This window comes from Patulibacter ginsengiterrae (genome assembly GCF_056269115.1).
Genome location: NZ_JBWDOG010000006.1, coordinates 1 through 55,749 on the forward strand (window position 1 = coordinate 1; position 55,749 = coordinate 55,749).

53 protein-coding genes (1 of these 53 only partly in view) are annotated in these 55,749 nt (G+C 73.8%); 23 read left to right on the top strand and 30 right to left on the bottom strand.

The window, feature by feature from the left end:
• Nucleotides 1–180 precede the first annotated feature (180 nt).
• Entirely contained in the window at nucleotides 181–1,179 is a 999-nt protein-coding gene (locus tag ACVUH9_RS10375) for an aminoglycoside phosphotransferase family protein (protein ID WP_475756572.1), read from the top strand.
• 15 nt (nucleotides 1,180–1,194) lie between these two features.
• Here ACVUH9_RS10375 and ACVUH9_RS10380 read toward each other — a convergent pair whose 3' ends face one another.
• Nucleotides 1,195–1,611, bottom strand: coding sequence for a 23S rRNA (pseudouridine(1915)-N(3))-methyltransferase RlmH (locus ACVUH9_RS10380; RefSeq protein ID WP_475756574.1), 417 nt, complete (start codon nucleotides 1,609–1,611; stop codon nucleotides 1,195–1,197).
• A 251-nt stretch (nucleotides 1,612–1,862) separates the two neighbouring features.
• Here ACVUH9_RS10380 and ACVUH9_RS10385 point away from each other — a divergent pair, with 251 nt between their 5' ends.
• From ACVUH9_RS10385 to ACVUH9_RS10395, 3 genes are read left to right on the top strand one after another with little or no spacing between them, the layout of a single operon-like run.
• Nucleotides 1,863–2,594 carry a metallophosphoesterase family protein gene (locus ACVUH9_RS10385; protein WP_475756576.1) on the top strand — a complete coding sequence of 244 codons (732 nt, stop codon included), beginning with the start codon at nucleotides 1,863–1,865 and terminating at the stop codon, nucleotides 2,592–2,594.
• Nucleotides 2,595–2,616: 22 nt separating this feature from the next.
• Nucleotides 2,617–3,273 (top strand): hypothetical protein, encoded by a 657-nt coding sequence (locus tag ACVUH9_RS10390; protein WP_475756578.1) that lies wholly within the window; start codon nucleotides 2,617–2,619, stop codon nucleotides 3,271–3,273.
• Nucleotides 3,270–4,562, top strand: coding sequence for a protein kinase domain-containing protein (locus tag ACVUH9_RS10395; protein ID WP_475756580.1), 1,293 nt, complete (start codon nucleotides 3,270–3,272; stop codon nucleotides 4,560–4,562). The genes ACVUH9_RS10390 and ACVUH9_RS10395 overlap by 4 nt, the downstream gene beginning before the upstream one ends.
• A 141-nt stretch (nucleotides 4,563–4,703) precedes the next feature.
• Here ACVUH9_RS10395 and tgt read toward each other — a convergent pair whose 3' ends face one another.
• The gene (tgt, locus tag ACVUH9_RS10400; protein ID WP_475756582.1) at nucleotides 4,704–5,996 is read right to left on the bottom strand and encodes a tRNA guanosine(34) transglycosylase Tgt; all 1,293 of its coding nucleotides are present in this window, start codon (nucleotides 5,994–5,996) and stop codon (nucleotides 4,704–4,706) included.
• A 137-nt stretch (nucleotides 5,997–6,133) separates the two neighbouring features.
• Here tgt and ACVUH9_RS10405 point away from each other — a divergent pair, with 137 nt between their 5' ends.
• Genes ACVUH9_RS10405 through ACVUH9_RS10415 form a run of 3 tightly spaced genes read left to right on the top strand, consistent with a single transcriptional unit; the run spans nucleotide 6,134 to nucleotide 8,972 of the window.
• A complete protein-coding gene (locus ACVUH9_RS10405) occupies nucleotides 6,134–6,934 on the top strand; it encodes a hypothetical protein (RefSeq protein WP_475756583.1) in 801 nt (266 codons plus the stop codon).
• Nucleotides 6,931–8,100 (top strand): GNAT family N-acetyltransferase, encoded by a 1,170-nt coding sequence (locus ACVUH9_RS10410; RefSeq protein ID WP_475756585.1) that lies wholly within the window; start codon nucleotides 6,931–6,933, stop codon nucleotides 8,098–8,100. Before ACVUH9_RS10405 ends, ACVUH9_RS10410 begins: the two co-directional genes overlap by 4 nt.
• Nucleotides 8,097–8,972, top strand: a complete 876-nt coding sequence (locus ACVUH9_RS10415; RefSeq protein WP_475756587.1) for a hypothetical protein — start codon at nucleotides 8,097–8,099, stop codon at nucleotides 8,970–8,972. The genes ACVUH9_RS10410 and ACVUH9_RS10415 overlap by 4 nt, the downstream gene beginning before the upstream one ends.
• A gap of 143 nt (nucleotides 8,973–9,115) precedes the next feature.
• Here ACVUH9_RS10415 and ACVUH9_RS10420 read toward each other — a convergent pair whose 3' ends face one another.
• The 5 genes from ACVUH9_RS10420 to ACVUH9_RS10440 are packed head-to-tail and all read right to left on the bottom strand — an operon-like array spanning nucleotide 9,116 to nucleotide 12,446.
• Entirely contained in the window at nucleotides 9,116–9,544 is a 429-nt protein-coding gene (locus ACVUH9_RS10420; RefSeq protein WP_475756588.1) for a response regulator, read from the bottom strand.
• A 2-nt stretch (nucleotides 9,545–9,546) separates the two neighbouring features.
• Nucleotides 9,547–10,230, bottom strand: coding sequence for an ATP-binding protein (locus ACVUH9_RS10425; RefSeq protein WP_475756590.1), 684 nt, complete (start codon nucleotides 10,228–10,230; stop codon nucleotides 9,547–9,549).
• Nucleotides 10,230–10,883, bottom strand: coding sequence for a response regulator (locus ACVUH9_RS10430; protein ID WP_475756592.1), 654 nt, complete (start codon nucleotides 10,881–10,883; stop codon nucleotides 10,230–10,232). The genes ACVUH9_RS10425 and ACVUH9_RS10430 overlap by 1 nt, the downstream gene beginning before the upstream one ends.
• A gap of 58 nt (nucleotides 10,884–10,941) precedes the next feature.
• Nucleotides 10,942–12,021, bottom strand: a complete 1,080-nt coding sequence (locus tag ACVUH9_RS10435; RefSeq protein WP_475756594.1) for an NAD-dependent epimerase/dehydratase family protein — start codon at nucleotides 12,019–12,021, stop codon at nucleotides 10,942–10,944.
• The gene (locus tag ACVUH9_RS10440; protein ID WP_475756596.1) at nucleotides 12,018–12,446 is read right to left on the bottom strand and encodes a hypothetical protein; all 429 of its coding nucleotides are present in this window, start codon (nucleotides 12,444–12,446) and stop codon (nucleotides 12,018–12,020) included. Before ACVUH9_RS10440 ends, ACVUH9_RS10435 begins: the two co-directional genes overlap by 4 nt.
• Before the next feature lie 196 nt (nucleotides 12,447–12,642).
• On the opposite strand from ACVUH9_RS10440, the gene ACVUH9_RS10445 reads away from it, so the two are divergent.
• From ACVUH9_RS10445 to ACVUH9_RS10500, 12 genes are all read left to right on the top strand, one after another.
• Nucleotides 12,643–14,817 (top strand): diguanylate cyclase domain-containing protein, encoded by a 2,175-nt coding sequence (locus tag ACVUH9_RS10445; RefSeq protein WP_475756598.1) that lies wholly within the window; start codon nucleotides 12,643–12,645, stop codon nucleotides 14,815–14,817.
• Nucleotides 14,818–14,825: 8 nt separating this feature from the next.
• Nucleotides 14,826–15,443 carry a sugar transferase gene (locus tag ACVUH9_RS10450; RefSeq protein ID WP_475756600.1) on the top strand — a complete coding sequence of 206 codons (618 nt, stop codon included), beginning with the start codon at nucleotides 14,826–14,828 and terminating at the stop codon, nucleotides 15,441–15,443.
• 1 nt (nucleotide 15,444) lies between these two features.
• Nucleotides 15,445–16,134: a hypothetical protein gene (locus ACVUH9_RS10455; protein WP_475756602.1), complete on the top strand. Its 690-nt coding sequence runs from the start codon at nucleotides 15,445–15,447 to the stop codon at nucleotides 16,132–16,134.
• Nucleotides 16,134–17,528 (top strand): O-antigen ligase family protein, encoded by a 1,395-nt coding sequence (locus ACVUH9_RS10460; protein WP_475756604.1) that lies wholly within the window; start codon nucleotides 16,134–16,136, stop codon nucleotides 17,526–17,528. Before ACVUH9_RS10455 ends, ACVUH9_RS10460 begins: the two co-directional genes overlap by 1 nt.
• Complete coding sequence (locus ACVUH9_RS10465) at nucleotides 17,525–18,622, top strand: glycosyltransferase (RefSeq protein WP_475756606.1); 1,098 nt, start codon at nucleotides 17,525–17,527, stop codon at nucleotides 18,620–18,622. The genes ACVUH9_RS10460 and ACVUH9_RS10465 overlap by 4 nt, the downstream gene beginning before the upstream one ends.
• Nucleotides 18,622–20,517 carry an asparagine synthase (glutamine-hydrolyzing) gene (gene asnB, locus ACVUH9_RS10470; RefSeq protein ID WP_475756958.1) on the top strand — a complete coding sequence of 632 codons (1,896 nt, stop codon included), beginning with the start codon at nucleotides 18,622–18,624 and terminating at the stop codon, nucleotides 20,515–20,517. The genes ACVUH9_RS10465 and asnB overlap by 1 nt, the downstream gene beginning before the upstream one ends.
• On the top strand, nucleotides 20,514–22,067 hold the full coding sequence (locus tag ACVUH9_RS10475; protein WP_475756607.1) for an oligosaccharide flippase family protein: 1,554 nt from the start codon (nucleotides 20,514–20,516) through the stop codon (nucleotides 22,065–22,067). Before asnB ends, ACVUH9_RS10475 begins: the two co-directional genes overlap by 4 nt.
• A gap of 107 nt (nucleotides 22,068–22,174) precedes the next feature.
• Nucleotides 22,175–23,167: a methyltransferase domain-containing protein gene (locus ACVUH9_RS10480; RefSeq protein WP_475756609.1), complete on the top strand. Its 993-nt coding sequence runs from the start codon at nucleotides 22,175–22,177 to the stop codon at nucleotides 23,165–23,167.
• Nucleotides 23,164–24,243, top strand: a complete 1,080-nt coding sequence (locus tag ACVUH9_RS10485) for a GNAT family N-acetyltransferase (RefSeq protein ID WP_475756611.1) — start codon at nucleotides 23,164–23,166, stop codon at nucleotides 24,241–24,243. Before ACVUH9_RS10480 ends, ACVUH9_RS10485 begins: the two co-directional genes overlap by 4 nt.
• Entirely contained in the window at nucleotides 24,243–25,190 is a 948-nt protein-coding gene (locus ACVUH9_RS10490) for a polysaccharide deacetylase family protein (protein WP_475756613.1), read from the top strand. Before ACVUH9_RS10485 ends, ACVUH9_RS10490 begins: the two co-directional genes overlap by 1 nt.
• Nucleotides 25,187–26,308 (top strand): glycosyltransferase, encoded by a 1,122-nt coding sequence (locus ACVUH9_RS10495; RefSeq protein ID WP_475756615.1) that lies wholly within the window; start codon nucleotides 25,187–25,189, stop codon nucleotides 26,306–26,308. The genes ACVUH9_RS10490 and ACVUH9_RS10495 overlap by 4 nt, the downstream gene beginning before the upstream one ends.
• Nucleotides 26,298–28,457, top strand: a complete 2,160-nt coding sequence (locus ACVUH9_RS10500) for an O-antigen ligase family protein (protein WP_475756617.1) — start codon at nucleotides 26,298–26,300, stop codon at nucleotides 28,455–28,457. The genes ACVUH9_RS10495 and ACVUH9_RS10500 overlap by 11 nt, the downstream gene beginning before the upstream one ends.
• Nucleotides 28,458–28,604: 147 nt before the next feature.
• On the opposite strand, the gene ACVUH9_RS10505 is transcribed toward ACVUH9_RS10500, so the two are convergent.
• From ACVUH9_RS10505 to ACVUH9_RS10515, 3 genes are read right to left on the bottom strand one after another with little or no spacing between them, the layout of a single operon-like run.
• Entirely contained in the window at nucleotides 28,605–29,864 is a 1,260-nt protein-coding gene (locus ACVUH9_RS10505) for a glycosyltransferase family 4 protein (protein WP_475756619.1), read from the bottom strand.
• Nucleotides 29,861–30,607 (bottom strand): polysaccharide deacetylase family protein, encoded by a 747-nt coding sequence (locus ACVUH9_RS10510; protein WP_475756621.1) that lies wholly within the window; start codon nucleotides 30,605–30,607, stop codon nucleotides 29,861–29,863. The genes ACVUH9_RS10505 and ACVUH9_RS10510 overlap by 4 nt, the downstream gene beginning before the upstream one ends.
• 1 nt (nucleotide 30,608) lies before the next feature.
• On the bottom strand, nucleotides 30,609–31,796 hold the full coding sequence (locus ACVUH9_RS10515; protein ID WP_475756623.1) for a glycosyltransferase family 4 protein: 1,188 nt from the start codon (nucleotides 31,794–31,796) through the stop codon (nucleotides 30,609–30,611).
• Nucleotides 31,797–31,959: 163 nt separating this feature from the next.
• On the opposite strand from ACVUH9_RS10515, the gene ACVUH9_RS10520 reads away from it, so the two are divergent.
• Entirely contained in the window at nucleotides 31,960–32,685 is a 726-nt protein-coding gene (locus ACVUH9_RS10520; RefSeq protein WP_475756625.1) for a hypothetical protein, read from the top strand.
• A gap of 3 nt (nucleotides 32,686–32,688) precedes the next feature.
• On the opposite strand, the gene ACVUH9_RS10525 is transcribed toward ACVUH9_RS10520, so the two are convergent.
• Nucleotides 32,689–33,171: a MarR family winged helix-turn-helix transcriptional regulator gene (locus tag ACVUH9_RS10525; RefSeq protein WP_475756627.1), complete on the bottom strand. Its 483-nt coding sequence runs from the start codon at nucleotides 33,169–33,171 to the stop codon at nucleotides 32,689–32,691.
• A 291-nt stretch (nucleotides 33,172–33,462) separates the two neighbouring features.
• On the opposite strand from ACVUH9_RS10525, the gene wrbA reads away from it, so the two are divergent.
• A complete protein-coding gene (gene wrbA, locus ACVUH9_RS10530) occupies nucleotides 33,463–34,077 on the top strand; it encodes an NAD(P)H:quinone oxidoreductase (protein WP_475756628.1) in 615 nt (204 codons plus the stop codon).
• Nucleotides 34,078–34,333: 256 nt separating this feature from the next.
• On the opposite strand, the gene gpmI is transcribed toward wrbA, so the two are convergent.
• The 17 genes from gpmI to ACVUH9_RS10615 form a co-directional block, all read right to left on the bottom strand.
• Complete coding sequence (gene gpmI / locus ACVUH9_RS10535; RefSeq protein ID WP_475756630.1) at nucleotides 34,334–36,055, bottom strand: 2,3-bisphosphoglycerate-independent phosphoglycerate mutase; 1,722 nt, start codon at nucleotides 36,053–36,055, stop codon at nucleotides 34,334–34,336.
• Nucleotides 36,052–36,810 carry a triose-phosphate isomerase gene (gene tpiA / locus ACVUH9_RS10540; protein WP_475756631.1) on the bottom strand — a complete coding sequence of 253 codons (759 nt, stop codon included), beginning with the start codon at nucleotides 36,808–36,810 and terminating at the stop codon, nucleotides 36,052–36,054. The genes gpmI and tpiA overlap by 4 nt, the downstream gene beginning before the upstream one ends.
• Nucleotides 36,811–36,920: 110 nt before the next feature.
• Nucleotides 36,921–38,150 carry a phosphoglycerate kinase gene (locus ACVUH9_RS10545; RefSeq protein ID WP_475756633.1) on the bottom strand — a complete coding sequence of 410 codons (1,230 nt, stop codon included), beginning with the start codon at nucleotides 38,148–38,150 and terminating at the stop codon, nucleotides 36,921–36,923.
• Nucleotides 38,151–38,347: 197 nt separating this feature from the next.
• A complete protein-coding gene (gene gap, locus ACVUH9_RS10550; protein WP_475756635.1) occupies nucleotides 38,348–39,346 on the bottom strand; it encodes a type I glyceraldehyde-3-phosphate dehydrogenase in 999 nt (332 codons plus the stop codon).
• Between the two features lie 227 nt (nucleotides 39,347–39,573).
• Entirely contained in the window at nucleotides 39,574–41,514 is a 1,941-nt protein-coding gene (gene uvrC, locus ACVUH9_RS10555; RefSeq protein WP_475756637.1) for an excinuclease ABC subunit UvrC, read from the bottom strand.
• A 164-nt stretch (nucleotides 41,515–41,678) separates the two neighbouring features.
• The gene (locus ACVUH9_RS10560) at nucleotides 41,679–42,044 is read right to left on the bottom strand and encodes a type II toxin-antitoxin system VapC family toxin (RefSeq protein ID WP_475756639.1); all 366 of its coding nucleotides are present in this window, start codon (nucleotides 42,042–42,044) and stop codon (nucleotides 41,679–41,681) included.
• Entirely contained in the window at nucleotides 42,044–42,361 is a 318-nt protein-coding gene (locus tag ACVUH9_RS10565; RefSeq protein WP_475756641.1) for an AbrB/MazE/SpoVT family DNA-binding domain-containing protein, read from the bottom strand. Before ACVUH9_RS10565 ends, ACVUH9_RS10560 begins: the two co-directional genes overlap by 1 nt.
• On the bottom strand, nucleotides 42,333–44,201 hold the full coding sequence (locus ACVUH9_RS10570) for a lytic transglycosylase domain-containing protein (protein ID WP_475756643.1): 1,869 nt from the start codon (nucleotides 44,199–44,201) through the stop codon (nucleotides 42,333–42,335). The genes ACVUH9_RS10565 and ACVUH9_RS10570 overlap by 29 nt, the downstream gene beginning before the upstream one ends.
• A complete protein-coding gene (locus tag ACVUH9_RS10575) occupies nucleotides 44,198–44,542 on the bottom strand; it encodes an Rv3654c family TadE-like protein (protein ID WP_475756645.1) in 345 nt (114 codons plus the stop codon). Before ACVUH9_RS10575 ends, ACVUH9_RS10570 begins: the two co-directional genes overlap by 4 nt.
• Complete coding sequence (locus ACVUH9_RS10580; RefSeq protein ID WP_475756647.1) at nucleotides 44,539–44,871, bottom strand: TadE/TadG family type IV pilus assembly protein; 333 nt, start codon at nucleotides 44,869–44,871, stop codon at nucleotides 44,539–44,541. Before ACVUH9_RS10580 ends, ACVUH9_RS10575 begins: the two co-directional genes overlap by 4 nt.
• Nucleotides 44,872–44,970: 99 nt before the next feature.
• Nucleotides 44,971–45,327, bottom strand: a complete 357-nt coding sequence (locus tag ACVUH9_RS10585; RefSeq protein WP_475756649.1) for a hypothetical protein — start codon at nucleotides 45,325–45,327, stop codon at nucleotides 44,971–44,973.
• Nucleotides 45,328–45,386: 59 nt separating this feature from the next.
• Nucleotides 45,387–46,316 carry a response regulator transcription factor gene (locus ACVUH9_RS10590; protein WP_475756651.1) on the bottom strand — a complete coding sequence of 310 codons (930 nt, stop codon included), beginning with the start codon at nucleotides 46,314–46,316 and terminating at the stop codon, nucleotides 45,387–45,389.
• Nucleotides 46,317–46,796: 480 nt separating this feature from the next.
• Nucleotides 46,797–47,798 carry a phosphate signaling complex protein PhoU gene (gene phoU / locus ACVUH9_RS10595; protein ID WP_475756653.1) on the bottom strand — a complete coding sequence of 334 codons (1,002 nt, stop codon included), beginning with the start codon at nucleotides 47,796–47,798 and terminating at the stop codon, nucleotides 46,797–46,799.
• A 43-nt stretch (nucleotides 47,799–47,841) separates the two neighbouring features.
• Nucleotides 47,842–48,768, bottom strand: coding sequence for a phosphate ABC transporter ATP-binding protein PstB (pstB, locus tag ACVUH9_RS10600; RefSeq protein WP_475756654.1), 927 nt, complete (start codon nucleotides 48,766–48,768; stop codon nucleotides 47,842–47,844).
• Nucleotides 48,765–50,768: a phosphate ABC transporter permease subunit PstC gene (pstC, locus tag ACVUH9_RS10605; protein WP_475756656.1), complete on the bottom strand. Its 2,004-nt coding sequence runs from the start codon at nucleotides 50,766–50,768 to the stop codon at nucleotides 48,765–48,767. The genes pstB and pstC overlap by 4 nt, the downstream gene beginning before the upstream one ends.
• 121 nt (nucleotides 50,769–50,889) lie before the next feature.
• On the bottom strand, nucleotides 50,890–52,008 hold the full coding sequence (gene pstS / locus ACVUH9_RS10610) for a phosphate ABC transporter substrate-binding protein PstS (RefSeq protein WP_475756658.1): 1,119 nt from the start codon (nucleotides 52,006–52,008) through the stop codon (nucleotides 50,890–50,892).
• Nucleotides 52,009–52,155: 147 nt separating this feature from the next.
• On the bottom strand, nucleotides 52,156–52,512 hold the full coding sequence (locus ACVUH9_RS10615) for a winged helix-turn-helix domain-containing protein (RefSeq protein WP_475756660.1): 357 nt from the start codon (nucleotides 52,510–52,512) through the stop codon (nucleotides 52,156–52,158).
• Between the two features lie 127 nt (nucleotides 52,513–52,639).
• On the opposite strand from ACVUH9_RS10615, the gene ACVUH9_RS10620 reads away from it, so the two are divergent.
• On the top strand, nucleotides 52,640–53,269 hold the full coding sequence (locus ACVUH9_RS10620; RefSeq protein ID WP_475756662.1) for a DUF47 domain-containing protein: 630 nt from the start codon (nucleotides 52,640–52,642) through the stop codon (nucleotides 53,267–53,269).
• Between the two features lie 224 nt (nucleotides 53,270–53,493).
• Here ACVUH9_RS10620 and ACVUH9_RS10625 read toward each other — a convergent pair whose 3' ends face one another.
• Nucleotides 53,494–53,979 carry a hypothetical protein gene (locus ACVUH9_RS10625; RefSeq protein WP_475756663.1) on the bottom strand — a complete coding sequence of 162 codons (486 nt, stop codon included), beginning with the start codon at nucleotides 53,977–53,979 and terminating at the stop codon, nucleotides 53,494–53,496.
• 335 nt (nucleotides 53,980–54,314) lie between these two features.
• Between ACVUH9_RS10625 and ACVUH9_RS10630 the strand changes: the two genes are divergently transcribed.
• Complete coding sequence (locus ACVUH9_RS10630) at nucleotides 54,315–54,596, top strand: hypothetical protein (protein ID WP_475756665.1); 282 nt, start codon at nucleotides 54,315–54,317, stop codon at nucleotides 54,594–54,596.
• A gap of 73 nt (nucleotides 54,597–54,669) precedes the next feature.
• Here ACVUH9_RS10630 and ACVUH9_RS10635 read toward each other — a convergent pair whose 3' ends face one another.
• Nucleotides 54,670–55,749: the 3' portion of a hypothetical protein gene (locus tag ACVUH9_RS10635; protein ID WP_475756667.1), read on the bottom strand. The gene runs 246 nt beyond the window's last position; only the last 1,080 of its 1,326 coding nucleotides appear in the window; its start codon lies off the right edge, out of view; its stop codon occupies nucleotides 54,670–54,672.

Here is a 55,749-nt window from a genome sequence, read left to right on the forward strand (position 1 = left end):
ACAGTCGCCAACCACGCCACACGCCGTCGACCACTCTTCGGACGACCCGAACAGTCGCCAACCACGCCACACGCCGTCGACCACTCTTCGGACGACCCGAACAGTCGCCAACCACGCCACACGCCGTCGACCACTCTTCGGGCGACCCGAACGATCGGCAACCGCGCGAAGATCCCGGCCATGGTGCTGCCCGGCCGCCCGACCGACGATCTCCCCCGCGGCGTCCCCGGTGAACGGCGCGACGACGTCCGCGAGGGCGTGCCCGGAGGCCTTCCGGACGCGTTCGTCGCCACGATCGTCGGCGTCCACGGCGAGCTCGGGCGCGCCTGGATCGACGGGTTGGCCGCGACGGTCGACCGCTGGCGGCGGCGGTGGTCGCTGGGGCCGCTGACGCCGTTCTCGCTCTCCTACAGCTGGGTCGCGGCAGCGACCCGGCAGGACGGCAGCGACTGCGTCCTGAAGCTGGTCCCGCCGGGGACCGGGATCCTCGACGACGAGGCCCGCTGGCTGGCCGCCGTCGGCGGTCACGGCGCCGAGCGGCTGCTGGAGGACGAGGCGGCCGACGGCGCCCTGCTGCTGGAGCGGATCGTGCCCGGGGAGACGGCCGCGACGCTGGTCCCGCGGTCCGACGACGAGGCGACCTCGGCGATCGCGGAGGTGCTGCGGCAGATCCAGCGTCCGGCACCGGACGGGGTGGGACTGCCAACGCTGGCCGAGCGGATGGCGGACCTCGGCGCCCACCGTCGCCGGCACGAGGACGCCGGGACCGACCCGCTGCCGGCCGGGCTCGTGGCCACGGCCGAGCGGGTCGCCGACGAGCTGCTGCGGTCCGCCGGCCCCGACGTGCTCCTGCACGCGGACCTGCACCACGACAACGTCCTCCGCGACCGCGACCGTGGCTGGCTGGCGATCGACCCGCACGGCCTTCGTGGGGACCCGGTCTACGAGGCCGCGACGATGCTCTACAACCCGCTGGAGCTCGGACCGCAGACCGTCGAGCTGCTCGACCGGCGAACCGCGCGGCTGGCCCGGGAGCTGGGCTTCGACGAGCAGCGGATCCGCGCGTGGGGCTTCGTCCAGAGCGTGCTCTCGGTCGTCTGGGACCTCGAGGACGGGGGCCCGATCGGCGTCGCCGAGGCCGCCCCGCTCGCCGTCGCGCAGCGGCTGAGGCCACGCTGACCGCTGGATCAGGGATCAGTGGTGGTAGGGCTCGCCGCGGAGGATCCGGTGGGCGCGATAGAGCTGCTCGAGCACGATCACGCGGGCCAGCTGGTGGGGCAGCGTGATCGGCCCGAACGAGAGGCGCTCGTCGGCCCGCGGGAGCTCGAGCCCGTCTGCGCCCCCGATCACGAAGCAGAGGTCGCGAGCGCTCGCCCGCCGCTGCTCGAGCCAGGTCGCCTGGGCGACGCTGTCGCGGGTCTGCCCGTCGATCGCCAGCAGCACGCAGTGCGCCCGCTCCGGCACGCGGCGGGTGACCTGCTCGGTGCCTGCGTCGTCCCGCAGCTCGATCGTCTCCAGCTTGACGTACGGCCGCAACAGCTTCTCGTAGTGGGCGAGGTCGTCGAGGTACGGCGCGCGCGCCTTCCCGACCACGATCAGGGTGACCTTCACCGGTCCGCCCTCCCGCGTCCCCGCACCCCGGGCCGGGGACCGTGCTGACCCGACCGTGCAGGGTGTACGGCATGCATGGGCGCCGGATCTGCGCCCGTCAAGTACGATTCCGTCTCGATTCGCGTGGGCGGGGTCCTCCCGTCCAGGCGCAGCGTCGTCGCCGTCCCCCGGTCCTGCCCGACCGTTCCCCCTCGAGCGAGGGAGGACGACGGCCTCCGGATCCGTACCACCATCGGCGCCATCGCTCGAGTATGCACGTCGCGGTCATCTCCGACATCCACGGCAATCGCCACGCGCTCGACGCGGTCCTCGCCGACGTCGAGGACCGCGGCTGCGACGAGATCTGGTGCCTCGGCGACGTCGTCGGCTACGGCGCCGACCCGAACGGCTGCTGCGCCACCATCCGCCGCTTCGCCCCCGTCTGCCTCTCCGGCAACCACGACCTGGTCGCGATCGGCGCGCTCTCCGCCGACGCCTTCAGCGCCGATGCGGCGACCGCCGCCGCCTGGACCGCCGGCGAGCTGACCGCCGAGAACCGCGCCTGGCTGACGACCTTGCGCCCCGAGGGCCGAGCCCAGTCCTGCCTGCTCGCCCACGGCAGCCCGTTGCACCCGGTCTGGGAGTACGTGCTGACCGCGGAGCAGGCCGAGCGCTCGCTCGACGCCTTCGACGAGCAGGTCGCGCTGATCGGCCACAGCCACATTCCCCTCTCCTTCTCCCGCGACGGCAACCAGCCGGTCGCCCGCGTCCGCCGTAGCGACGGCGACGAGATCCGGATCGGTGCCCGCCGCTGGCTGCTCAACCCCGGCAGCGTCGGCCAGCCGCGCGACGAGGACGAGCGTGCGTCGTGGCTGGAGCTCGATCCGTTCGACGGCCTGGCGACCTGGCACCGGGTCCGCTACGACGTCGACGGGGCCGCTCAGGCGATCCTCGATGCTGGGCTTCCCGTGTCACTGGCCGAGCGACTCCACCGCGGCCGGTAGCCTTTTGCGGATCCTGTCCCCCATGCGCGCCCCCCGCCCCGCCGTTCTCGTGCTGCTCTGCGCGACCGTTGCCCTTGCCGGATGCGGCAACACGTCGAAGCTGCTCGACGGCACGTCGGCCCAGGAGCTCCAGGCGAGCCTGTCCAACGTCCAGCAGGCGGCGGCCGAAGGCCGCTGCGAGGAGGCGACCGCCGCCGCCAACGAGGGGCTCCAGCGGATCGAGGCGCTCCCGTCGTCGGTCGACCCCGCGCTCAAGCGCCGGCTGCGCAAGGGCTTCCAGGAGATGAAGGCGACGATCCCCGAGGACTGCTCGGAGACCGCGACGACGACCCAGACGACGCCGGAGACCCCGACGACCACGGAGACGACGCCGGAGACCCCGACGACGACCGAGACGACGCCGGAGACCCCGACGACGACCGAGACGACGCCGGAGACCCCGACCGAGACCACCCCCAGCACCACCGAGCCGGAGACCCCCTCCGACGGCAGTGGCAGCGGAGGGACCGGCGACGGCAGCGGGACCTCGGGCGGCACCCCGCCGGCCGGCGTCGACGGACCGGCCGGGACGCCCCGCAGCGCCCTCAAGGAGCTTCGGGAGAGCGGTCGCCAGACCGCGGACGAGATCCGGCGCGCGTTGAAGGAAGCGCGCAAAGCCGCAAAGGACGCGCTGCGATGAGTGCCGATCTGCTCTCCGGCCGCTACGAGCTCGGCGACCGCCTCGGCTCCGGCGGGATGTCGACCGTCCGCCTGGCCTTCGACACGCGGCTCGAGCGGCACGTCGCCGTCAAGCTGCTCGCCGAGCACCTCGCCGACGACCGCCAGTTCGTCTCGCGCTTCCGTCGCGAGGCGCTGTCGGCCGCGCGGCTGGTCCACAACAACATCGTCCAGGTCTTCGACTTCGGCTTCGACGAGGAGTCCGGGCGCTACTTCATCGTGATGGAGGCCGTTCGCGGCCAGTCCGGCGCCGAGCTGCTGCAGGAGCGCGGCTACCTGTCGGTGCCGGAGACGATCTCGATCGTCGGGCAGGCCGCACGCGGGCTCGACTACGCGCACCGCAACGGCGTGATCCACCGCGACGTGAAGCCGGGCAACATCCTGTTGGCCGAGGACGGCACGGTCAAGATCGCCGACTTCGGGATCGCCAAGGCGATGGCCGAGGAGTCGTCGATCACCCAGATCGGCTCGGTCGTCGGCACCGCCAGCTACCTCGCCCCCGAGCAGGCCACCGGCGGCGACGTCGGCCCCGCCTCGGACATCTACGCGCTCGGCGTCGTGACCTACCAGATGCTGGCGGCGCGTCTGCCCTACGAGGCCGACTCGCTGGCCGCGCTGGCGATCAAGCAGCAGCGCGAGGCTCCGCCGCTGCTCGACCAGCTCAACGCCGAGGTCCCGCCGGAGATCAGCCTCGTCGTCGACCGCGCGCTCAGCCTCGATCCGGGGATGCGCTACTCGAGCGCCGAGGCGTACGCCGGCGCGCTCGACGATGGCGTCGCCGGAATCGGTCCGACCACCGACGACCCGACCCGGATCGTCGATCCGGCAACCGGCGCGACCGCGATCGTCCCCCGCGACCAGATCGACGACATCGCCCGCGACTTCACGCCGCACGAGGACGAGAGCGGCGACCGCACGCTGATGCAGCCCGCCGTCGGGCGGCGCGCCCCCGCGACCGCCGACGCCGCGGCCGTCCCCCGCCGGACCGTCCGCGAGCCCCGGCGGACCCCGCCCGTGGCGCCCGCCGGCAACTGGGTCCAGGACGCCCCGCCGGAGAAGCGCCACCGCGGCTGCCTCGGACGCTTCGTCCGCTCGCTGGTGATCCTGCTGGTGCTGGCCGCGATCGTCGGCGGCGCGATCTACTACGTCGGGGCCCGGGAGGTGGCGCCGCGTCTGCGCGACGTCGGCGGCAACTCGCTCCGGGACATCGGCAACAAGGTCGAGAACCTGATCCAGGACAACACCAAGTAGGCAGCGGCCCGCCGGCTCCGGGCCGGGCTCCGGGCCGGGTCCGCCCGGAGCTGAGGTGGCCGCTCCGGCGGCCGAGCCGATCGGCGGCGGACCGCGGGTCCACCGCAGACGCGGACCGCGGCCCGCCCGCGGTCCCCGGCCCTACGGCAGGATGCCGCCGCGGATCGCCGCCGCCTCGTCGGGCAGCCGGCCGTCGATGATCGCCTGCCGCAGGCGCGCCATCACGCGGGCGACGAAGGCCAGGTTGTGCTGGGTCAGGAGCCGCATCCCCAGCAGCTCCTTGCTGTGGACCAGGTAGCGCAGGTATCCGCGGGTGAACCCGTGCGCGCAGGCCGGGCACGGGCAGCCCTCGCAGAGCGGCTCCTGGCTCTCCTTCCACTTCGCCTGCGAGAGGTCGACCCGCCAGCGCTTCGCGGGATCCGGCACCAGCGCCATCCCGTGGCGGCCGAGCCGGGTCGGCATCGCGCAGTCGAAGGTGTCGATCCCCTGCTCGACCCCGCGGACGAGGTCGTCGATCTCGCCGATCCCGAGCAGGTGCCGCGGCTTCAGCTCGGCCGCACCACCAAGGCGGGCCGTCGTCCAGCCGACGACCTCGTTCATCTGCTCCTTGTCCTCCCCCAGCGAGCCGCCGATCGCGATCGCGTCGACCCGTGACGCGGCGATGTGGTCGGCCGCCTCGGTGCGGAGGTCGTGGTAGACGCCGCCCTGGACGATCCCGTAGACCAGCTGCCAGTTCGGGGCGTGCTGCTCGTGCCAGGTCAGGCAGCGCTCGAGCCAGCGGTGGGTCCGCTCGGTCGAGCGGGCCGTGTACTCGCGGTCGACGTTGAACGGCGTGCACTCGTCGAAGACCACGGCGAGGTCGGTGCCGAGCGCGGCCTGGACCTCCATCGAGCGCTCCGGCGAGAGGAACTGCTTGGAGCCGTCGAGGTAGGAGCGGAAGCGGACGCCCTCCTCCTCGATCGCGTCGATCCGGCCGTGCGAGCGGAGGCCGCCCCCCGTACCGTCGTTGCCCTTGTGGTTGGTGCGGCCCTTGATCTCGTCCGCGACCGTCCCGTGGCCCATCGAGAAGACCTGGAAGCCGCCCGAGTCGGTGATGATCGGCCCGTCCCAGCGCATGTAGCGGTGGAGTCCCCCGTGGCGCTTGATGTGCTCGTGGCCCGGGGTCAGCATCAGGTGGAAGGTGTTGCCCAGGACGATGTCGTAGCCGAGCTCGGCGACCTCGCTCGGCAGCATCCCCTTGACGGTGGCCTTGGTCGCCAGCGGCACGAAGCCCGGCGTCCGGATCGGGCCGTGGGCCGTCTCGATCACCCCGGCCCTCGCCCGCAGGCCGTCCTCCTCGGCACGGGCCTCGATCCGGAAGATCTCGCGCGGGCGCTCGGCCGCGGGACGCGGCAGGGCGTCGAGCGCGGGCGACGGAGAAAGCGTCTCGTCCATGTCCCGTCATCGTAGGCGGAGCGACCGTCGTCGCGCCGCTCGCGCAGCGTGGAGCAGGTCGGCGATCGCCCACGTGCCCCACTCGGGGCAAGGATCTCCCTCGTGCTGGAAGCGGGCGACGGCGAACATCGACGCCGATGATCGGGGATTCCATGCGAACCGCGGTGCTGTGGGCGATCGCTGCCCTGACGCCCGTGCTCCCGGGGTTCACCTCCGCCCACGCGGAGCGCCGCGACCTCGCCGACTTCTCGCAGGTGTCGACCTCCGACGGAGCCCTGCGGAGCAGCGCGGCCCTGCACTACGACGGCCGCCGGGCCTACCAGGCCCGCTACTGCGGCGGGACCGCCAACGGCTACTCGCGCGGCGTGATGCACGTCCGTTGGCCGGCCGAGGCGACCGTCAACTACGCCGTCGCGCTGTTCCTGCCCCCGGACCTCGACCAGCGCCAGGAGGGCGAGATCGACCTGATGCGCTGGGACAACTACCCCCAGTACCGTCACCAGGGCGACTTCGGCGGGATCGTGCTCTGGAACAGCGACCGTCAGGCCCGGCTGGAGCGGGGCCACTACGTCGGCGCCCCGGCCGAGCAGCTCGGTCCGGCGTTCTCGCTGCCCCGCGGCCGCTGGTTCTGGCTCGAGGTCCACCAGCGCCTGTCCGGCGGCAGCTTCGCCAGCAGCCAGGTCTACGTCGACGGTCAGCAGGTGGTCTCGACGACCGCCCCGAATGCCTACGACCGCCCGGTCTCGCGCGTGCGGTTCGGGATCGTGGCGATCGAGCAGGGCAAGCAGCAGCTCCCGTTCGACCTCTGGCTCGACCGCGCGACGATCTCGAGCACGCCGATCGGCCTCCCCACCGCCAGCCAGCGCGCGGCCCCGGAGCGGTCCGCGCGCCGTACCCGCGACCCCCAGCGGGTCCCCTCCAACTGCACGAGCCGATGACCCACACCGCGACCGACCAGCCCCGCACCCGCCGTCGCCGCGCCCGCACCCGGCCACGGCCCGCCGACCCCACCACCTTCGCCAGCCGCGTGGTGACCACCACCGCGGAGCTGGAACGGCTGACCGCCAGCTGGGCCGCGGACCCGCCGGCCGGCCTCGGCCCGCTCACCCGCCCGGCCTGGTTCGCCGCCGCCGCACGCGAGTTCGCTCCCCGCGACGGTCTCCGGATCGTCGTCGTCGAGGACCGCGACACGGTCGCCGCCGTCGCTCCCCTGGTCGTCGGCCGCGGGGGAGCACTCGAGCTGCTCGGAGCCGCGCAGCTGCCCGAGCCCGGGGACTTCGTCGCGCGCGACCGGGCCGCCCGCGCCGCCCTCGCGACGGCGGTCGTCGGCCTCCGGCGACCGCTCTACCTGAGCCGGATCCCGCGCTCCTCGGCGACCCCCGACGCGCTCCGACGGGGGCTCGGCCGGCGCGGCCTGCTGACCACGCGACCGGCCGATCCCTGGCCGACCCTGACCCTCGATGAGGGCTGGACCGCCCCCGAGGGGCGCCTCTCGTCGCGCCGCGCCGGCGACCTGCGGCGGGCCCGTCGCCGGGCCGAGCAGCACGGCGCGATCAGCGTCGACCACCACCAGCCGACCCCGGACCGCCTCGACGGCCTGCTCGCCGAGGCGCTCGACGTCGAGGCCGGCGGCTGGAAGGGCAGCTCGCGGACCGCGCTCCGGCACGACCCGCCGCTCGCCCGCTTCTTCCTCGACTGGGCCCGCGGGGCCGCCGCCGACCGCAGCCTCCGGATCGCGTTCCTGAGGATCGACGGGATCGCCGCGGCGATGCAGATCGCGGCCGAGGCCGACGACCGCCGCTGGATCCTGAAGATCGGCCACACCGACGCGTTCACCCGCTGCTCGCCTGGGCTGCTGCTGTTGCTCGAGACGGTCCGCGACGCCGCCGGACGTGGTCTCCACGCCGTCGAGCTGCTCGGGACCGTCGAGCCGTGGACGCAGGCCTGGACGACGAACGCGTCGGAGACGGTCTGCGTCCGCACGTACCCGACGACGGCACGGGGGGCCGGGCGGCTGACCGTCGACGCCGTTCGCGCGGTCGACAACCGCCGGCGACGGCGAGCGAGGGCTCGAGCCGAGGAGACCGCCGGGGAACCGTCGTGAGCACGCCGCTGACCGCCCGCGTCGGTCGCTCTGCCCGCCGGGCCGCGACCACCCGGGCCGCGCGCGCCTACGTCGCCGGCCCGACCCTCGACGATGCGCTCGCCGTCGTCGCCCGCGCCGCCGAGCGCGGCGTCGCCGCGACCGTCGGCTGCTGGACGCAGGGCGAGACGCCGCCCGACGTGGTCGCCGACCGTCACCGGGCGATGGTCGCCGCCGTCGCCCGCCACGCACCGACGGCGACGGTCGCGATCAAGGCCCGCGCGCTCGCGGGGCGGAGCGACCTGATCGACGGGGTGACCGCCGCGGCTGCGGCCTCCGGGACCGCGGTCTGCTTCGACGCCCACGAGCTCCTCGACGCCCCGATGACGCTCTCCGGCGCCTACCGCGCCGATCCGGAGCAGGCGGTCGCCGTCGCGCTCCCGAGCTGCTGGCCACGGAGCGCGGAGGACGCCGAGCGAGCGCTCGCGACCGGCCTCGGCGTCCGCCTGATCAAGGGCCAGTGGGCCGATCCCGGGGCGCCGGACCTCGATCCCGCCGCCGCCATGCTGCGGCTGGCCGAGCAGCTGCAGGGCTCGTCCCAGACGGTCGGCGTCGCCTCGCACGACGGTCCGCTGGTCCAACGCGTGCTGCTCCAGCTGCTGCGCACCGACACCCCCTGCGAGCTGGAGCTGCTGCTCGGCCTCCCGTTGCGGGAGCCGGCCCGGATCGCGGCCGCGCTGGGCGTCGGCATCCGGCTGTACGTCCCGTACGGGACCGCCGACACGCCGTACCCCGCGGCCGATGCCCGCCACGACCGCACGATCGCCCGGCGGCTGCTCGCCGACGTGGTCCGTGGCCGTCCGCGGGATCCGCGTACGCTGACCGCCCGCTGACGCCACCAGGGCACCACGGCCTGGGCCGACCCGCCTGTGGCCCGCACACGCTGACCGCCCGCGCCCGCCGCCCCAACCCCGGGAACCCCAAACCCGGGCAGCAGCCCGTGATCCGGCGAGCTCCGATCGGTGCCCGCGCGCCCTCAGGCGGCAGCGGCGGCGGCCCGTCGGCGGGCCCGCCCGAGCTCGCGCACGACCCGCACCACCTCGGCCGGCGGCGTCCCCTTCTCGATCTCGAACGAGAGGTTGCGGCGGTGGACGCCGAGCGTCGTCCCCGACGACCCGGAGTAGAGGACCAGCGCCGTCTCGGGCGCGCGCTGCTGGAGCCCGACGATCAGCTCCCGTGGGGCCGGCCCGGGCATTCCCAGATCGAGCACGACGACCTCGGCCGAGACCGCCGCCGCCATCCGTAGCGCCTCGGCGCCGTCGGCAGCTTCGGCGACCAGGGCGGTGCCGGGATCGGCCTCGAACCGCATCCGCAGCAGGTCGCGCAGCTCCGCGGAGTCCTCGCAGATCAGGACGCGAACCGGGGCGGCGTCGAGCAGGGGCAATGTACGAACGAAACGGCTCATTCTCAACTCGCCATCGGAAGGTCGATTGTCGTCACGGTGTGCCCGTTGCTGAGCGACTCCGTCGACGCGGTTCCGCCGTGCGCATGCGCGACGCGGCGGGTGATCGTGGAAGCGGTACCGGCACCGACGAGCGGTCCGTGCCCGCGGGCGAAGCTCGCGCCGATGTCGGCGGAAGGGCGGGCGTCGTCGATCACCAGCAGCGCTGTCCGCTCGGCGTCGACCGCCTCGGTCCGGACCACGACGACCACCTGTTGCTGGTCGACGCCGCGGGCGGCCGCGGCGGCCCGAAGCAGCTGCCGCAGGACGCAGGTCAGCTGGTCCGCGTCGCCACTCACGTGGGCGAGCCTCCCGGCCCGAACATCGAGCCGGTGGGCGTCCTCCGCGAGGTCGTCGAGCGCCCGCTCGAGCGCTCGCTCGAGCGAGACCGGGCGGTGGATCGCTGGACGACCGGCGATCCGGGTCAGATCGAGGAAGTCCTGGGCGACCCGGCGCACGCGGTCGGCGCCGCCCTCGATCGCCCGCAGCGCGACGCTCGGCGAGGTTCCGCCGAGGTCCCGGAGCACCGCGACGTAGCCGTCGATGATCGTGACCGCCTCGCCCAGCTGGTGGCTGGAGGCGTCGGCGATCACGTCGACGTCGCCCGGCAGATCGGGGAGCGCGCTGGGCGAGGTTCCGGCGGTCGACATCAGCTGGCGTCGGCGACGATCATCTCCATGCGGATGCTCTGGGCCATCGCGATCGCCTCCGTCCGCGAACTGACCCCCAGCTTCCGCAGCAGGTTCTTGATGTGCGAGCGGACGGTCTCCGTCGACAGCACCAGCGCATCGGCCACGTCCTCGGTCGAATTGCCGAGGCAGAGGAGGTCGAGCACCTCCCATTCGCGGTCCGTCAGCGGACTCACGACTGGACGCATGCCCGATGTGTCCTCGCGTACCCGGCGGAGGTGCTCGACGAGTCGCATGGTCAATCGGGGCGAGACGACCGCCTCGTCGGTCACCGCGCTCGTCAGCGCGGCGGGCAGGCGATCGATCTCGATCCCCTTGCTGAGGAAGCCGGCGGCCCCGGCACGCAGGGCCAGCAGCCCGAGGTCGTCGTCGTCGTAGGCCGTGAGCACGATCACCTTGGTCAGCGGCGCGGCGGCAACCACCTGTCTGGTGGCTGCCACACCGTCGATCCCGGGCATCACCACGTCCATTAGCAGGATGTCCGGTTGGTAGTGGGCCGTCAGTTCGATCGCCTCGCGGCCGTTCGCCGCCTCCGCAACGACCACGATCCCCGCGGCCTGCAGCCCGTCCCGAACGACCCTCCGAGCCATCGGATCGTCGTCAGCGATGATCACTCGTAGGAGCATGAATCGTGCGCTCTCGTCGCGGTCGTGCTCCCGAGAATGTCGGACCTCAAGCACGACCTGGTGCCCTTGTTGTACCACCGCTGCGTACGCCGATACGCTGGTTGACTGGACGGACGTTGGACCCTCTGGAAACGACCTGGAGGCGATCCTCGGGCTGGGCGACGTGCTGGATGACCCACTCCAGCTGGAGCGCCAGACCACGCTCGATCGTCATCTGCGGGGCGAGCCCGAGCTCGCGCTGAGCGCGGGTCGTGTCCGCCGTCGTGCAGCGTACGTCACCGCGGGCCGCAGGTCGACGCTCGACGGCGAGATCGGTCGACAGCAGCTGGCCGAGGATCCCGATCACCCCACTCAACGCGATCGGCGAGCCGCCCCCGACGTTGTAGACCGAGCCCGGCGTCCCGCGCTCGGCGGCGGCGATCGTGGCCGCGACCGCGTCGTCGACGTAGGTGAAGTCGCGGACCTGCTGGCCGTCGCCGTTGACCGTCAGCGGCCGTCCGGCGAGCGCGCGCTCCATGAACCGCGAGAAGGCCATGTCGGGCCGCTGGCGCGGTCCGTACACGGTGAAGTACCGCAACCCGATCGCCGGGATCCCGGCCAACCGGAAGTAGGTCGCGGCCAGGTCCTCGGTCGCGCACTTCGTCATCCCGTACGGCGAGCGCGGCTCGCGCGGTGCCGTCTCGTCGGTCGGGAAGCTGATCGCATCGCCGTAGATCGATGACGACGAGGCGTAGACGAACGTCCGCGGCGGGGCCACGCTGACGGCCTCCAGCAGCCGCTGCGTCGCGACCACGTTGCAGCTGACGTAGGTGGAGAACGAGGCGCCGAACGAGTCCCGGACGCCCGGCTGGCCCGCCAGGTGGAAGACCGCTCCGACGCCCCGCACCAGCTCCTCGAGCGGATCCGTGGCCAGGTCGAGCGCCTGGAAGCTGAACCGCGGGTGCGGCAGCAGCGGCTCGAGGTGGATGGCCTTGCGGAGCGGCGAGTAGTAGTCGGTCAGGGCGTCGACCCCGCGGACCTCCCAGCCGTCCTCCAGCAGCCGCTCGCAGAGGTGCGAGCCGATGAAGCCGGCGCAGCCGGTCACGAGCGCGAGCCGTCCGGCTCGTCCAGAATCAGAAAGGATCACGATGATGCTCCGTGGTCGCGGGCGGTCCGTCGCAACAGCAATCCGGCCCCGAGCAGCAGCCCACCGGCGACGGTCAGGACGCCGAGGTCGATACCCGTGAACGGCAGCTGTCCGGCCGGCGTCGGCGTCTCGGGCACGTCGGCCACCGGGGTGGCCGCGGCCACCGGCGTTTGGCTCGGCGTCGACGCCACGATCGGCGGGACCTTGCGGTCTATCGCCGGCGGGCTCGCCGGCGGATTCGCCGGCGGATTCGCCGGCGGATTCGCCGGCGGATTCGCCGGCGGATTCGCGGACGGGGGTGTTGGCGGGGCGCTGACCCCGGCGACCGGCTCGTAGCCGACCGCAGAAGCGGCTCCCGGAAGCGCCAGGCCGACGCCGAGCAGCGGAAGCACGGCGATGGTGACGAGAGTGGTGTGACGGGTCATGACGGTTCTCCTCGGACCAGGCAACAGTCGAGGACCGGGAGCGAACGCGAAAGGGACATGCGCACCGTCGTCCGGGGTCCATCCTCCACACCGCCGGGCACGGATCACGTCACGGCGGGCAAGAATCCACCCCACGGCCGGTCCGCGCACGCAGTGAGGTGGTCGACCTAGGCGGCAGTGACCGCCGGAGCCCGACATGACCTACGCAGCCTCTCCGGAGCCACGGCCCAACGACGACGCGACGGGCAACGGTCGCGGGGGCGCGCCCGAGGATGAGGTCGTGGCGCTCAGCCGCCGGCTCGCCGAGCTCCAGGACCAGGTCGCCGACATCGGCCACGAGCTGAAGACGCCGGCCACGATCGCGCTCGGGCTCGCCGAGCGGATGGCCAGCGAGGGCACGTTGCTCCCCGCCGAGCGCCGCGACGCCGAGCGGATCCTGACCAACGTCCGGCTCGTCCAGATCCACCTCCACTCGCTGCTGGTCGCGAGCGGGATCGACGGGCCCCGCCACGCCGGACGTCCGCCGGCGACCGACGTCGCCCAGACCGTCCGGCGGACCGCCCGCGACCTGCAGCCGCTCGCCCGCGAGCACGGGCTGCACCTGCGGGTCGAGGCCCCGGTCGCGGTCGAGGCCCAGATCGACCCGGTCCACGTGGTCGTGATGCTGTCCAACCTGCTGATCAACGCGATCCGCAGCACCCCGCTCGGGGGCGTCATCCGCTGCACGCTCGGCGTCGGCGACCGGCTCCGGATCGAGGTCGCCGACAGCGGGCCCGGGATCCTCGACGAGCGATCGTCGCCCCGCGTCGCCCCGCCGCCGAACGATCCGGACGCCGAGGAGCTGCTCGGCGGGCTCGGGCTCGGGCTCGGCCGCGGACTCGAGATCGTCCGGCGGCTGGCCGCGATCTACGACGGGAACCTCGTGATCGGGCGCGCGCCGGAGGGCGGTGCGCTGGTCACCGTCCGGCTCCAGCACACCTCGCCCCAAGCCAGCGACGACAGCGGATTCCACGTCGGGACCGTGACCGCGCCGACCGGGCTCGTCCGGATCACCAGCGCGGTCGAGACGACCACCGTGCTCAATGAGGTGCCGCTCGTGCTGCTGGTCTGCGACGACCCGGCCGTCGGCGACCGGCACCTCCGTACGCTCCACGACGACGGCCCGCGCGACATCACTGTGGCCGGGCCCGAGGCGGGAGCCGACACCGCCGGTGCACCGGTCCCCGACATCGTCGTCGTCGACCTGCGCCAGGCCGATCCGCTCCTCGTCGTCCAGACGCTCCGCGCCGAGGCCGGCAACGACGACCTGCCGATCGTGGTGCTCGTCCCGGCCCATAGCGGCGAGCTCCGGACCGCCCTCCTCCAACAGGGCGCCGACGACGTCGCGACCGCCACCATGACCGCCCAGGAGCTGCGGGCGCGCGTCGACGTGCAGTTGGCGCGACGGCGCCGGACTGCAGAGCAACGGCGGGCGTCCGGGCGATTCCGCCACGCGTTCTTCGAGGCCCCGATCGGGACCGGCATCGCGACGCTCGACGGAGCCTGGCGCGAGGTCAACCCCGCCCTCTGCGCCCTCACCGACACCCCGGCCGCCGAGCTCCGCCGGCTCCGCGTCGACAGCTTCGACCACCCCGCCGACCGGCAGCTCGAGGCCGCCGAGCTGCACAAGCTGCTGGAAGGCCAGACGCGCGGCTTCCAGATCGAGAAGCGCTGGCGCGTGGGCGCCCGCAGAACGCTCTGGGTACGGCTGTCGTACTCCGCCGAACGCGACGACCTCGGGCTCGCGCGCGGACTGATCGTCCAGGTCGAGGACGTGACCAGCGCCCACCGGCGGCAGACCCAGCTCAAGCGCCAGGCCAACCACGATCAGCTGACCGACCTGCTCAACCGACGGGGCCTGCTCCACGAGCTGCGGCGGCGCAGCAACCGCGGATCGCCGACGACCCTGTTGGTGCTCGAGATCGGCGACCTCCCCACGATCAACGCCAAGTACGGTCACCACATAGGCGACCAGGTGCTTCAAGTCGCCGGCCGGACGCTCCGCCAGACGCTCGGGCGCTCGATCCAGATCGCCCGGATCGCGGGGGCCGAGTTCGCCGCGATCGTCCCCCACGCCGACGCCGAGCAGCTGACCGTCGCCCAGCGCGCGATCGCGACCGCCCTGCACGACACCCAGCTGTCGGACGAGCCGACGTCGCTCGAGCTGACCACGTCGTTCGGGGCGACGACGCTGATCCCCGGCGAGGCCCTTCCGACGACGATCGCCCGCGCAAACGCCGCGCTCAACCGCGATCGGCGGACCATGGGGCAGGAATCTTCCCCAGGTAGCCGCCGTCGACTCCCCCGCGACGGCGGTCATCGCCACGGATGATCCTGGCCGTGTCCACCACGGCCCTCACCTACTCCGCTCCCAAGCGCGCGATCGACATCGCCGTCGCGCTCGCCGGACTGCTCGTGGCCGCGCCGCTGCTGGCCGTCCTGGCCCTGCTCGTCAAGCTCCAGGACCCGTCCTGCCCGGTCCTCTTCCGCCAGATGCGCTGCGGTGGCGACGGCCGGGAGTTCCAGATGCTGAAGCTGCGCACGATGGTCGCCGACGCCGAGGCCCGGAAGGAGGAGGTCCGGCGCCTCAGCGTCGTGGCCTGGCCGGACTTCCGCGTCCACGACGACCCGCGGGTGACCCCGATCGGTCGCGTCCTCCGCCGGACCAGCCTCGACGAGCTGCCCCAGCTCTGGAACGTGCTCCGCGGCGACATGACCCTCGTCGGCCCCCGTCCGACCAGCTTCTCCGCCGACACCTACCGGCTGTGGCAGACCGAGCGGCTCGGCCACCGGCCCGGGCTGACCGGCCCGTGGCAGGTCTGGGGCCGCTCGTCGATGGACTTCGCCGAGCGCTGCCGGCTGGAGATCAGCTTCTTCCGGCGACGCTCGCTGCCCGCCGAGCTGTGGATCCTGCTGGCGACCGCCCCCGTCCTGCTCCGCCGAACCGGGACGGCCTGACATGCGCGTCGACCGGATCCTCGCCGCGCTGCTGGCGATCGCCGTCCTCGTCCTCGGCCTCAGCTACGTCGCGACCCGCTCGCTGAGCTACCAGAGCCACAGCCAGGTGGTGCTCGTGCCCGTGACGACGGCCAAGGAGACCCCGAGCGCCTTCGAGTCGTTCTCGACCGCGGGGACGCTCGGCACGCTGGTCGAGCTGCTCTCCTCCCCGGACCTCGCGGCCAAGGTCCAGGCGCCCGGGGTCACGTTCGCCGCCCGTGCCGTGCCCGACTCGCGCGTGGTCGGCATCACCGCGACCGGGGCCCGCGACGCCGTCCAGCCCGCGCTCAGCGAGCTGCTCGCCAACGCCAAGCCGGCCCAGCGGCTGCTCGCCGACAGCTGGACGATCAACACCCTCGTGCGCCCGACCGTGGCGACCCCCGGCGGGCCGGCGACCCCGATGCTGATCCTGGTCGTGCTCGCCCTCGCGCTGCTGGCCGGGACCGCGGTCCTGCTCGGCGCTCGGCGGCTGGTCCCGGACCTCGCCGCCCGGCAGATGCACGTGCCGCAACGCCGCCATCGGCGACGGCCGCGAGTCGGCGCGAGCAAGCCCGTGAACAAACCCGTGAGCAAGCCCGTGAGCAAGCCCGTGAAGAAGCCGGTGAACAAGCCCGTGAGCGCGCCCGTGCCCAAGTCCCCCGCCTCCCGGTGATGGTGACCCTCGACCGTCCGACGCCGGACGTCCGTCGGGCGTCGGACACCCCGATCCTGATCGGGCTCGTCACCGTCACCGGCGCCGCCGCCCTGGGCACGCTCCAGATCACCGCCGCACGCCCGGCCGCGGCGCCACTCGTCGTCGCCGGCTGCGCGGTCGCGATCTTCCTGATCCGCTGGCCACGCTGGATCCTGCCGGCCTTCGCCGCCCTGACCTGGACCGCGATCGACGCGACCCTGCTCGGCGGGCTGCCGTCACCGATCCAGTACGGCGGGATCGCGCTCGCCGCCGCCGGCGCGGTCCGTGCCGCGCGGGTGCCGTCGATCGCCGCCGAGCCGCTGCGGGTCGTCGGCCTGCTCGGCGCCGCCGTCGTCCTCAGCTGGCTCGCAGCCGGCGACCCGGCCGGCCTCACCATCGCCGACCCGATCCGCGACCTGCTGTTCCTCCTGATCGGTGCCTGGTGCGTCCGCGGGCGGGTCGACGTCGACCGCGCCCTGACCGCGCTCAGCGCCGTCGCGGTGGTGCTCGGGGGCGGTGCGGTCTGGTCGATCCTGGTCGGTCCGTCGGCGCTCTTCCCGGTCGTCAGCGAAGGCGTCGGCCACATGCGGGCCGCCGGACCGTTCGGCGAGCCCAACTTCTTCGCGCTCTCGCTGGCGACGCTGGTCGCGCCCGCGCTCGTGCTGCTCGGACGCGGTGGCGGACGGACGCTGCTCGGCTCCGTGAGCCTGCTGGCGATCGTCGGCGGGATCCTCGCGACCGGATCGCGCGGGGCGCTGCTCGCCGCCGGCTTCGCCGTGATCGCGATCGCGATCACGGGCGATCGCCGCAGCCGCGCGCTCGCGGTCCTGTCCGTGGTCGCCGTGCTCGCCTTGACCCCGCTCTTCGGCGGCCAGCTCGGCGGTGCCGAGGGCCGGACCGTCGCCGGCCGCGCGAGCGAGAACATGATCGCGGTGACGATGGCCAGCGAGCACCCGCTGCTCGGGGTCGGCCCCGGCGGCTACCCGGCCCGCTACCGCGACTACGCCCGCCGGATCGGCAACGACCCCCGCAGCAGCCGCGCGCCGCACAGCCTGCCGCTCCAGATCGCCGCCGAGGAGGGGCTCGTCGGGCTGCTCTGCTGGATCGGCGCCGGCCTGATCGTCGCCGGCGCGCTCTGGCGCGCCCGCCGCTACCCCGAGACCCGGACCGTCGCGATCGCGCTCGGCACCTACCTCGTCGGCAGCCTCTTCCTCCACGGCAGCCAGCTCCGGCTGCTGTACCTGCTGGCCGGCCTCGGCCTGGCGCTCGGGTGGACCGCGACCCACGCGCCCGACGAGCCCGACGACGGCAAGCCCGACGCCCGACCGCGACCGCGACCGCGACCGCGGCCGCGGGCAGGGGTGCCGTCATGAGCCCCCGGACCGCCGGAGCCCAGGCCGTCTACGCCGCCAGCGCGGCCGGGATCGCCTGGACCGTCGCCGGCTACCCGCTCTCGCTCGCCGTCCGCCGGCCGCGCCCGTGGACGACCGGTCCCGAGCTGCCCGCGGTGACGGTGGTCGTCCCCGCCTACCGCGAGCACGACAGCCTGCCGGGCAAGCTCGCCGCGCTGGGCGCGCTCGACTACCCGCCGGAGCAGCTCCAGCTGGTCGTCGCGATCGACGGCGACCCCGAGCTCGCCGCGCTCGCGCGGACCGCCGCCCCGCAGGCGACGGTCGTGCTGCTGCCGGAGCGCTGCGGCAAGCCGACCGCGATCAACCACGCGCTCGCCCACGCGACCGGCGAGCTGGTGCTGCTGACCGACGCCCACACCCCGCTGCAGCCGGACGCGCTGCGCCAGGCCGTCCGCCACTTCGCCGACCCGACCGTGAGTGGGGTCTCCGGCCGCTGGTCGAACAGCGGCGGGGCCTACGCCGCCTACGAGCACCGGCTGCTCGGGCTGGAGTCCCGCTCCGGCTCCGTCGCCGGGGCGTTCGGCGCGTTCTTCGCGGTCCGGCGTGCGGCCCTGACCGCCTTCCCCGACGACGTCGTCAACGACGACCTCTGGCTGCTCTGCCACCTCGTCCGCGAGGGCGGCCGGGTGATCTACGAGCCGGCCGCCGGGGCCGAGGAGCCGCCGCTCTCGACCCGCGACGAGCTCGAGCGACGGCGCCGGATCGGCGCCGGACGGGTCCAGCTCGCGGGGCAGCTGCGGACGCTCCCGCCCGCCTTCGCGTGGCGCGTCACCAGCCACAAGCTCGGCCGGCTAGCGCTGCCGGCGCTGCTGGCCGGGACGCTCGGGGCGGGGCTCGCGCTGCGTTCGCGGCCCCGCTACCGGGCGTTGCTCGGGCTCCAGCTCGGAGTCCACGCGGTCGGACTGCTGTCGGCGGTCGGGATCGAGCCCCCGGGCCGAGCCCGGAGACCGGCACGCGCGGCGCGCGAGCTGACGATCGGGGTCGCCGCGACCGGCGCGGGCATCATCCGCGCCCTCCGCGAAGGCCAGGACGTCCGTTGGAACGCGGTCCGCTGATGTGTGGGATCGCGGGCATGGTGACCGACGGGCGCCCGGCCGACCCCCGGCTGCTGGAGCGGATGATGGACGCGATCGTCCACCGCGGCCCCGACGGGGCGGGCAGCCTCTGCGAGGGCCCGGTCGCGCTCGGGATGCGGCGGCTGGCGGTGATCGACCCGCTCCACGGCGACCAGCCGCTGACCAGCGAGGACGGCCGGATCGTGCTCGTCGGCAACGGGGAGATCTACGGCGAGCCCGCGCTGCGGGCCGCGCTCCAGGCCCGCGGCCACCGCTTCGCCGGCGGCAGCGACCTCGAGGTCGTCGTCCACCTCTGGGAGGAGCTGGGTCCGGCCGCGCTCGAGCAGCTGCGGGGGATGTTCGCGATCGCGGTCTGGGACGGACGCCACGGCGAGCTGTTCTGCGCCCGCGACCGGGTCGGCAAGAAGCCGCTCTACTGGGCGCTGTGGGACGGCGCCCTGCGGTTCGCGTCGGAGCCGCGCGCGATCCTCCAGGATCCCGCCGTCCCCCGCGACGTCGACCCGACCGCGATCGACTCGTTCCTCGCCGGCGGCTACGTGCCCCACGGCCAGAGCGCGTTCGCGGCCCTCCGCCGACTGCCGCCGGGCGGCGCCCTCCGCTGGCGCCCGGGCGGTCAGCCGCACGTCTGGACCTGGTGGACGCCGCAACGGGCCCCGAAGCTCGACGTGACGATCGAGCAGTCGACCGCGCTCGTCCGCGACGCGATCGAGGACGCCGTCGACGTCCGGCTGCGGGCCGACGTGCCGCTGGGCGCGTTCCTCTCGGGCGGGCTCGACTCGAGCGTGGTCGTCGCCGCGATGGCCCGCCGCTCCGGCCGCCCCGTCCAGACCTACTGCGTCGGCTTCGACGAGCAGCAGTTCGACGAGTCGCCCTACGCCCGTCGCGTCGCCGACCACGTCGGCGCCGTCCATCACGAGCTGCGGGTGAGCTCGGTCGATCGCGAGCTGCTGACCCGGGTCGCCTGGCACTGCGGCGAGCCGTTCGCGGACCCCGCGGTCGTGCCGACCTTCCAGCTCTCCGAGCTGACCCGGCAGGCGCTGACCGTGGTCCTGACCGGCGACGGCGGCGACGAGGCGTTCGCCGGCTACCGCCGCTATGCCCAGCTCGCCCGGACCCGCCCGGCCGAGCTGATCCCGCCGAGCGCCCGCCGTGGCCTCGCCGCGCTGCTGCTGCGGATCGCCGGTGGCGACGAGGGCCGGGCGCCGCTGCCCCGCGCCGCCCGCCTCGCGCGGCGGCTCGCGCTCGATCCGGCGGCCCGCTACGGGGACCTGCTCGCGGTCCTGCCGAGCGACCTCCGCGGCGACCTCTACGGCCCGGCGATGCGCGACGCGGTCGCCGGCCACGACCCGCTCGGCCACCTCCGCGCGGCCTGGGACGCGGGCGCCGGGCTCGACTGGACCGACCGGGTGATGGAGGCCGACCGGACGACCTACCTCGCCGACGACCTGCTGCCGAAGGTCGACCTGGCGAGCATGGCCCACGGCCTCGAGGTCCGTTCCCCGCTGCTCGACCACCGGCTGCTGGAGCTGGCCGCGCGGCTGCCGGTCGAGCACCTCCGCGGCAAGCGGATCCTGCGCCGGATCGCCACCGAATGGCTGCCGGCCGACGTCGTCTCGCGCCCGAAGCAGGGCTTCGCGGTGCCGATCGGCGGCTGGTTGCGCGGCGACCTGCGGGGCATGGCCGAGGACGTCCTGCTCGACCCCTCGACGATCGACCGCGGGCTGTTCCGGCGCACGGCGGTCGAGCGGCTGCTCGACGAGCACCACCGCGGCCTCGACCGGACGCTGCCGCTGTGGTCGCTGCTCTGCCTGGAGCTGTGGTTCCGGACCTGCGTCGATGTCGTACCCGCCACGCCGGACGCCGTACCGGCATGAGCGGTTCCGACACCTGGGGCCGCCGCACGGCGTCCGGCGTCGTCTGGTCGACCGCGGCGTTCGTCACCAGCAAGGCCTCGACCCTGATCACGACGCTGATCCTGGCCCGGCTGCTGGTCCCGGACGACTTCGGGATCGTCGCCGCGATCGTCGCCTACATCGCGGTCATCGAGCTGATCAGCGACCTCGGGCTGCGGGCGACCGTCGTCTACGAGCAGGAGCAGGGGATCACCGCGCGGGTCCAGAGCGCGTTCACCGCCAACCTGCTGCTGGCCTGCGGTCTGACCGTCCTCGGCGTCCTGCTCGCCCCCGCCGTGGCGGCGGCCTTCGGGATGTCCGAGCACGTCGACCTGTTCCGCGTCGCCGCCTGCAACCCGCTCCTCACCGGCTTCGGCAACATCCAGGACGCGCTGCTGCTGCGGGGCATGGCCTTCCGCCGACGGGTGATCCCCCAGCTGATCCGGGCCGCGGTCCGCGGGGTCGTCTCGATCGCGCTCGCGCTCGGCGGCCTCGGCGCGATCTCCCTGGTCGTCGGGATGTTGGCGGGCACGGCGGCCTGGTCGCTGAGCCTCTGGATGCTGGCCCCGTTCCGGCCGACGCTCCGGCTCGACCGCGCGCTGCTCCGGAGCATGGCCGGCTACAGCTCGGGAGCGATGGCCCTGGAGCTGGTCGCGGCGATCGGGGTCCGGGCCGACACCGTCGTGGTCGCCCAGGCGCTCGGGGCCGGCGCCCTCGGCCTCTACGCCGTCGCCTACCGGATCCCGGAGCTGGTGATCGAGAACGTCGCCTGGAGCGTGTCCGACGTCGCCTTCCCCGCCCTCTCCCGGCGCCGGGCCGACGACCCCGACCAGCTCGGGCCATCGACCCTCGGGCTGCTCCGCTACTGCGCGCTCTACGCGATGCCGATCGGCACCGGGCTGGTGATCGTCGCGGTGCCGCTGGTCGTGGTCGCCTTCTCCGAACGGTGGAGACCGGCGGGCGACGTGCTCGCCGCGATCGCCGCGATGAGCGTCTTCGTGGCCCTGTCGTTCCCGCTCGGCGACGTCTTCAAGGCGATCGGTCGTCAGCGCACGCTGGTCGCCCTCAACCTGCTGACGATCCCGCTGCTGATCGGGGCGATGATCGCCGCCGCTCCGGGCGGGATCGTCGCCGTCGCCTGGGCGCGGGCCGCGATCGGGGCCGCCAACTGCCTGACGATCTCGCTGCTCGTCGCGTACGCGCTGCGGATCCCACCGCGCGCGCTGCTGACCGCGCTCGGACCCGGGGTCTTCGCAACCCTCGGGGTGATCGTGGGCGCCGGCGGCATGCGGCTGGTGCTGCCCGCCGAAGACGCCTTCGCGCTGGCGATGGCGACCCTCGGCGGCGCGATCGGCGCGGCCCTCGCGGTGGCGCTGCTGGCCCCCGACGTCGTCGCGGAGCTGCGCGGCCTGGTCGGTCGACGGCGGGGCGGCCCGTCCGCGCCGCCCCCGTCGCGCCCCCGCCCGGTGGTCGGCGGCGACGGCGACGGCCCTGCACCGCTGATGGTCGGTCACGACGGTCGACCGTCCTAGCTGCCGCAAGGGGACGTTCCTCCCCCATCCACGGCACGGTGATCCTCCTCGTGGACGCCGTGTTCGCGGTCCAATCGAGCTGTCCCCACGATTCGCGAGCGACACAGATGCCCAGCACCACCGTCACCCAAGCCGACCTGCTCACGCTCCTGCGCGATCCGGCGACCGGCGCCAAGCTGACCCGCGCCGTCGACGGCTCGCTGCTCGTCGACGGAGGCCCGTCGAGGCACCCGGTCGTCGACGGGATCCCCGTCGTCCTGCCCCCCGGCAGCGCGGGCGTGCCGCCGGCGGAGTCGCGGTCGGACGGGCGGTCCCGGATCCGCGAGGGACTCGTCGGGCTCGGCCGGCGGCTGGCCCACCTGCCGCCCTCGATCACGCGCAACGTCGGCTCCGAGACGAACTACCGCGAGCTGGCCCAGCTGCTGCGGGTCCGCAGCGACCACACCACCGTGCTCGTGGTCGGCGGCGCCAACGACGGGATCGGCTTCGAGACCCTGCGCGAGGCCGACCACATCCAGCTGGTCGAGACCGACGTCGTCGCCGGGCCCCGGACGCGGCTGATCTGCGACGCCCACGCGCTGCCGTTCGCCGACGCGACGTTCGACGCGATCGTCTGCCAGGGGGTCTTCAGCGAGCTCGGCGACCCGGTTCGCGCCGCCGCCGAGTTCCACCGCGTGCTGGCCCCCTCCGGGCTGCTCTACTCGGAGACGGCGTTCCTCCAGGCCGTCTTCAACGGCGGCCTCGACTTCACCCGCTGGACGCTCTCCGGCCACCGCCGGCTGCTGCACCAGTTCGAGGAGATCCGCGCCGGTGCCCACAACGGCCCGGGGATGGCGCTCGCCTGGCAGATCAGCTACTTCCTGATGGCGTTCGCCGGCGACTCGCGGATCGCCCACGCGCTGCTCCGCCGGATCGCGTCGCTGGGCACGTTCTGGCTGACCTGGTTCGACCCCTGGCTCGTCCGCCGCGGCGGAGGAGTCGACGCGGCCGGGGGCACGTTCTTCCTCGGCCGGCGCGCCGAGCAGCCGGTCGACGACGCCACGATCGTCGCCGCCTACCGCGGCGCCGTCCATCCCGCGAGCGACCCGCGACCCGCGTGAGCGACGAGCGCCTCAGCTGGCTGCCCGCCGACGAGCGGGCCTGGGCGATCTGGGACGAGCTCAGCGCCCACACGCCCCCGGCTGCCACCACCTCGACCGCCTGGAGCCGCGCCTGGAGCGCCCGCTACGGGGACGCCGTCCCCCATCGGGTCGCGGTCGTGCGACGCGGCGAGACCCCGATCGGCGCCGCGCTGGTCGCCGACGGCCACCGCCAGCGGGGCCGGATCCCGCTCCGGACCGCGCACCTCGGCACCTCCGGCGAGCCGACCGGGTCGGGCGTCGAGGCGCCCTACCAACGGCTGCTCGCCGGCGCCGACGACCGCGACGCCGTGGCCGCCGCGCTGATGACCGGCATCCACCGGCAACAGCGCTGGGACGAGCTGCGGATCGAGCGGTTCGACGCTGGTGACGCGGCCGCGCTGCTCGCCGCCGACCCGTCGCTCGAGGCCTACGGCGAGCCGAGCCCGTCGGTCCGGCTGGACGCCGTCGACGACGGCGACGCGCTGCCGGCCCTCCCCGCCCGCACCCGCCAGCAGGTCCGCCGGGCGCTGCGCGGCGACGGGCCGGCCACGATCGAGCTGGCCGACGACGTGGCCGCGGCCCACGCGATCCTCGACGAGCTGATCGTGCTCCACGAGCAGCGCTTCGCCGGCGGAGCCTTCGCCGATCCGCGCTTCGCCGGGTTCCACCGCGATCTCGTCGACGCGCTCGTCCCCTCGGGCCTGCTGCTGCTCCTGCGGGCCCGCAGCCCACGGCGGACGGTCGGCTGCGTGGCGGTCCTCCGCGACGGGCACCGGGCGCTCTCCTACACCGGCGGCATGGCCGGCTCGCTCGACCGTCACGACAAGCCCGGGTTCGTCACCCACACGCTCGCGATGGGGGTCTGCGCCGAGCTGGGGATCGCCGAGTACGACCTGCTGACCGGGTCCGCGCCCTACAAGCGCGAGCTGGCCCGGCTCGATCGGCGGCAGCTGACCCTCCGCGTCCGTCGCCGTCGGCCGCGGGTGCTGCTCGGCGGCGCCGTCCGCCGAGCCGGACGACGCGTTCCCTCCCGATCCGGAACGGCGGTCTCGTGATGGGTGTCACCAGCGTCGCCGCGCGGGCCCTGGAGACCACGCCACTCCGTCATCTGCTGCGTCAGGCCGGACGCTGGACCGGCACCCTCGTGCTCGTCTACCACCGGATCGGCGACGCCTCGTGCTCGCCGCTCAACCGCGGCCTCTTCAGCGCCGACGTCGCCGAGTTCGACGACCAGCTCGCCGTGCTCGAGCGCGAGGCCGACGTCGTCTCGATCGACTCGCTGCTCGAGCCGCGGTCCCGCAAGCTCGGGCGGCGGGTCGCGATCACCTTCGACGACGGCTACCGCGACACCGGCGAGGTCGCGTGGCCGCTGCTGCGGGCTCGCGGCCTGCCCGCGACGCTGTTCCTGGCGACCGGGTTCGTCGACCGACCGCGCCTGTCGTGGTGGGACGAGCTGGCCTGGATCGGCCACCGTGCCGGCTGGGACGAGAGTCGGATCACCCGTTTCTGCACGCGGTACGCGGCGATGCCCGCGCACCGCGCTGACGGGTTGATCGACGAGGTCGCCCGGGCGACCGGCGGCGAACGGCCGACCGCCGCGGCGGCCGACGGTGTCTGGCTCGACTGGGAAGCGGTCGAGCGCGTGCACCGCGAGGGGCTCGCGATCGGCGGCCACACCGTCGACCATCCGGTCCTCTCGCGGGTCGAGCCGGAGCGGCTGGAGGCCGAGATCGAAGGTTGCCGCGAGACGCTGGCCCGCCGGCTCGACCTCTCGATGCGGATGTTCTCGTATCCGCTCGGTGGTCCCGGCGACCACGATCCCCGTGCCCACGACCCGCTGCGGCGGGCCGGGGTCGAGCTCGCCTTCGCGTGCGCCGGCGGGGTCGCGCTGCCCGGCCACGACGATCCGATGGCGATGCCGCGAGCGTGTGCGCCCCTCGACGACCACACCGCGCGGATGCGGGCGATGGTCGGGCTGCCCCGGATCTTCGCCCGATGGTGAGCCGGCCGCGTGTCCTCCAGGTGACCGATCACCTGCGCAGCGGCGGAGCCGAGCGGATGGTCGTCTCGCTGGTCGCCGAGCTGGCCGCCGCCGACCTCGCGCGGACCGTCGTCTGCACCGCCGGCGATGACCTCGACGCCGACGACCTCGGGGCGATCGTGCGGGAGACCGCCGAGCGCCACGTCGTGCTCCACCGTCGGCGGCTGATCGACCTGCGGATCGCCACCGACCTCGTCCGCCAGGGGCGGCGGCACCGCGCGCAGCTCATCCACTCCCATCCGGGGACGACCAACCTGCACGCCGAGCTGGCCTCGCGGGTGCTGGGCGTCCCCCACGTGATCACCCTCCACACGATGCCCGGCCCGCTGATCGAGGACACCTGGGCGGGGCAGCGCGCCGACGCCTGGAGCGCCCGCGGGCGCGCGGTGATCGTGGCCCCGGCGCGGACGATCGCCAACGCCTACGGGCGCCGTTGGCGGGTCCCGGCGGGACGCCTGCGGGTGATCCCCAACGCGGCCTTCATCCGCACCGACCCGCCGCCCACCCGCCGGCCGCCCGGCGTCCCCGCCGACGGTCGCCTGATCGTCTCGGCCGCCCGGCTCCAGCCCGCCAAGGGCTTCGAGGACCTGATCGCCGCGGCCGAGCGGCTGATGCCGTCGCGCCCCGACCTGCGGATCGCGATCGCCGGCGACGGTCCCGAGCACGAGCGGTTGCGGAAGCGGATCCGGGCGAGCGGGCTCGACGACCGGATCCTGCTGCTCGGCCACCGGACCGACGTCTCCGACCTGCTGGCGACCGCCGACGCGTTCTGCCTGCCGTCCCATCACGAAGGGTTGCCGTTGAGCCTGCTGGAGGCGATGGGTGCCGGCCTCGCCTGCGTCAGCACCGCCGTCGGCGGCGTGCCCGACGCCGTCGCCGACGGGGTCGACGGGCTGCTGGTGCCGCCCCACGATCCGGCCGCGCTGGCCGTGGCGCTGGCGCGGGTCGCGGACGACCCGGCCTTCGGTCGCCGGCTCGGCGTCGCTGCGGCGGCGACCGTCTCCCGCGAGCACACGACCGCCACGGCGGCCCGGCGCTACGGAGCGCTCTACCGACAGCTGGTCGACCGTGCCGCCTGACGGCACGGCGCCGACCACGAGCGGACTCGCCCCGTCGCGTCCGCGTCCGGCCCCGCTGGGCGCGCTGCTCGCCGCCAGCCTCCGGGCCGGCGGCGGGCTCCTCGCCGTCGCCCCGCTGTGCGCGTGGTGGGCGCTCTGGCGCGGTGGCCTGAGCACCACGCTGATCGTTCCCGGGCTGCTCTGGCTCGCCGCCTGCGCGATCCTGCTGCGGACGACCGTCCGCCCCCGCCGGCCGCCGCGGCCGGCGCTGCTGGCGTGGGCCGGGCTGCTCGCGCTCGCCGGTCTCTCGCTGCTCTCCGTCGCCTGGGCCGACGACCGCGGATCGGCCGTCGACGGGGCGCTGCGGATGGCGCTGACCGCGGGAGCGTTCGGGCTGGTGGTGCTGTGGCCGCCGACCGTCCGGGCCCTCGGCACGTTGGTCGCGGCCACACCGGTGGTCGCCCTCGCCGGCCTGGTCTCGGGGCTGCTGGGGGCGATCGGCGATCCGTTCGAGCTGATCGACGGGCGCCTCAGCGCCCCGACCGGCTATCCCAACGCGACCGCGGTCCTCGCCCTGATGGGCGGGGCGATCGCGGTCGTGGTCAGCGCCGACGCCGACCGCCGACCGCCGGTCCGGGCGCTCTCGCTCGGGCTCGCCGCCGCGCTGCTCGGCGGGGCCGTGCTGCCCCAGAGCCGCAGCGTGCTGCTGCTCGGCGTCCCGATCGCGTTCCTGATCGCCGTGCTGGCTCCGTCGCGCGGGCGGGCGCTCGTCTCGGGCCTGGCCGCGATCGCGGTGGTGGTGCCGATGACCCCGCTGCTGCTCGACGTCCGTCGGGCGGCGCTCGACGAGGAGCCGAACGCGGCGACCCAGGGCCTGGCCGGCCTGGTCCTGCTGCTGGTCCTCGGCATCGCTGCCGGTGGCGGGCTGTGGTGGGCGGAACGACGCGGGATCGGCCGCGCGCGCGGCCGCCGGATCGCGGCCGGCTGGCGACGCAGGAAGACCGCCATCGCCGCCCGGCTTCCGCGGTCGGGCCGCTGGTGGCCGAGCCGGACGACGGTCCTCGTCGGCGGCCTCGCGCTGGTGCTCGCCGCGACCGGCTTCGCCGTCGCCAGCGGCGATCTCGCCGACCTCAGCAACCCGAACTACACCCAGATCGAGAACTCCGGGACCCGCTTCAGCGCCGGCCTCCGCTCGAACCGCCCGGACTACTGGCGGGTCGCCACCGACCTGACCGTCACGCATCCGCTCTCCGGGGTCGGCGCGGCCAACTTCGGCGGGGCCTACCTGCCCCACCGGCGGGCGGCCTCGACCCCGATCGCGGCCCACAACAGCTGGCTGGGGACCGCCGCCGAGCTCGGGCTGCCGGGCCTGATCGCACTGCTGGTGGCGGCGATCGCCGCCGCGGCCGGGGTCGTCGCGCGGGTGCGGCGCTCGACCGGCGCGGCTCGCTCGGTGCTGCTGGCGGCGTCGTTGCCGGCGGTGATCCTCGCGCTCGACGCGATCGTCGACTGGACCGCCCGGATCCCGCTGCTGACGGTGCTGTCGCTGAGCCTGGTCGCGGCGGTGCTCGTGGCCCGGGGGCCGATCGACGGCACGGAGTTGGCCGACGCGGCACCGGCGGGGCCGGCGGGGCCGAGCCGCGCGGGCTCGGCACCTGCCCCGGAGCCCGCCGCCACGACGGATCGTGGCCGGGCGACCGGCGGTGCCCGGCTCGCGACCGCGCTGGCCGCCGCGCTGGTCGTGGTCACCGTCGCCGCCGTTCCCAGCTTCCTCGCCGCCCGGGACAGCGCCCGCGCGGTCGCGATCGCCGCCGATTCCCCCGCCGCCGCCGTGACGGCGACGGAGCGGGCCGCGTCGCTGGTGCCGTGGGACGCGCGGCCGATCCTCCAGCAGGGCGTGCTCGAGATCGCGGCCGGTCGCGACCAGGCGGCGGCGACCGCCCTTGCCGCGGCGGCCCGTCGCGACCCGCGCTCCTGGTACCCGCACCTGATGCTCGGCGTGCTCGCCGCTCGCCGCGGCGACGACGCGACCGCCCGCCGCGAGCTCGCCGCCGTCGACCGGCGGGTCGCCTTCGGCCGGCTGACCAACCGGGTTCGTCGGGGGATTGCCGCCGGCGAGCCGCCCGACCCGCGGGAGATCCAGCAGCGGGCCTTCCGCCAGGGTCCCTGAGCCACCGGACTCGGGGGCTCGGGACGAGCTCCGGGGGCCGGACGGGGACGACCTCCGGGGCCGGACCAAGACGAGCTCCGGGGCCGGACCAAGACGAGCTCCGGGGGGGGGACCGAGACGAGCTCCGGGCGCCAGACCGGGGTGAGCTCAGGGGCGGACGCGATCGGCGATCGGACCGCGCAGCTGACATCCGCTGTCGTACGCGGCGGCGCCGGTCGCCGTCCGCCGCAGCAGCGACGCGACGCCACCGGTCTCCGCCTCGAGCGTGTGCGCCCGAGCGATCTGGAAGCCACGGTGGACCAGGCGGTGCACGAGCCGCGGGTCCCGTTGGAGCCGCTCGAGCGCCCGCGAGACCGCGAGCGCGTCGCCCGGCTGGACCAGCAGCGCGGCCCCCTCGGCGGCCTCCGCGACCCCGCCGACCGCGGTCGCCACGACGGGGATCCCGGCGGCGAACGCCTCCAGCAGGACCTGGGGCACCCCCTCGGTCCAGGAGACGTGCACGAACGCATCGGCCCGCGCGTACTGGTCGCGGAGCTCGGCGCCATCGACCTGGCCGCGCAGCCGCACCCGGTCGGCGACGGCCAGCGTGCGCAGCCGCTCGTCGAGCTCCCCGGCGAGCGGCCCGTCGCCGCAGACCTCGAGCACCCAGCGCGGCGACGCCTTGGCGACGTCCGCCAGCAGCAGCGGGTTCTTCTCGACGTCGAGGCGGCCGACGCTGAGCCCGCGCAGGAGGCGGTCGCCGGACGGCATCGCGGAGGGCACCCGCGGCTCGCGGGCGATCTCGTCCTCGCGGACCAACGAGACCCGGATGTCGAGCGTCGTCGGCGAGCGCCGGTAGCGCGTCGCCAGCACACCCCCGACCACCACCACCGGGCGCCGGCGGGCGAGCCACCGGAAGCCGCCGTCCAGCGCCAGCGCGGCGAGCCGCGGACGCCAGCGGTGCGGGTGGCGCGAGCGCACGTAGGTCGGCAGGTCCTGGCGGACCCCGAGCACGACCGGCACGCCGCGGAGGCGGGCCAGGATCGCGAACGGCCACGACCAGACGTTCGGTCCCAGCAGCCAGACGACGTCGTGCTCGCCGAGCGCCCGCCACCAGGCCCGCAGCGCGCGGGGACCGGCCCGCAGGATCGCCCGCGAGCCGCCGGTGGTGGTCGTGTCGGGCAAGCCGACGAACCCGACCCCGGGCGAGACCGCGACGGTCCCCGCGGGCGTCCCGCCGATGAACCGGCCGCAGAGCGTGACCGCCAGGCCATGCTCCTCGAGCGCACACACGAACCGCACGAACGGTTGGGTGGTCCAGAGCCGGTGATCGGCCCAGCCGTAGGCCTGGTCGGTGTGGACCAGCACCCGCAGCCGGGCGGGGTCCCCGGCGAGCGGGGGGATCTCGTGGGCGGCGCCGGTGCTCATCGCCCGATCCGCTGTCGCAGGGTCCGCACGGCCGGCGCGACCTTCGCCCGGAACCGCCACTGGTCGTCGCGGCGGTAGACCCCGACCCGGGGCCAGGACCACGCGTCGTCGTCGCCCGGCCGGGCCGGGAGCCCCGCGGCCGCCAGGTAGCCGGCGTCCCGCGCCCGCACCATCACCCGCGGGTCGACGTCGCCGTAGGGATAGGCGATGCTCAGCACCGAGCGCTGGAGCCCCGCTTCCAGGGCGGTGCGCGACGCGGCCAGCTCGTGCTCCAGCGCGTCGTCGTCGATCGCGCTCAGGTGCGGATGGGTGACCGTGTGGGAGCCGATCTCCCAGCCGTCGGCCGCCAGCGCCCGCAGCTCGTCCCAGCCGAGACAGGCCAGCTCGTCGGCGTGGGGTCCGTCTCCGTGGTGCTCGATGCCGGTCCAGCGCATCGGTCCGGGCTCGCCGATCCACCCGCTGGGGGCGAAGACCGTGGCCGGGACGCCGAGCCCGTCGAGGACCGGCTTCGCCCGACGCAGGACCGACTCGCAGGCGTCGTCGAAGGTGATCGCCAGGGTCCGTCCCGCGGGCGGGTCGAGCACGGCCTCGGAGAAGCCCGTCGCCACGTATCCGCGCCCGACCAGCTCGGCGACCTGGGCGGCGAGCCGCTCCGGGGTCACGGCGAGCGCGTCGTCCCAGCGCTCGCTGACCGCGTGGTAGCAGAGGACCAGAACGTCGCGTTGACGATCGCGTCGGGCCACCTCACGCTCCGACCCGAAGGTAGAGCTCGGCCAGGCGGTCGGCCGTCATCGCCAGCGAGTACCGCTGTACGACGCGACGGCGCGCCGCCTGGCCGAGTCGTCGACGGCGTTCGTCGTCGGACAGCAACGCCATCGCCGCGTGCGCCAGCGCCCCCACGGAGGGCGACGCCAGCACGATTCCGGTCTCTTCGTCGACCAGCTCGGTGATCCCTCCGGCCCGCGCGGCGACGACCGGCAGGCCGCTCGCCATCGCTTCGAGGACCGCGTTGGGCAGTCCGTCCTGGGCGGAGCAGGTCAGGTAGACGTCGGCCAGCCGCAGCAGCGGCGCGGGGTCCGCGACCGTCGGCAGCAGGACGACGCGGTCGGCGACACCGGCCGCTCGCGCGGCAGCGGCCAGCGCCTCCCGCTCCGGCCCCTCCCCCGCGAGCACCAGCGTCCCCGGCAGCTGCGCCTGGGCGGCGACCAGTCGGTCCAGCCGCTTGGTCCGGTCGAACCGCGCGCAGCTGACCAGCAGCGGTCCCTCCGTCGGCAGCCCGAGGGCCGCTCGAAGCTCCGCCGCCGGTCCGTCCTCGGGGCTCGGCGGCCGGAACCGCTCGGCGTCGACGCCGTTGGCGATCCGGACCAGCCGGGACGGAGGGATTCCGTGGTCCGCGAGCTCCCGCTCGATCTCGCCGCTGACGCAGACGAACGCGGCGACCCGCCGCGCCATCAGCTCCAGGCGTCGCTGCCCCGCCGGCTTCGTCAGCAGCCGCGCCACGTCCCCATGGGGTCCGCAGGAGAGCGGCTTGGCCACGATCGGGCGGCGTCCGGCCGCGCCCCCGACCAGCGCCAGGGTCGTCGCCGACAGCAGCCCGTGGGCGTGCACCACGTCCGCCGGGTGGGTCGCGAGCCAGGCCGCCCCGGCTGCGGTGTAGGCCAGCGAGGCCGGCCCCGACGCCGGCGGGACCGGGAGCCGCACGACGTCGAGCGCGGCGACCGTCGCCCGTCGCGGCACGTTGCCGCCGGGGGGTCGCCGGGTCACGACGGTGGTCCGGATCCCGCGCTCGCGGAGCAGCGGGCCGAGCTGCTCCAGCTGCCGCTGGGCACCTCCGAGGACTGGCCGGAACGAGCCGATCGTCATCGTCACGCGGAGCGTCACCGCGACCGGAGTCGGGCCGGGCGCACCGCGGCGCTGCGTCGTGGGGGGCATCGCAACCGCCATCTCCGGGAGCATCGCCGGGCGCCGAGGCGCCGTCGGGGGACGTTGCTCCCCCGCGCGGGGGCGAGGTCTCGCCCCCGCCGGGGGGACCGCTGGCCCACGTCCGGGGTGGAGGCCCCCTTCCCGGTCGGAGCGAGCGGTGTTCGATGAGCCCATGGGCCCACATCCGATCGACTCGACGCAGCGCGGACCCCAGGCCGCCCTCGGGCCGGCCGCCGTCTGGCTGCTCGCCGCCGCCGCTTCGCTGCTGGTCGCCCCGCCGCTCGCGGTGGCGGTGCCGGTCGCGGGCGCGCTCGGCTGGCTCGCCTATCGCTCTCGCCCGCTCGACGCGTCCGAGGTCGCGATCGTCGCCGCGGTCGCCGTCTGCGCCCCGGTCGCTCCCGGCTGGGCGTTGCTCGGGGTCGCGCTCGCGCTCGCCGTCGGCCTCCACCTGGGCGGGGCCCCCGACCCGTCGACGCTCGACCCGCTCGAGCAGCACCTCGCCCGCTGCCGGCGCACGGACAGCGAGGCGGCGCTGTTCGTCGCCCGCTGCGCGAGTCCCGGCGACGCTCGCCGCCTGGCCGCGGCCATGCGCCTGTGCGACAGCCGCCGGACGGTCGGCAACGAGGTCCTGGCGCTCGTCGCCGTCGAGCATCTCGACCGGACCGCGCTGGAGCAGCGGCTGGCCACGGTCGTCCCGGCCCGCTTCGGCTGGGCGGCGTTCCCGACGACCTCGCCGACCCTGGCCGGGCTCGTCCGCCAGGCCCGCGCGGCCCTTCCGGCGGAGGTCGTCGCCCCGCTGCCGGCCGCGCCGGTCCCCTCGATGCTCGGGCCCGGGACCGCGACCGCCGGCGGCGACGCGCTGCCCCGGACGAACGCGAAGGCCCGGCTCCGGGCCTGAGGGTCAGGGCTTGAGGCCCGGCTCCAGCTGCTCGAGCGCACGCGCCCAGATTCCGCCGAGCTGCTCCTGCTCCTCGGGCGTCATCAGGTCGAGGAACCGCTCGCGGACGGCGTCGAGGTACTCGCGACGGGCGGCGGTCACCCGCGCCCGTCCCTCCTCGGTGAGGACGGCGAAGTAGCCGCGGGCGTCGGTCTCGCAGCGCTCGCGGGTGACCTGTCCCTCCTTCTCCAGCCGGTCGATCAGCCGGGTCAGGCCACTCCGGCTGAGGATCGCCAGCGTCGCCAGGTCGGACAGCCGCATCCGGCCCTCCGGGGCGTCGGAGAGGTGCATCAGCACCTCGTAGGTCGAGTTCTGCAACCCGTGCCGGCGCTCGAGCTCGACCTCGAGCTCGCGCTGGATCAGCACGTAGGTCCGCAGCATGCCGCGCCAGGCGGCCAGCTCACGGGGCTCGAGAAGACGTGGTGCCGTGTCGGTCTCAATCGCCATCCGGTCATTGTTGCACTTGCAAGCGACGACGCCAACCGCACTGGACACACGAACCACCCCAAAGCGACCGGGAGTGGCACCCCGCGAGACCACCGGCGACCGCGCCTCGGGGCCCCGCCGGCGACCGCGCTGTAATTGCACTTGCAATTACTTTTCTGCGGCGCTACGCTCGCCGTGGCTCGTCTGTCCGAGTCCCGACCACCGAGCGTCGTCGGGGCACCGCGGACGGTCCGAGGCCGCGCGGCTCGCGCGGGCCCCGCTGCATCCGATCCTCCGCCCCCAGGAGCCCCCATGAGCACCAAGATCGCTGTCGTCTACTACTCGGCCACCGGCCACATCCACCAGCTCGCCAAGGCCGTCGCCGCCGGCGCCGAGAGCCAGGGCGCGGAGGTCCGTCTGCGGCGGGTCGCCGAGCTTGCCCCCGACGCCGCGATCGCCGCCAACCCGGCCTGGCAGGCGCACCACGACGCCACCCAGGAGATCCCGGTCGCAACCGCCGACGACCTGCTCTGGGCCGACGGCTACGCGTTCGGGACCCCGACCCGCTTCGGCAACCCCTCCGCCCAGCTCAAGCAGTACATCGACGCGCTCGGCCGCGAGTGGCAGTCCGGCGCGCTGGCCAACAAGGCGGCGACGGCCTTCACCTCGGCGATGAACGCCCACGGCGGCAACGAGTCGACGATCCTCGCGGTCGAGAACGTCTTCCACCACTGGGGCGCGATCATCGTCCCGCCCGGCTACACCGACGCCTCGGTCTTCAGCAGCGGCGGCAACCCCTACGGCGCCTCGGTCGCCAGCGGCGGACTCGAGAACGGCGTCGTCCCCGAGCCGTTCCTCGCCGTCGGCCGCTACCAGGGCTCGTGCCTGGCGAAGGTCGCGGGCCTGCTCACCCCGCTCCGCGACTGAGTCAGCGGAGGCGCCGCCCGACGGCGAGCGCACCGTTCTGGGGGATCACGACCCCATTTCGTCACGCTCGCCGTCGGGCCGACGGCGAGAGCACCCTCTTGGAGGATCGAGCAGACCGCGTCCCCGGTCGGGGTCCTCCGCCTGACTCCCGGACCGTGCCGCGTCAGGGCACCGCCCCGGGCGCACCTGCCACCGACGCCCCCGAGTGCGTGCCGAGATGCGCCGCGTCCACGGCCGCCTTAGACGCAACCGCCGCCTACGGGCGCTGAGAACCACCCGCGAGCATGGTCTGCCCCGTCATCGCCTTCGGCTGCACGACCCCCAGCAGGTCGAGCACCGTCGGCGCGACGTCGGCGAGGATCCCCTCGTCACGCAGCTGCACGTCGTCGCGGGTGACGATGAACGGGACCGGGTTCAGCGAGTGGGCGGTGTTCGGCGACCCGTCCGGCTCGAGCATGTTGTCGGCGTTGCCGTGGTCGGCGGTCACGAGGCAGACGCCGCCGCTCTCGGTGACCGCCTTGACGACGTCCTTCAGGCAGCCGTCGACGAACTCGATCGCCTCGACCGCCGCCGGGATCGAGCCGGTGTGGCCGACCATGTCCGGGTTGGCGAAGTTGATGATCCCAAAGGTCGGGCCGTGGTCGTGCCACAGCCGCACGAACGCGTCGGCCGCCTCACGGGCGGACATCTGCGGCTTCTCGTCGTAGGTCGCGACGTCGCGCGGGCTCGGGACGACGTCGCGGAACTCGTCGCGGTGCTCGTCCTCGATCCCCCCGTTGAAGAAGTACGTGACGTGCGGGTACTTCTCTGTCTCGGCGACGTGGACCTGCGCGCCACCGGTGGCCTCGATCACGTCGGCGAGGGTGATGTCCGGGTTGCGCGGCGGGAAGGCGACCGGGTAGGGCCACTCGGCCTTGTACTGCGTCATGCAGACGTAGTCGTCGATCGCGACCGGGGCGACCGCCGGATCGGTCTGCTCGGGGTGCGGGGCCGCCGCCTGGCGGTCGACCTCGAGGAACCCCGGCTCGGCCAGCGCGCGGGTGATCTCGCGCACGCGGTCGGGCCGGAAGTTGGTGACGACGACCTTGTCGCCGGGCCGGATCGTCGCCTCGCCACCGACGCGGGTGGCGGTCACGAACTCGTCGGTCTCGTCGCGGGCGTAGGCGTCCTTGACCGCCTGGACGGCAGACGTCGCCTGGTGCGGCGCCTCGCCGTGGACGATCAGGTCGTAGGCCTGCTGGACCCGCTCCCAGCGGGAGTCGCGGTCCATCGCGAAGTAGCGGCCGATCACGCTGCCGACCCGGGCCGTCGTGCCCCCGGTCGAGGCCTCGCGGCACCACTGCTCGACCTGCTCGAGGTAGCCGGCCCCCGACGTCGGCAGCGTGTCGCGCCCGTCGGTGAAGGCGTGCACGATCAGCTCGTCGACCCCGGCCGCGCTGGCCGCGCCGATCAGGGCCTGGAGGTGCTCCATCGAGGAGTGCACGCCGCCGTCGGAGACGAGCCCGATCAGGTGCACCCGGCGGGGGCCATCTCCCCCGCCCTCGGGCCCGGCGAGCGCGTCGCGGATCGCCGCGACCTCGCTGATCGTGCCGTCGGCGACGGCGTCGTCGATCCGGACCAGGTCCTGCTTGACCACGGCGCCGGCGCCGAGGTTCATGTGGCCGACCTCGCTGTTGCCCATCTGACCCTCGGGCAGCCCGACGGCCGGGCCGCAAGCGATCAGCTGGCCGTGCGGGAAGCGCTTCCAGAGGTCGTCGAAGACGGGGGTCCGGGCGAGGCTGACCGCGTTGCCCGGCCCGGCCGGGGCCAGGCCGAAGCCGTCGAGGATCACCAGGCAGACGCCCGGCGACCAGTCGTCCCGGGTGACGCCGACGGTCGCCGTCAGCGACTCGGCGAGCGAGCCGGGCTCAGGGGCCAGCGGCTCCGGGGCGCGGCCGTCGGCCGTGCCGCCTACGGAGATGTCGGCGTCGGGGCTCATGCGCGGGCGGCTTCCACGATCGCGGCGAACGAGGCGGGGTCGAGCGCGGCCCCGCCGACGAGCGCGCCGTCGACGTCGGGCAGGCCGAGCAGCTCGACGGCGTTGTCGGGCTTGACCGACCCGCCGTACTGGATCCGGATCGCCGCGGCGGCCTCGGCCGAGCGGCCGGCGACCAGCGAGCGGATGAACGCGCAGGCGTCCTGGGCCTGCTGCGGGGTCGCGACCTTGCCGGTCCCGATCGCCCAGATCGGCTCGTAGGCGATCGTGACCTTCGCGAGGTCCTCGTCGGCGACGTCGGCCAGGCCCTCGGTGACCTGCGTCCGCAGGACGGCCTCGGTCTCGTCACCCTCGCGCTGGCTCTCGGTCTCGCCGACGCAGAGGATCGGCTCGAGGCCGGCGGCGAGGATCGCCGGGACCTTGGCCCGCAGCGCCTCGTCGGTCTCACCGAAGAGCTGGCGACGCTCGGAGTGGCCGACGACGATCCCGTGGACCTCGAGCTCGTCGAGCATCGCGATCGAGATCTCGCCGGTGTAGGCGCCCTGCTCGGCCTGGTGGACGTTCTGGGCGAAGGTCTCGATCGAGGAGCCGCGGGTCGAGTCGACGACGGCCTGGATCGCGGTGAAGGGGACGCAGACGGCGATCTGGACGTCGTCGACGGCACCGACCAGCGGCAGCAGGCCGGTGATCAGCTCCTCGGCCTCCGCGATCGTCTTGTGCATCTTCCAGTTGCCGGCTACGAACGGGGTGCGGGACATCGGCGGGACCTCTTCGGGGTCAGGGAACGAACGAACGACTGCGGGTACTCGGTACTGCGGCCGGCCCCACGCCGCCGGGAGCGGCGCGCGTGGGACGCGGCGAACGGGGTCTAGCGGAGGACTTCGACGCCCGGAAGCGTCTTGCCCTCGATCAGCTCCAGCGAGGCGCCGCCGCCGGTCGAGAGGTGGGTGACCTGGTCGCCGAGGCCGAACTGCTGGAGCGCGGCGGCGCTGTCGCCGCCGCCGACGACGGTCGTCGCGGAGGTCTCGGCGACGGCCTCGGCGACCGCGCGGGTGCCGGGCGCGAACGGCGCCAGCTCGAACGCGCCCATCGGGCCGTTCCAGAACACCGAGCCGGCGGAGAGGATCTCCTCGCGGTACGCCTGGGCGGTCTTCGGGCCGATGTCGAGGCCCATCCAGCCGTCGGGGGTGTCGACGCCGTCGAGGTCGCGCTGCTCGGTGTCGGCGGAGAACTCGCGGCCGATCGAGAGGTCGCTCGGGAGCAGCAGCCGGCAGCCCTTCAGCTCGGCGTCGCGGAGCGCACGGGCTGCGGGCTCGACGCCCGCCTCCTCGCACAGCGACGCGCCGACGTCGTGGCCCTGGGCCTTGAAGAACGGGAAGGCCATCGCCCCGCCGATCAGGATCGTGTCGGCGCGGTCGAGGAAGGCGTCGATCACGCCGATCTTGTCGGTGACCTTGGCGCCGCCGACGATCGCCACCAGCGGGCGACCCGGATCAGCAAGGATCCCCTCGAGCGTCTCGACCTCGCCCTGCAACAGCAGGCCGGCGGCCTTCTGCGCGACGTGGTGGGCGACGCCCTCGGTCGAGGCGTGCGCGCGGTGGGCGGCGCCGAACGCGTCGTTGACGAAGACCCCGTCGGAGAGCGCGGCGTAGGCCTCGGCCAGCTCCGGGTCGTTCTTGGTCTCCCCCGCCTCGTAGCGGACGTTCTCCAGCATCAGGACGCGGTGGTCCTTGGTGCCGGGCTGGAGCGCGGCGGCGAGCCGGGTCGCCTCGGCCCCGACGACCTCGGGGGCCAGCTCGACCTGCTCGCCGAGCAGCTCGCTCAGGCGCGCGGCGACGGGCGCCAGCGACAGCTCCGGGTCTGCCCCCTTGGGGCGACCGAGGTGGGCGGCGAGCACGAGCGCAGCGCCCTCGTCGAGCAGCCGCTGGATCGTCGGCACGGCGGCGCGGATCCGGGTGTCGTCGGTGATCGTCCGGGGAGCGCCGCCGTCCGCCTTCGCGAGCGGGACGTTGAAGTCGACCCGCACGAAGACGCGCTTGCCGGCGACGTCCAGCCCGTCCAGGGTCCGGATGGGGGCGGAGGCGGCGGCGGTCGTCATCGGTGGCGGTGTTCTCGGTCTCGGGTGCGGGTGCGGGAAGGTCTGGTGCTGCGGCCCGTGGCGTGACGGGCGATCGGTACTCCGGTGCGGCCGTTCCGTGATCGCGTCACGCGGCGGCGCTCCGGGCCCTGCGGTACTCGGGTCCGACGCACGACGGGCCCGCGTGGTCGCGGGCCCGTCGTACTGCGGAGTGCTGCCTAGAGGACGCGGCCGACGAGGTCGACGACGCGGTTGCTGTAGCCCCACTCGTTGTCGTACCAGGAGACGACCTTGACCATCCGGCCCTCCATGGCGACCGTCAGCAGCGAGTCGAAGATCGAGCTGTGCGGGTCCTGCGTGATGTCGGTCGAGACGATCGGGTCCTCGGTGTAGGCGAGGATGCCCTTCATCGGACCGTCGGCGGCGGCCTTGACGGCGGCGTTGATCTCCTCGACCGTCGTGTCGCGCGACGTGCGGATCGTCAGGTCGACGACCGAGCCGGTCGGGACGGGGGCGCGGACGGCGAAGCCGGAGAGCTTGCCCTTCAGCTCGGGCAGCACGAGGCCGACGGCCTTGGCGGCACCGGTCGACGCCGGGATCAGGTTGACGGCGGCGGCGCGGGCTCGGCGCAGGTCGCTGTGCGGCGCGTCGAGCAGGCGCTGGTCGCCCGTGTAGGCGTGGATCGTCGTCATCAGGCCGTGCTCGATGCCGACCGCGTCGTTGATCGCCTTGGCGAACGGCGCGAGGCAGTTCGTCGTGCACGACGCGTTGGAGATGATGTGGTGCTTCTGCTTGTCGTACTGGTCGTCGTTGACGCCCAGGACAAGCGTGATGTCCTCGTTCTTCGCCGGAGCGGAGATGATGACCTTCGAGACGTCGCCGCCGAGGTGGGCCTTGGCCTGCTCCGCGTCGGTGAAGAAGCCCGTGGACTCGATCACGACCTGCGCGCCGACCGACGCCCAGTCGATGTTGCCCGGCTCGCGCTCGGCGAAGATCTTGATCTCCTGGCCGTCGACGATCATGCCGTCGGCCGTCGCCTCGACCGTTCCCGGGTACGGCCCCAGGAGCGAGTCGTACTTGACGAGGTGGGCGAGCGTCTTCGGGTCGGTGAGGTCGTTGACCGCCACGAACTCGATGTCTGCGCCCGATGCCTTGGCGGCACGGAAGACGTTGCGGCCAATGCGGCCGAAGCCGTTGATGCCGACGCGTACGGTCATGAAGCCGTCCTTCTTGTCCAGTCGAGGATGCGATGCAGAAACGCGAAGACCCGATCCTCCACCGGCAAATGCGGTGTGCGACAGGCTCGGGCGCTGGGGCGGAGGCTATCGGAGCGCGCGCCGAAACGGCCCGCCGACGACCCTGCGGCCAGCGGTGAGCGGCCCGCCGATTGCCTCCCGCGCCCGCCGCCGCCGTCAGCCACCACCGGCGCGGCAGCCGGCCCGCCTCACCCCACCGAGCGGTGCAGCTGCGCGTACATCTCGCGCGCGACCTTGCCCGGCAGTCCCGGGGTCGCCTCCAGCTCCGCGCGGGAGGCGGCGAGGACCGCGTCGGGGGAGCCGAAGTGCTTGAGCAGCGCCTTCTTGCGGGTCGGCCCGACGCCGGGCAGGTCGTCGAGCACCGAGCCGGTCATGTTGCGATCGCGGCGACCGCGGTGATGGCTGATCGCGAACCGGTGGGCCTCGTCGCGCGCCCGCTGGAGCATCTGCAGCCCCGGGGTGTCGTGGCCGAGGATCACCGGGGTGCTCCGACCGGGCAGGAAGACCTCCTCGATCCGCTTGGCCAGCGAGACCACCGCCACCCCGCGCTCGACGAAGCCCTCCAGGGCGCCGATTCCCGCCGACAGCTGGCCCTTGCCGCCGTCGATCACGATCAGGTCCGGGAGGCTGGCGAACGACTCGTCGCGGTTGGGCTCGTTGAGGCCCTTCTCCTGCTGCCGGGTCCACTGCGACATCCGCCGGCGCAGGACCTCGTTCATGCTCTTGAAGTCGTCCGGGGTCCCCTCCTCCAGGTCCCGGATCACGAACCGCCGGTAGTGGTCCTTCGCCGCCACCCCGCCTTCGAGCACGACCATCGAGGCGACCGTCTCCGTGCCCATCAGGTGGGAGATGTCGTAGCACTCGACCCGCACCGGGATCCGGTCGAGCTTGAGTGCGCGCTGGAGGTCGCCGAGCGCCTCGACCCGCTGCTCGCGGCTGCGCTCGGCCTTCAGCCGCTCCTGCCCGAGCGCGAGCTCGGCGTTGCGGCCGGCCATGTCGAGGATCCGTCGACGGTCGCCGCGCTGGGGAGTGACGACGTCGACCCGCCGGCCGCGCAGCTCGCCGAGCGCGGCGGCCAGCGCCTCGTGCTCCGCGACCTCGTCGGGGACGAGCACGGTCGGCGGGATGGTCGCCCCGGCGTAGTAGCTGAGGACGAACTGCTCGAGGACCTCGGCGACGACCGCGGCCTGCCGTTCGGCCGCGTCCTCCCCCGTGCCCTCGCGGGCGGCGGTTGCCTCGCCGGCGACGCCGGTCAGGTAGAAGGACTGGCGGTCGGTCAGCGAGCCGTCGCGGACCTGGAAGACCTGGGCGTTGGCGTCGTCGCCGTCGACGGTCACGGCGATCGCGTCGAGCGTGCCGATGCTGTCGCTCATCACCCGCTGGCGTTCGAGCAGCGAGCGCACGGCCTGCAGGCGGTCACGCTCGCGAGCCGCGCGCTCGTAGTCCTGGGCCTTGGCGGCGACCTGCATCTGCTCCTCGATCTCGTGCTCGATCTCGCGGTAGCGGCCGGCGAGGAAGGCCATCACGCCCTCGATCGAATCGCGGTACTCGGCCTTGCTCACGTAGCCGACACAGGGGGCCGTGCAGCGTTCGATGTGGTAATCGAGGCAGGGCGATCCGGACCGGCGGCCGGGCTCCTTGCCCTCGCAGGTGCGGTACTGGAAGAGGCGTCCGAGCAGGTCGAGCGTGTTGCGGACGCGCTTGGCGTTGGAGTACGGCCCGAAGTAGCGGTAGCCGGGCTTGTGCCGCTCGCGGGTCATGTAGACCCGCGGGTAGTCCTCGCTGAGGGTGACGCAGACGTAGGGGTAGGACTTGTCGTCGCGTAGCCGGATGTTGAACTGCGGCTGGTACTGCTTGATGAAGCCGTTCTCGACGAGCAGCGCCTCGGTCTCGCTGGAGACGAGCACGAACTCCATGTCGTCGATCACGTCGACCATCTCGACCGCCCCGCGCGTGACCGGGTTGGTGAAGTGGTTGGCGACCCGCTTGCGGATCGACTTCGCCTTGCCGACGTAGATGACCGTGCCGTTGGCGTCACGGAAGACGTAGACCCCGGGACCGTCGGGAAGGGCCTTGCGCTGCGCGGCCAGCCGCGCCTTGCGCTCCTGTTCGGCGGGACGAGAAGCCATCCCTTCGAGGATAGGGGGCGCGCTCGTTCGACCCGGTGGCGACGGGGGAACCCGGCCGGAGCGGTCGTTCCGCGCGGCCCTCCGGCCGCCGCGATCCAGGGGAGCCGCGGCCACTCTCGACCCACCGCGATCCGGTCGAGCCGCGGCGGTTCACCCCACCGTGGTCAGCCCCTCGCGATCCGGCCGAGCCGCTGGTCGTAGGTCAGCAACGTCGCGTCGTGCTCCTGAGCCGTCGCCAGGACCATCGCGTCGGGGAGGCGCAGCGTCGCGTGTTGCGAGCGAAGCGCCGCTGCGCGCTCGGCGACGGCCGCGGTCAGCGGCACGACCGCGATCCCCATCGCCGCGAGCGCGCCGCGAGCAGCGTCGATCCGACTGATCCGAGCGAAGGCGACCAGGGTCTCGCTGTACGCGCTGGCGGCCGTGAGCAGCCGGGTCTGGTCCCGATCGGCCCGCTCGACCTCGTCGACCGCCCGCTCGTGGTGCTCGTCGTCGGCGTCGAGCAGCCCGATCAGGACGCTGGCGTCGAGCACTACCGATCCCATTCGTCCCTCAGCCGATCGACCTCACCCGGCCGGACGAGCCCGGAGACGATCCCGGCGTGCCGACGCACCCGGCTGCCCCGCACAGCGATCACGATCTCCCCTTGGCCGGCGGCCCTGATGTCGACCTCGTCCCCGGCTCGCAACCCCGCCGCCTGCATCGCGGCGACCGGGATCGTCACTTGGTTCTTGGTACTCACGCGCGGCATTCCTTTACTGTAGTTGGTCTGGAAGTAAAGGTCCAGAGAGCGGGCACGTCCAGTTCCTGCTCGTACTCGCTCATGCGACCAGTCGGACATCGAGCGCATCGACCAGCGCTCCGTCGGGGTCGTAGCCGCGCATCAGGGCGATGATCCGGGCCACGTACTGGCGGGTCTCGGGGTACGGCGGGACGCACTGGCAGCGACCGACCGCGCCCTCGCCGGCGTTGTAGGCGGCCAGCGCCAGCGGGACCGACCCGAACCGCCGCAGCAGACCGGCCATCAGCCGCGCCTGGGCGGCGATCGCCTGCTCCGGATCGAACGGATCGCGCAGTCCGACGCTCGCCGCCGTCCCCGGCATGAACTGCGCGATCCCCTGGGCCCCGGCCGACGAGACCACGTGGGGCCGAAACCCCGACTCCTGCTTCAGCTGGGCCGAGAGCAGCGCGGCCGAGACCCGGTAGCGGATGCTGGCCGCCCGGATGCTGGCCCGATACGCGCCCGGCACCCACGGCGGGATCGCCCCCGACGAGATCGGCGCCCGCGGGTTGCGGCCCTGCTCGGCGACGTGCGCCGAGGCGGTCTGGCGAATCCAACCGAAATGCCAGGGTTCCCAGCTGTAGCGCTGCTTGAAGCCGAACTCGGCCGCGTGGGCCGCCAGCCACCCATAGGCGGACGGCGGCCCCAGGTCCAGCTCGGTGCCCAGACGGTGCAGGCTCGTCCCCGGGCGGGCGACCCACTTCGGGTCCGGCCGCGCGGCGAACAGCCGCGCCTGCTCGGCGTTGGAGCGATAGCCGCTGACGACCACCAGCGGCCGCCCGGCGCGGGTCGCCGCGGCGTCCATCCGGTCGAAGGCCAGGGCCACGTCCGGCCGCATCGGCTTGCCGTCGCGGTGCGCGAGCGCACCCCGGTACTCGTCCCCGGCGGCCGCCTCGGGACCCGGATCGACCGGAGGTGCCAGCTCGGCCGTTGCCGTGACCGGAGCGCCGAGCGCCACGCCTGCCACCCGGGTGCTTCCGGCCGTCCGAACCCGAACCGCCAACGGCCCCGCCTCCCGCGCCGTCGGTGGCGGGAAGCTGACGTCGATCTCGGCCAGGCCGTTGGCGGCGGCTGATCGCCGGGCGGCGATGACCGCCCGCTCGCGGTACCCGGCGAGGTCGATCGTCGCCGGCGCCCCGGCCCGCGCGGCCCAGTCCACCCGCATCCGATCGGCCGCCGCCAGCGCCGCGACGTCGACCGCCCGCTGGCGCTCCTCGCGATCGCTCATCGCCAGAGCCACCGCCCCGAGCGCCCCCGCGAGCACGATCGCGACCGTCAGCCCGAGCAGCACCAGCATCAGCGCCTGCCCGCCCTCGGCCGGCGCCCGGACCGCGGAGCGCCCGACCCACCCGGCCCGCAACAGCGCTCGCGCGACCGGGCCGGTCGGCCGCGGCACGGGGCGAACCTCGATGCCGTGCCGCGCGAGCGTCCGGGTGCAGGCGCGGACCGCCGGCGGCGGGCCGTCCGCGTGGACCACCCCGGCCCGCTCCAGCGGCGCCAGCAGCGGCCCGCCCCAGGCGCCGGCCAGGACCACCACCAGGGGGCCTCGGGCGTCGAGCCGCCCGATCGCCGCGGCCGCCTCGATGTCGTCGGCCGGCAGCAGCACCCGGACGATCCGCCCCACCGCCTCCGCGACGACTCCGCAGCCGCGGACCTCGTCTCGCGCCCGCCGCGCTGCGCCCGTGGCGACGCTCTCCGCCGGGGCCGCGATGGTTCGACCCGGATCCCAGACCGCCACCACCGGCGGAACCCCGGCCCGTCGTGGCAGCCGAGCCGCGACCGCCGCCCCGGCCAGCTCCGCGCGATCGGACGGCGCGAGCACGATCGCCGTATGGTCCGCCGCCAGGTCGTCACCGCCCCCGAACCGCTCCCCGGCCCGCGCAGCCCAGCGCCCCCACACCCCGTTCATCGCCGCCCCTCCCGCCGCGCGACCACGACCCGGCGGGCGTCGAACGCCGCGACCAGCACCCGCGGTCCGCTCGCCCGCACCCGGACGCTGATCCGATCGCCCGCCACCCGGATCCGCAGCCGATCGGCGGACACATCGGGGACCGCCGCCCGCGCCGCCGCGACCGGATCCCGCCCCTGCATCGCCGCCACCCCGGCGGCATGCGCGGCCAGCCCGGCGGCCTCCGCCGCGCGGTGGGCCTGCAACGCGACGGCGACGACGATCACCAGCACGGCGATCAGCGGGGCGATCGCGACGGTCTCGACCGACGCCTGCCCCCGTTCCCCACCCCGGCCGCTCACCGCTGACGCTCCAGGCGCGCGACGCCGGTGACCGTTCCGAGGCCCAGCGGCAGCACCGACGGAATCGGGAGGCGCACCCGCACAGCGTCGCCGTCGAGGTCGATCCGGGCCGCAGCGCCACCGATCGGGGCCGCGCGGCGGACGGCGACGCCCACCTGCCCGCCAACCGCCGCGGCGCGTGCCCCGGCTCGGGCGGCGGTGCTCGCCGACCAGGCGGTGTAGCCGGCGAGCGCCGCTTGGATCAGCGCCAGGAGCAGCAGGGCGAGCAGCGGCAGCAGCGCCACCAGCTCGACCGAGGCCTGACCTCTGGGGACGGGAGCAATCGACATGCCCCCACGTTGCCGCGAGGCCCTGTGACCGATCTAGGGGGGAAGCGTGCCGATTCCGTGCCGATCAGGCGACGGGACCGTTACCGGGTGGCGCTGCCCTCAGGCGACTTCGCGCCAGCGCTGCCAGACCGCGTAGAGCATCGCGATCGCCATCCCGAGCAGGACGACCCAGAGGACGGTGCCCGCGCCGGTGCCGATCAGCTGCGGTCGGGCGGCCATCGCGACCACGATCACGCCGAGCGATCCGTAGAGCAGCAGGCGGTGGGCGTCGCCGAGCAGCTCGATCCGCCCGCGCGTCTCGCGGTAGGCGCGGATCCCGATCAGCACGATCGCCATCCAGATCAGGGCCCCGAGCGCGGCCGTGACGGCATCGGTGTTGCGACCGCCAGAGGGCACCGCCCAGACGACCGCGGCGATCGCCAGGACGATCAGGGCCGTTCGAAGTCCGTTGCTCACGGTCCCAGCCTACCGCCCACGAGCGTCGTCCTCGCGGACGATCGGGGCCGCGCCGATGCTCAGCTCGCGACGCGCTCGGCGAACGCGGCGGCCAGTGCCTCGTCGGTCACCTCGACGGTCGCCGGGAGCGCACCGTCGTCGTGGCCGGACGCCGGCGCCGACGGACGGCGCACGTCGTCGACCAGCGCACCGGCCGGGCGGTCCGGCTCGGCCACCGGCAGCGGCTGGGCGGGCTCCGGGGCGAAGCGGTAGCCGACGCCGAAGTGGGTGTGGATGTAGCGCCAGCCCGGCGAGGCCTTGTCGAGCTTCTGCCGCAGCTTGCGGACGAAGACGTCGACCGAGCGATCACCGCGGGCCATCGCGTAGCCCCACACGCGCTGGTAGATCTCCTCGCGCTCGAGCACGCGGCCTTCGGCCCCGGCGAGCAGGTCGATCAGCTCGAACTCGCGCTTGGTCAGCTCGGCCGGGCGGCCGGCGACGAAGACCTGGAACTGGTCGCCGCGGATCTCCAGCTCACCGGTCATCCGGGGGCCGGTCTCCTCCTGCGGCTCGACCCGGCGGCGACGACGGGCGACCGCTTCGATCCGCGCCATCAGCTCGTCGGGATGGCAGGGCTTGCCGACCCAGTCGTCGGCGCCGAGGCGGAGGCCGCGAACGCGCTGGGCGACGCTCGACTGACCGGTGCAGACGATGATCCCGAGGCCGGGCATCCGCAGGGCGACCTTCTCGAGGTACTCCCACGCCTGCGGCCCGAGCACGGCGATGTCGACGACCAGCGCGCCGAGCCGCATCGCAACCAGGTCCTCGATCGGCACGGGACTGGCCAGCACTCGCTGTTGCCAGCCGGCGCGCTCGAAGCGCTTGCCGAGGACGTGGAGGAAGCCACTGTCGTTGTCGATCAGAGCGACGCGCAGCGTACGGCTGCCGGTCGATCCCGAGCCGGATGCCCCGGAAGCCGCTGGCTTCGAAGCGGAGGTGAGCTCCTGCATCACGGTGAAGTCTAGTGGTCGTTCGGCAGCCCGCGGCCGATCCGGGACCGGAATCACAAGCTCTTCACAAATCGTTGCCGGCTCGTCACAAATCGTCACGGTCCGGTCACAGGTCCCGACCGTGGTCGGGACGGTCGGGCGGCGGCGGGGCGGCCGGGGTCGACGCGACCGGGCGGCGAGGCGGCGAGGCAGGCCAGCGAACTGATGCGGATTGTCGGTCGTATAGGCGGCAAATCCGCATCAGTCCCCCCACGGCGGCGCTTCGCGATGCGTTGTCCACCGTGGGGGTGGCAAACACATCGCGAAGATGGCGGCCCCTCAGCGGCCGGAGACGCGGCCCTCAGCCGCCCCCGCCTCGGCCCTCAGCCGCCCCCGCCTCGGGCCTCGGCCGCCCTCGGGCCTCGGCCGCCCTCGGGCCTCAGCCGCCCGCCCCCGGCCGCCGCCGAGCCAGCCCTCAGCCGCCGCCCTCGATCGCCGCCCTCAGCCGCCGCCGAGCCCGCCGTCGCCGTTGCCCGCGCCACCGCCCGGTCCCGACGGACCGGTCCCCGGCCCGTCGAACCCCGGCCCACCGATCGGTCCGGACCCCGGCCCCGTCGGCCCGAGCCCGAGCCCGCCATCCGGCCCACCCGGCCCGCCCGACCCACCCGGCCCGTCCGACCCGCCCGGTCCATCCAACCCGCCCAACCCGCCCGGCCCACCAGACCCGCCAGACCCACCGGGTCCACTCGACCCACTCGACCCACCGGGTCCACCAGACCCACCAGACCCACCCGCGCCGCCCGGTCCCTCCCCGCGCCGCGCCCGCGCGCGCCGGGCGCTGCGATCGCCGAACTCGGGGAACAGTCCCTCGACCACGAACGCGACCTGCTCGCCGATGTCGACGGCGTTGTCGCCGATCCGCTCGAAGGCACGGGCGACCATCGTCATCGTCATCAGCCACTCGCGGGTGTCGATGTCGTCGCCGAGCTCGATCGCCAACCGGAAGACCTCGCGGTTGAGCTCGTTCAGCTCCTGGTCGCGGCGGACGATGTCGTGCGCGAGGTCGACGTCTCGCAGCCCCAGCGCCTGGCGGCACTGGACGACCTCGTCGCGGGCCAGCCGCCCCATCCGCAGCAGCGGCTGGAGGACCTCCTCACGGCGCGGCGGGTCGTTGCCGGTCAGCGGGATCAGCTTGGCGATGTTCACGCACTGATCGCCCATCCGCTCGAAGTGCTTGGCCACGTGCAGCAGCGAGGCGACCAGCCGCAGGTCGCCCGCGACCGGAGCCTGCAGCGCGAACAGCGACAGCACGCCCTGGTTGACGTCGAGGTAGCGACCGTCGATCCGGTCGTCGTCGGCGATCACGAAGGTGCCGAGCTCGACGTCCTGGTGCTCGAGCGCCTCGGTCACCCGCTCGATCTGACGGACGACGAGGTCGAGGGCGCTGAGGCAGGCACGCTCGAGCTCCTGCAGCTCGTCGCGGTATTGCGTCCGGGTGATCACGGCTGCACCCTAACGTCGCCGGCCCGCGTGCCCCGCGTCACCATCAGGAGAACTTCCCGGAGACGTACTCCTCCGTCCGGGGGTCGCTCGGGTTGGTGAAGATCTTCTCGGTCCGGTCGACCTCGACCAGGTCGCCGAGGTACATGAACGCGGTCCGGTCGCCGACCCGCGCGGCCTGCTGCATGTTGTGCGTGACGAGCACGATCGTGAACTCCTGCTTGAGCTCGTGGATCAGCTCCTCGACCTTCAGCGTCGCGATCGGGTCGAGCGCCGAGCAGGGCTCGTCCATCAGGATCACGTCGGGCTTGATCGCGATCGTGCGGGCGATGCAGAGCCGCTGCTGCTGACCGCCGGAGAGACCGACGCCGGGCGCGTTGAGGCGATCCTTGACCTCGTCCCAGAGGCCCGCGCCGCGCAGCGCCCACTCGACGCGCTCGTCGTGGTCGACGTCCTTGATCCGGTTGAACTTGAGGCCGGCGGCGACGTTCTCGCGGATCGACATCGTCGGGAACGGGTTCGGCCGCTGGAAGACCATCCCGACCATCCGCCGGACGGCGACGACGTCGACCCCGGCCGCGTTGACGTCGACCCCGTCGAGCAGGATCTCGCCCTCGACGCGGGCGCCGGGGATCTCCTCGTGCATCCGGTTGATCGAGCGCAGCAGCGTCGACTTGCCGCAGCCGGACGGCCCGATCATGGCCGTGACCTCGTTGGCGTGGTACTCGAGGTCGACGCCCTTGACGGCCATGTTGTCGCCGTAGAACGACTTGACCCCCTTCAGCGTCACCGAGTGACCGGCGACGAGCGGAGCCGTCGCGGTCGACCGGCGGGCGCGGGTCGCGGGCCTCCGCGCGGCGGTGGTGGCGTCGTCCGGAGCGATGTGGTCAGGCGTGGTCACGGGTTCACCAGCGGGGGTCGGCTGTTCGGCGATGCGCAGGTCGCGCGAGGACGTGGACGGATCGAAGCTCATGCGATACGGCTCCTACGCTGGGCGAGTCGGGCAACCAGACTCAGGATCAGGATCAGGACGACGAGCGTCAGCGCGGCGCCCCAGGCGCGGTCGTGCTGGGCCGCGGAGGACGCCGTCACGTCGGCGTAGATCTGGGCGGGCAGGGTGTTCATCGGCCCGTTGGGATTGGTGACGAGGGCCGTCGCGACCCCGGCCGTGAAGATGATCGGCGCGGTCTCGCCGGCGGCCCGGGCGATCGCCAGCAGCGCGCCGGTGACCAGGCCCGGCAGCGCCGTCGGCAGGACGATCCGCAGGATCACCTTCCAGCGCGGGACGCCGAGCGCGAGCGCGGCCTCGCGCAGCTGGGCGGGAACCAGTCGCAGGACCGGCAGCGACGAGTTGATCACGATCGGGAGCATCAGCAGCCCGAGCGCGACCGACGCCTTCCAGGCCGCGAACGGCCCGCCGCCGACCTGACTGACGACCAGCCAGATGAAGACGAAGAGGCCGAAGACGACCGACGGGACGCCGGTCATCACGTCGACGAGGTAGCGGACGAGGTTCCCGAACTTGGTGCCCTGCCCGTACTCGATCAGGTACACGGCGACGGCGATCCCGATCGGGACGACGACCAGCGCGGCGAGCCCGACGACCATCAGCGAGCCGACGATCGCGGAGCGGATCCCGCCGAGCGAGGCGGCCGGGGACGACGCCGCGGCGTCGTTGCCGAGGAAGGCGCTGACGTTCTTGACCTCGCCGGCCGCGCCCGTCGGGTCGGTGGTGAAGAAGTCCCAGCTGATCGCCCCGCCGCCCTTGACGACGAGGAACCCGAGCACGAGTCCCAGCGGCAGCAGCGCGATCGCGGTCAGCGCGCCGACCGAGCGGCGGGCGATCGCGTCGACCCGCTGGCGGCCCTTCAGCGACGTGACCAGCTCGACCCGCGGCAGCGAGAGGCCGAGACCGCGGCGGCTGCGGCGGACGGGCCGGCCCTCGGCAACGGCCGCAGCCGCCCGCTTGGCGTCGCGCTCGGCGCGGACCAGCCGCGACTCGGAGCGGGTGATGTAGCCGCGGGCGATCGCGTTGATCACCAGCGTGACCGCGAACAGCAGCAGGCCGGCGGCGATCAGCGCGGCGCGGTGCTCGGGGCTGGAGGACGCCTCCTGGAACTCGAGCGCGATCACCGAGGCGAGCGTCGAGCCCTGGGAGAAGATCGACTCCCCGACCCCGGAGGTCGCGCCGCCGATCAGGATCGCGACGGCGATCGTCTCACCGAGCGCGCGGCCGAGGCCCAGCATCGAGCCACCGACGATTCCCGCGCGCGAGTACGGCAGGACGGCGGTGCGGATCATCTCCCAGCGGGTCGCGCCGAGCGCGAGCGCCGCCTCCTTGTGGTCGGTCGGGACCGTGGCCATCACCTCGCGCGAGATCGCGCTGACGATCGGGATGATCATGATCGCCAGGACCAGCCCGGTGACGAAGTAGTTCGCGACCGCGACGGTGCCGCCGACGAACGGCAGGAACGAGAAGCTGTCGGAGAACCACTGCTCGGCCGGCTTGAGCTTCGGGGCGAGGAAGAGGAAGCCCCAGAGGCCGTAGACGACCGACGGCACGGCGGCCAGCAGCTCGAGCGTGCCGGAGATCGCGGTGCGGAAGCGGACCGGCGCCAGCTCGGTGACGAAGAGCGCGGTGGCGACGGCGATCGGGACGCCGATCACGAGCGCGATCGCGGAGGTGATCAGGGTTCCGGCGACGAGCGCGCCGGCCCCGTAGAGGTCCTTGGACGGGAGCCAGTCGACCTTGCTGACGTAGTCCCAGACGCCGTAGGCGGAGAAGACCGGCTTGGACTCGATCCCCAGCTTGACGAGGAAGAAGAGCAGCAGGACGAGGATCAGGCCCGAGAGCCCGGTCAGGCCCGCCTTCACCCACGGGTCGAGCCAGCTGCCGGTCTTGGTGTTCGCCAGCGCTTGGCGAAGACGGGTGGTGCGGTCGGGTACCGGGGCGGGTGCGGTGCTGGATTCCATGGCGTCGTTCGATCCTCGAGGCGGTCGGTGACGGTGACGAGCGCCCGCCCGCCCCCGCTCCGGCGTCAGGCCGGAGCGGGAGGGGACGGCGGAGCGGGCGCTCGTGACGCGGCGGCTGCGATCAGGCGATCGGCTTTCCGTTGCACTCCAGGGACGCGACCGCGGCCTTGGACTTGGTGAGGATGCTGGCCGGCAGCGGCGCGTAGGCGAGCTGCTTGGCCTCTTCCTGGCCCGTGGTCAGGCCGTAGTTCAGGTAGCCCTGGACGTCCTTGGCGACGGCCTCGGTCTTGCCGGCCTTGCAGAGGTCCTTGTAGAGGACGACGAAGGTCGCGGACGCGTCCGGGTAGGCCTGGTCGCCCGGCGCGTTGCCGATGCTGAACCGCAGGTCCTCCGGGACCTCGACCGCGTCACCGGCGGCGCTGACCGACTCGAGCGTCGGGGCGATGTAGTTGCCGGCCTTGTTCTTGAGGCTGGCGTAGGCGAAGTCGTTCTGCAGCGCGTAGGCCTGCTCGACGTAGCCGATCGCACCCTCGGTCTGCTTGACGCAGCCGGCGACGCCGTCGTTGCCCTTGGCGCCGGTGCCGACGGGCCACTTGACCGACTTGTCGATGCCGGGGCCGTTCTCCCACTTCTTGGAGTAGGCGCCGAGGTAGGTCAGGAACGCCTTCGTCGTGCCCGACTCGTCGGAGCGGTGGCAGACGGCGATCTTCTCGCTCGGGAGCGTGACGTCCGGGTTCTGGTCGGCGATCTGGGGGTCGTTCCAGGTCGTGACGTCGCCGAGGAAGATGTTGGCGAGGGTCTCGCCGTCGAGCTTCAGGCCGGTCTCGATGCCCTTGACGTTGTAGGCCGCGGTGACCGCGCCGAAGAACGTCGGGACGTGGACGATCTCGCCCTTCTTGGCGGCCGCCTTGATCTCGTCGTCGTCCATCGCCGAGTCGGTGCCGCCGAAGTCGAGCGTGCCGTCGGTGACGCCGGCGATACCCGCGCCGGAGCCGGTGCCAGCGTAGTTGAAGGTCAGGCCCTGCTCCTTCAGCTTCGCGCCCCAGGTGTCGTACACGGGCTTGGCGAAGGTCGAGCCGCCGGCGTTGATCGCGCCGGAGAACGTGGCCGCCGACTGCGCCGCGGTCGAGGCCGCCGCGTCGGTGCTGGTGCTGTCGGACTTGTTGTCGGAGCCGCAAGCGGCGACTCCCAGTGCGAGGACGGCTGAGGCGCCGAACGCGGCAAACGTACGAGTTCGCACGTGATCTCCTTGGGTGTTGCTCGGGAACGTGGCGGAGGCCAGAGTGTCAGCGGTCGTCCTCCATCCTGTTACCCAGCTGTGGCCGGCGTGTGAACTCGATGTGAACATCAGGTTCAAAGCCGGTGATCAGGGCGGTTTCGGGGCCGTTCAGGCCCCTGGCTCGGGCGCGAATCGGTACCCGAACCCGATGTGGGTGTGAATGAACCGCCAGCCCGGGGACGAGGCCTCGAGCTTCTGGCGGAGCTTGTGGACGTAGACGTCGATCGAGCGGTCGCCACGCCGCAGCTCACCGCCCCAGACCGTCGCGAAGAGCTGCTCGCGGGCGACGACGTGCCCCGCCCGGCCGGCCAACGCCGACAGCAGCTCGAACTCGCGAACGGACAGCGGGACGACCCGGCCCGCCACGAGGGCGAGGCCCTCGGCGGGCCGGATCTCGACCTGGGCGATCCTGATCGGCTCGCCGGGCGGGACCGGGGCCTCGGACTCGTGCGTGACGGTACTCATCGCGCACGAGTGTCTGCCCCGGAGCCGGTCGATTCGGTTACCGGGCCGTGAACCGGTCGTGAACGGCATGTGAAGCCTGTCCCGAACGTCGTCTGACCGCCCGGTCGCGCGCTAGCTTGCGAGCGGCATGCCGGGCTTCTTCCGCGCCCCCGGGGGCGACAGCGTCCTTCTCGATCTGCTCGAGCAGTACGGGACGACGATCCAACGCTCGACCGTGGTCCTGCGCGAGCTCGTCCGCGAGTACCCCGAGCGGACCGAGCTGATCGCCCAGCTCGTCGCGCACGAGCGCGAGGGCGACCGGATCGCCCACGACATCATCCATCGGCTCAGTCGCGGGCTGGCCAAGGAGCCGTTCGAGATCGACGACGGCTACCGGCTGGCGACGGCGCTGGACGACATCGTCGACGACGCCGAGGCGGCCGCCGACATGCTCGTCGTCTACCGGGTCGAGGCCACCACCGACCAGGCCAACCAGCTCGCGGAGATCCTCGTCGGCTGCGGCGAGCAGCTGGCGCTCGCGATCGGGGCGCTGCGCGCGGGCCGCGACCTCTCCCCCTTCCTGGTCGAGATCCACCGGCTGGAGAACGAGGCCGACCGGATCAGCCGCGACGCGATCGCCTCGCTCTTCGAGACCGGCGTCGACCCGCTGTTCGTGATCCGCTGGAAGGACATCTACAGCGCGCTCGAGAACGCCGTCGACGCCTGCGAGACGGCGGCCCATCACCTCGAGGGGATCGTCCTCAAGCGCAAGCGCTAGCGGCGGCTGCCCGCTACCGGCGCGGAGGCCGACGCTCGAACGCGGAGCCCGCACGCCGCATGTCGCTGGGCCGTTGCAGCGCCCCGTTCCTTCGGGGACGAGCACCGGGGCGGCCGGGGTCGGCCCGCTGCTCGGGGTCGTCGCACGGCGCGATCCGGCACGCGGAGGTCCCGCGCACGCGGCGAAGCAGGTGGAAGCGGCGGTGGTGCATCCGTGTCCCGGATCTAGTCGACGGCGAGTCGGTCGTCGGCGTCGTCGCCGGCATCGTCGCTGCGCCGGGGCGGCCGCGTCGAGGGCGGATGCGGCGGATGCAGGCGACGGTGGAGCTCCGCGCGCCGCTGACGCCGATCGGCCCGGTGGCAGGCCCCCTGATCCCACGGAGTCATCACCGTGACCACGAGCGTCACCCGACCGTCCGCTCCCTGCCCTGGCTGGACCACGAAGGCCACGTCGGGGCCGAGCATGACGTACTCCCGCCCCGCTTCGTAGCTGGTCGTGCCGGAGAGCATCCACGGCGGCGGGTCGCTCTGGGGCGTCCCGGTCCGCACCAGCAACTCGATCTCCGTGCGGGCGCGCCCCACCTCACGGTGCACGGCACTGCGGACCCGCTCGCCGTAGCGGAGGGCCGCGTGACGGCTGACTTCGATCGCGACCGGCGCGACCGCAGCGGCCTCCCGCTCGGGACGTTCCGACGAGACCGAACCCACCACCTCACCATCCGAATTGAACATCGCCAGAGAACACCAGGTACGTACGGGATATCGACCGCCGGCAAGCCACGAGGCAGGCCGCGAAATCAAGCTACCGCGGCCACCTCGGCGCAGCAAGGTCCGCACGTACCGCTCGTCTGCGTACCAGTCCAATGCGTACTTACCGGACCTATGGTCCGCCAGCATACGACGCCCGCGTACACCTGAAGATTCATGCATTCACCCACCATCCGTTCGGGGGATACGTCCCCTTGCCGACCAACACGTCGGTCTCTATCATCGCCCTGCGCTGACCCAGGACCGTGCGGCGCGCCCCTGACATCACAAGGACATCAATGCCCGAGTTCCCCAAGCCGGTCCTCCTGCCGTCCGAGGACGACGCCGCGCTGAAGCGTGCCGTCCTCCTCCTCCTCGTCGACGCCTATCCCGTCCAGCTGAGCGTCGAGGACGTCCTCCGACTGCTGGGCGTCAGCACGCTCGAGGCGATCCGCAAGATCGGCCAGACGCTGAGCAGCTTCGAGATCGCCGGGGTCCTGCACCGACGCGACGACGTCGTCTGGGCGTCGGTCCCGGTGATCGAGGCCATGCGCCTGACCAAGGCCGAGGCCACGGCGTAGGCCCGGGGCGGGCGCCGACGGCGAACAGGTCCGGGGACCTCCCCGCAGACGGCGCACCCCGTGTGCCCGGCCCTCACGCCTCGGCGCCACCCGTCCCGCCCGTCGTCTGCACCACCAGCAGCGAGTTGTAGCTGTAGGCGTCGCCGCCGCTGGCGGTCTTGTGCTCGCCGGTCAGGTAGTCGTAGGTGATCGTCGCGGTCGCCGCCAGCGTGCCGAGCTGGCCGGTCGCCGCCTGCGTCGTCTGCTCGTAGCGACCGCTCGTCGCCGAGTAGAAGCCCTGACCGGTGTCGCCGCTGTCGATCGCCACCGCCAGCGAGTTCGAGCCCGACCACGGCACGTCGATCATCCCCAGCACCGTGCCGACCTCCTGACCGTTCTTGGTCGGGTCGGTCAGGGTCAGGCTCATCACGTAGCCGAGCCCGCGCACGAGGCTCGCGCTGGCGAACGAGAAGCTCGCCTCCCGCGCGATGTTCACCGGCTCGAGACCGGGAGGAGCCATCGAGCCCATCGCGGGGATGTCGTAGTCGAAGTCGGTGTCGTCCTTGCCGATGATCGGCGCCATCGTCATCGTGCCCTCGTTGACGAACGCCAGCGACCACGTCATGTCGAACGGGGTCAGGTTGTAGACCATCAGGTTCTGGAAGCTGGGGTGCAGGATCACGTCGATCACGAACGGCAGCGCGATCAGCACCGCCAGGCCGACCAGCGCCCCGACGCCCGCGGTCATGCTGACCGCCACCCCCTCGACGACGACCGCCTCGACCGCCGCGTCGGTCGCCGCGACCGCCGCGGCCTCCCCCGCCTCCGCCAGCGTCGACGCCTCGGCCGCGCCGGAGAAGCACGAGACCACGCCGTTCCAGAACCCGGTCAGCAGCGGCTGCACGAGACCGGCCCAGGTGTACTTGGCCAGCACGGTGATCGGGATCGCCTCGGCGAGCGCGAGCGGGACCTCGATCGTCCACAGCTGCTGCTGGTTGTAGCTGAGGGTCCCGGTCATCGTGCCGGCGATGTTGTAGCTCTGCCCGCCCCACGGGAAGCCCGTCGGCGGCGCATCGCCGTTGATCACGTCGGTTGCCGGCTCGGTGGCCAGGACCATCGTCGTGCCGGCGCCGTTGTCGGCGATGTAGGTCGGGCTGCCGTGGTCGTCCGTCCC

Bases quoted from the DNA above. Each gene is read 5' to 3' on its own strand.
- ACVUH9_RS10515 (WP_475756623.1), bottom strand. From the start codon at position 31,796: ATGCCCCCCACGACGCAGCGCCGCGGTGCGCCCGGCCCGACTCCGGTC.
- ACVUH9_RS10460 (WP_475756604.1), top strand. From the start codon at position 16,134: ATGGTGACCCTCGACCGTCCGACGCCGGACGTCCGTCGGGCGTCGGAC.
- ACVUH9_RS10565 (WP_475756641.1), bottom strand. From the start codon at position 42,361: ATGCGCTCGATGTCCGACTGGTCGCATGAGCGAGTACGAGCAGGAACT.
- ACVUH9_RS10455 (WP_475756602.1), top strand. From the start codon at position 15,445: ATGCGCGTCGACCGGATCCTCGCCGCGCTGCTGGCGATCGCCGTCCTC.
- ACVUH9_RS10580 (WP_475756647.1), bottom strand. From the start codon at position 44,871: ATGTCGATTGCTCCCGTCCCCAGAGGTCAGGCCTCGGTCGAGCTGGTG.
- ACVUH9_RS10545 (WP_475756633.1), bottom strand. From the start codon at position 38,150: ATGACGACCGCCGCCGCCTCCGCCCCCATCCGGACCCTGGACGGGCTG.
- ACVUH9_RS10440 (WP_475756596.1), bottom strand. From the start codon at position 12,446: ATGACCCGTCACACCACTCTCGTCACCATCGCCGTGCTTCCGCTGCTC.
- ACVUH9_RS10590 (WP_475756651.1), bottom strand. From the start codon at position 46,316: ATGCAGGAGCTCACCTCCGCTTCGAAGCCAGCGGCTTCCGGGGCATCC.
- ACVUH9_RS10490 (WP_475756613.1), top strand. From the start codon at position 24,243: ATGGGTGTCACCAGCGTCGCCGCGCGGGCCCTGGAGACCACGCCACTC.
- ACVUH9_RS10620 (WP_475756662.1), top strand. From the start codon at position 52,640: ATGCCGGGCTTCTTCCGCGCCCCCGGGGGCGACAGCGTCCTTCTCGAT.
- ACVUH9_RS10425 (WP_475756590.1), bottom strand. From the start codon at position 10,230: ATGTCGACCGCCGGAACCTCGCCCAGCGCGCTCCCCGATCTGCCGGGC.
- ACVUH9_RS10505 (WP_475756619.1), bottom strand. From the start codon at position 29,864: ATGAGCACCGGCGCCGCCCACGAGATCCCCCCGCTCGCCGGGGACCCC.
- gpmI (WP_475756630.1), bottom strand. From the start codon at position 36,055: ATGAGCCCCGACGCCGACATCTCCGTAGGCGGCACGGCCGACGGCCGC.
- ACVUH9_RS10385 (WP_475756576.1), top strand. From the start codon at position 1,863: ATGCACGTCGCGGTCATCTCCGACATCCACGGCAATCGCCACGCGCTC.
- gap (WP_475756635.1), bottom strand. From the start codon at position 39,346: ATGACCGTACGCGTCGGCATCAACGGCTTCGGCCGCATTGGCCGCAAC.
- ACVUH9_RS10390 (WP_475756578.1), top strand. From the start codon at position 2,617: ATGCGCGCCCCCCGCCCCGCCGTTCTCGTGCTGCTCTGCGCGACCGTT.
- ACVUH9_RS10475 (WP_475756607.1), top strand. From the start codon at position 20,514: ATGAGCGGTTCCGACACCTGGGGCCGCCGCACGGCGTCCGGCGTCGTC.
- uvrC (WP_475756637.1), bottom strand. From the start codon at position 41,514: ATGGCTTCTCGTCCCGCCGAACAGGAGCGCAAGGCGCGGCTGGCCGCG.
- asnB (WP_475756958.1), top strand. From the start codon at position 18,622: ATGTGTGGGATCGCGGGCATGGTGACCGACGGGCGCCCGGCCGACCCC.
- pstB (WP_475756654.1), bottom strand. From the start codon at position 48,768: ATGAGCTTCGATCCGTCCACGTCCTCGCGCGACCTGCGCATCGCCGAA.
- ACVUH9_RS10375 (WP_475756572.1), top strand. From the start codon at position 181: ATGGTGCTGCCCGGCCGCCCGACCGACGATCTCCCCCGCGGCGTCCCC.
- ACVUH9_RS10410 (WP_475756585.1), top strand. From the start codon at position 6,931: ATGACCCACACCGCGACCGACCAGCCCCGCACCCGCCGTCGCCGCGCC.
- ACVUH9_RS10525 (WP_475756627.1), bottom strand. From the start codon at position 33,171: ATGGCGATTGAGACCGACACGGCACCACGTCTTCTCGAGCCCCGTGAG.
- ACVUH9_RS10520 (WP_475756625.1), top strand. From the start codon at position 31,960: ATGGGCCCACATCCGATCGACTCGACGCAGCGCGGACCCCAGGCCGCC.
- ACVUH9_RS10480 (WP_475756609.1), top strand. From the start codon at position 22,175: ATGCCCAGCACCACCGTCACCCAAGCCGACCTGCTCACGCTCCTGCGC.
- ACVUH9_RS10570 (WP_475756643.1), bottom strand. From the start codon at position 44,201: ATGAACGGGGTGTGGGGGCGCTGGGCTGCGCGGGCCGGGGAGCGGTTC.
- ACVUH9_RS10420 (WP_475756588.1), bottom strand. From the start codon at position 9,544: ATGAGCCGTTTCGTTCGTACATTGCCCCTGCTCGACGCCGCCCCGGTT.
- ACVUH9_RS10630 (WP_475756665.1), top strand. From the start codon at position 54,315: ATGCCCGAGTTCCCCAAGCCGGTCCTCCTGCCGTCCGAGGACGACGCC.
- wrbA (WP_475756628.1), top strand. From the start codon at position 33,463: ATGAGCACCAAGATCGCTGTCGTCTACTACTCGGCCACCGGCCACATC.
- ACVUH9_RS10395 (WP_475756580.1), top strand. From the start codon at position 3,270: ATGAGTGCCGATCTGCTCTCCGGCCGCTACGAGCTCGGCGACCGCCTC.
- ACVUH9_RS10465 (WP_475756606.1), top strand. From the start codon at position 17,525: ATGAGCCCCCGGACCGCCGGAGCCCAGGCCGTCTACGCCGCCAGCGCG.
- ACVUH9_RS10615 (WP_475756660.1), bottom strand. From the start codon at position 52,512: ATGAGTACCGTCACGCACGAGTCCGAGGCCCCGGTCCCGCCCGGCGAG.
- tpiA (WP_475756631.1), bottom strand. From the start codon at position 36,810: ATGTCCCGCACCCCGTTCGTAGCCGGCAACTGGAAGATGCACAAGACG.
- pstC (WP_475756656.1), bottom strand. From the start codon at position 50,768: ATGGAATCCAGCACCGCACCCGCCCCGGTACCCGACCGCACCACCCGT.
- ACVUH9_RS10405 (WP_475756583.1), top strand. From the start codon at position 6,134: ATGATCGGGGATTCCATGCGAACCGCGGTGCTGTGGGCGATCGCTGCC.
- ACVUH9_RS10445 (WP_475756598.1), top strand. From the start codon at position 12,643: ATGACCTACGCAGCCTCTCCGGAGCCACGGCCCAACGACGACGCGACG.
- tgt (WP_475756582.1), bottom strand. From the start codon at position 5,996: ATGGACGAGACGCTTTCTCCGTCGCCCGCGCTCGACGCCCTGCCGCGT.